Annotated in this window: 52 protein-coding genes and 1 pseudogene (2 of these 53 cut by a window edge); 36 read left to right on the top strand and 17 right to left on the bottom strand. The window is 63.2% G+C overall.

What is annotated here, in order from left to right; genetic code table 11:
* Together IVA88_RS24975 and IVA88_RS32525 are read left to right on the top strand one after the other, a co-directional pair.
* On the top strand, positions 1–204 hold the 3' end of the coding sequence (locus IVA88_RS24975; RefSeq protein WP_247499807.1) for an alpha/beta hydrolase. Its footprint begins 612 nt before the window's first position; only the last 204 of its 816 coding nucleotides appear in the window; its start codon lies off the left edge, out of view; it ends in the stop codon at positions 202–204.
* 27 nt (positions 205–231) lie between these two features.
* A complete protein-coding gene (locus IVA88_RS32525; RefSeq protein WP_276577900.1) occupies positions 232–939 on the top strand; it encodes a LuxR family transcriptional regulator in 708 nt (235 codons plus the stop codon).
* A gap of 683 nt (positions 940–1622) precedes the next feature.
* Here IVA88_RS32525 and IVA88_RS24990 read toward each other — a convergent pair.
* The 3 genes from IVA88_RS24990 to IVA88_RS25000 form a co-directional block, all read right to left on the bottom strand.
* Positions 1623–2741: an aminotransferase class III-fold pyridoxal phosphate-dependent enzyme gene (locus IVA88_RS24990; RefSeq protein WP_247499808.1), complete on the bottom strand. Its 1119-nt coding sequence runs from the start codon at positions 2739–2741 to the stop codon at positions 1623–1625.
* A 285-nt stretch (positions 2742–3026) separates the two neighbouring features.
* Entirely contained in the window at positions 3027–3233 is a 207-nt protein-coding gene (locus tag IVA88_RS24995) for a hypothetical protein (RefSeq protein WP_247499809.1), read from the bottom strand.
* On the bottom strand, positions 3230–3856 hold the full coding sequence (locus tag IVA88_RS25000) for an acyl-homoserine-lactone synthase (RefSeq protein WP_247499810.1): 627 nt from the start codon (positions 3854–3856) through the stop codon (positions 3230–3232). Before IVA88_RS25000 ends, IVA88_RS24995 begins: the two co-directional genes overlap by 4 nt.
* Positions 3857–4091: 235 nt before the next feature.
* Here IVA88_RS25000 and IVA88_RS25005 point away from each other — a divergent pair, with 235 nt between their 5' ends.
* Genes IVA88_RS25005 through IVA88_RS25020 form a run of 4 tightly spaced genes read left to right on the top strand, consistent with a single transcriptional unit; the run spans position 4092 to position 6857 of the window.
* The gene (locus IVA88_RS25005) at positions 4092–4280 is read left to right on the top strand and encodes a hypothetical protein (RefSeq protein WP_247499811.1); all 189 of its coding nucleotides are present in this window, start codon (positions 4092–4094) and stop codon (positions 4278–4280) included.
* A 32-nt stretch (positions 4281–4312) separates the two neighbouring features.
* A complete protein-coding gene (locus IVA88_RS25010; RefSeq protein WP_247499812.1) occupies positions 4313–4507 on the top strand; it encodes a hypothetical protein in 195 nt (64 codons plus the stop codon).
* A 12-nt stretch (positions 4508–4519) separates the two neighbouring features.
* A complete protein-coding gene (locus tag IVA88_RS25015; protein WP_247499813.1) occupies positions 4520–5827 on the top strand; it encodes a hypothetical protein in 1308 nt (435 codons plus the stop codon).
* 55 nt (positions 5828–5882) lie between these two features.
* A complete protein-coding gene (locus tag IVA88_RS25020) occupies positions 5883–6857 on the top strand; it encodes a DUF3616 domain-containing protein (protein ID WP_247499814.1) in 975 nt (324 codons plus the stop codon).
* Between the two features lie 559 nt (positions 6858–7416).
* Here the strand turns inward: IVA88_RS25020 and IVA88_RS25025 are convergent.
* The gene (locus IVA88_RS25025; protein WP_247499815.1) at positions 7417–7791 is read right to left on the bottom strand and encodes a hypothetical protein; all 375 of its coding nucleotides are present in this window, start codon (positions 7789–7791) and stop codon (positions 7417–7419) included.
* A 661-nt stretch (positions 7792–8452) separates the two neighbouring features.
* Entirely contained in the window at positions 8453–9544 is a 1092-nt protein-coding gene (locus tag IVA88_RS25030) for a hypothetical protein (RefSeq protein ID WP_247499816.1), read from the bottom strand.
* A gap of 301 nt (positions 9545–9845) precedes the next feature.
* Between IVA88_RS25030 and IVA88_RS25035 the strand changes: the two genes are divergently transcribed.
* The 6 genes from IVA88_RS25035 (at position 9846) to IVA88_RS25060 (ending at position 16358) form a co-directional block, all read left to right on the top strand.
* The gene (locus tag IVA88_RS25035) at positions 9846–10541 is read left to right on the top strand and encodes a M12 family metallopeptidase (protein WP_247499817.1); all 696 of its coding nucleotides are present in this window, start codon (positions 9846–9848) and stop codon (positions 10539–10541) included.
* Position 10542: 1 nt separating this feature from the next.
* Entirely contained in the window at positions 10543–11604 is a 1062-nt protein-coding gene (locus IVA88_RS25040; protein WP_247499818.1) for a caspase family protein, read from the top strand.
* Positions 11605–11662: 58 nt separating this feature from the next.
* The gene (locus tag IVA88_RS25045) at positions 11663–13018 is read left to right on the top strand and encodes a hypothetical protein (RefSeq protein ID WP_247499819.1); all 1356 of its coding nucleotides are present in this window, start codon (positions 11663–11665) and stop codon (positions 13016–13018) included.
* A gap of 101 nt (positions 13019–13119) precedes the next feature.
* Positions 13120–13533 (top strand): hypothetical protein, encoded by a 414-nt coding sequence (locus tag IVA88_RS25050; protein ID WP_247499820.1) that lies wholly within the window; start codon positions 13120–13122, stop codon positions 13531–13533.
* Between the two features lie 138 nt (positions 13534–13671).
* Positions 13672–15717: a DNA/RNA non-specific endonuclease gene (locus IVA88_RS25055; RefSeq protein WP_247499821.1), complete on the top strand. Its 2046-nt coding sequence runs from the start codon at positions 13672–13674 to the stop codon at positions 15715–15717.
* 26 nt (positions 15718–15743) lie between these two features.
* Positions 15744–16358: a hypothetical protein gene (locus IVA88_RS25060; protein ID WP_247499822.1), complete on the top strand. Its 615-nt coding sequence runs from the start codon at positions 15744–15746 to the stop codon at positions 16356–16358.
* Positions 16359–16675: 317 nt separating this feature from the next.
* Here the strand turns inward: IVA88_RS25060 and IVA88_RS25065 are convergent.
* A pseudogene (locus IVA88_RS25065) lies at positions 16676–17229 on the bottom strand (SDR family NAD(P)-dependent oxidoreductase); the annotation flags it as partial.
* Between the two features lie 309 nt (positions 17230–17538).
* Here IVA88_RS25065 and IVA88_RS25070 point away from each other — a divergent pair.
* The 20 genes from IVA88_RS25070 (at position 17539) to IVA88_RS25165 (ending at position 39640) form a co-directional block, all read left to right on the top strand.
* A complete protein-coding gene (locus IVA88_RS25070; protein WP_247499823.1) occupies positions 17539–18789 on the top strand; it encodes an ABC transporter substrate-binding protein in 1251 nt (416 codons plus the stop codon).
* A 129-nt stretch (positions 18790–18918) separates the two neighbouring features.
* Entirely contained in the window at positions 18919–19746 is an 828-nt protein-coding gene (locus IVA88_RS25075) for an AraC family transcriptional regulator (protein ID WP_247499824.1), read from the top strand.
* A gap of 200 nt (positions 19747–19946) precedes the next feature.
* Positions 19947–20957, top strand: coding sequence for a branched-chain amino acid ABC transporter permease (locus tag IVA88_RS25080; RefSeq protein ID WP_247499825.1), 1011 nt, complete (start codon positions 19947–19949; stop codon positions 20955–20957).
* 1 nt (position 20958) lies between these two features.
* Positions 20959–22068, top strand: coding sequence for a branched-chain amino acid ABC transporter permease (locus IVA88_RS25085; protein WP_247499826.1), 1110 nt, complete (start codon positions 20959–20961; stop codon positions 22066–22068).
* Positions 22061–22843 (top strand): ABC transporter ATP-binding protein, encoded by a 783-nt coding sequence (locus IVA88_RS25090; RefSeq protein WP_247500409.1) that lies wholly within the window; start codon positions 22061–22063, stop codon positions 22841–22843. The genes IVA88_RS25085 and IVA88_RS25090 overlap by 8 nt, the downstream gene beginning before the upstream one ends.
* A complete protein-coding gene (locus tag IVA88_RS25095) occupies positions 22836–25043 on the top strand; it encodes an ABC transporter permease (protein WP_247499827.1) in 2208 nt (735 codons plus the stop codon). The genes IVA88_RS25090 and IVA88_RS25095 overlap by 8 nt, the downstream gene beginning before the upstream one ends.
* 3 nt (positions 25044–25046) lie before the next feature.
* A complete protein-coding gene (locus IVA88_RS25100) occupies positions 25047–25880 on the top strand; it encodes a phosphoenolpyruvate hydrolase family protein (RefSeq protein WP_247499828.1) in 834 nt (277 codons plus the stop codon).
* Between the two features lie 25 nt (positions 25881–25905).
* Complete coding sequence (locus IVA88_RS25105; RefSeq protein WP_247499829.1) at positions 25906–28809, top strand: flotillin family protein; 2904 nt, start codon at positions 25906–25908, stop codon at positions 28807–28809.
* A 9-nt stretch (positions 28810–28818) separates the two neighbouring features.
* Positions 28819–29256, top strand: coding sequence for an SRPBCC family protein (locus IVA88_RS25110; RefSeq protein ID WP_247499830.1), 438 nt, complete (start codon positions 28819–28821; stop codon positions 29254–29256).
* Positions 29257–29261: 5 nt separating this feature from the next.
* Positions 29262–29711 carry an SRPBCC family protein gene (locus IVA88_RS25115; RefSeq protein ID WP_247499831.1) on the top strand — a complete coding sequence of 150 codons (450 nt, stop codon included), beginning with the start codon at positions 29262–29264 and terminating at the stop codon, positions 29709–29711.
* A complete protein-coding gene (locus tag IVA88_RS25120) occupies positions 29708–30526 on the top strand; it encodes an FAD binding domain-containing protein (RefSeq protein WP_247499832.1) in 819 nt (272 codons plus the stop codon). Before IVA88_RS25115 ends, IVA88_RS25120 begins: the two co-directional genes overlap by 4 nt.
* A 5-nt stretch (positions 30527–30531) precedes the next feature.
* Complete coding sequence (locus tag IVA88_RS25125; protein WP_247499833.1) at positions 30532–31008, top strand: (2Fe-2S)-binding protein; 477 nt, start codon at positions 30532–30534, stop codon at positions 31006–31008.
* 11 nt (positions 31009–31019) lie between these two features.
* Positions 31020–32615 (top strand): molybdopterin cofactor-binding domain-containing protein, encoded by a 1596-nt coding sequence (locus tag IVA88_RS25130; RefSeq protein ID WP_247499834.1) that lies wholly within the window; start codon positions 31020–31022, stop codon positions 32613–32615.
* A gap of 1 nt (position 32616) precedes the next feature.
* On the top strand, positions 32617–33639 hold the full coding sequence (locus IVA88_RS25135) for a molybdopterin cofactor-binding domain-containing protein (protein WP_247499835.1): 1023 nt from the start codon (positions 32617–32619) through the stop codon (positions 33637–33639).
* Between the two features lie 7 nt (positions 33640–33646).
* A complete protein-coding gene (locus tag IVA88_RS25140; protein WP_247499836.1) occupies positions 33647–34528 on the top strand; it encodes a MoxR family ATPase in 882 nt (293 codons plus the stop codon).
* A complete protein-coding gene (locus tag IVA88_RS25145) occupies positions 34525–35646 on the top strand; it encodes a VWA domain-containing protein (RefSeq protein WP_247499837.1) in 1122 nt (373 codons plus the stop codon). The genes IVA88_RS25140 and IVA88_RS25145 overlap by 4 nt, the downstream gene beginning before the upstream one ends.
* A complete protein-coding gene (locus IVA88_RS25150; RefSeq protein WP_247499838.1) occupies positions 35643–36527 on the top strand; it encodes an amidohydrolase family protein in 885 nt (294 codons plus the stop codon). The genes IVA88_RS25145 and IVA88_RS25150 overlap by 4 nt, the downstream gene beginning before the upstream one ends.
* 42 nt (positions 36528–36569) lie before the next feature.
* Positions 36570–37418, top strand: coding sequence for an MBL fold metallo-hydrolase (locus IVA88_RS25155; RefSeq protein ID WP_247499839.1), 849 nt, complete (start codon positions 36570–36572; stop codon positions 37416–37418).
* Between the two features lie 17 nt (positions 37419–37435).
* A complete protein-coding gene (locus IVA88_RS25160) occupies positions 37436–39010 on the top strand; it encodes an isochorismatase family protein (protein WP_247499840.1) in 1575 nt (524 codons plus the stop codon).
* A gap of 3 nt (positions 39011–39013) precedes the next feature.
* Complete coding sequence (locus IVA88_RS25165; RefSeq protein WP_247499841.1) at positions 39014–39640, top strand: NAD(P)H-dependent oxidoreductase; 627 nt, start codon at positions 39014–39016, stop codon at positions 39638–39640.
* 23 nt (positions 39641–39663) lie between these two features.
* On the opposite strand, the gene IVA88_RS25170 is transcribed toward IVA88_RS25165, so the two are convergent.
* From IVA88_RS25170 to IVA88_RS25195, 6 genes are read right to left on the bottom strand one after another with little or no spacing between them, the layout of a single operon-like run.
* Positions 39664–40713: a LacI family DNA-binding transcriptional regulator gene (locus IVA88_RS25170; protein ID WP_247499842.1), complete on the bottom strand. Its 1050-nt coding sequence runs from the start codon at positions 40711–40713 to the stop codon at positions 39664–39666.
* On the bottom strand, positions 40710–41354 hold the full coding sequence (locus IVA88_RS25175) for a ThuA domain-containing protein (protein WP_247499843.1): 645 nt from the start codon (positions 41352–41354) through the stop codon (positions 40710–40712). The genes IVA88_RS25170 and IVA88_RS25175 overlap by 4 nt, the downstream gene beginning before the upstream one ends.
* 10 nt (positions 41355–41364) lie before the next feature.
* A complete protein-coding gene (locus IVA88_RS25180; protein ID WP_247499844.1) occupies positions 41365–42462 on the bottom strand; it encodes a Gfo/Idh/MocA family oxidoreductase in 1098 nt (365 codons plus the stop codon).
* A 22-nt stretch (positions 42463–42484) separates the two neighbouring features.
* Complete coding sequence (locus tag IVA88_RS25185; RefSeq protein ID WP_247499845.1) at positions 42485–43333, bottom strand: carbohydrate ABC transporter permease; 849 nt, start codon at positions 43331–43333, stop codon at positions 42485–42487.
* Positions 43326–44267, bottom strand: a complete 942-nt coding sequence (locus IVA88_RS25190) for a sugar ABC transporter permease (protein ID WP_247499846.1) — start codon at positions 44265–44267, stop codon at positions 43326–43328. Before IVA88_RS25190 ends, IVA88_RS25185 begins: the two co-directional genes overlap by 8 nt.
* A gap of 2 nt (positions 44268–44269) precedes the next feature.
* Entirely contained in the window at positions 44270–45529 is a 1260-nt protein-coding gene (locus tag IVA88_RS25195; RefSeq protein WP_247499848.1) for an extracellular solute-binding protein, read from the bottom strand.
* Positions 45530–45693: 164 nt separating this feature from the next.
* Between IVA88_RS25195 and IVA88_RS25200 the strand changes: the two genes are divergently transcribed.
* Positions 45694–46452 (top strand): SDR family NAD(P)-dependent oxidoreductase, encoded by a 759-nt coding sequence (locus IVA88_RS25200; RefSeq protein ID WP_247499849.1) that lies wholly within the window; start codon positions 45694–45696, stop codon positions 46450–46452.
* A 35-nt stretch (positions 46453–46487) separates the two neighbouring features.
* Here IVA88_RS25200 and IVA88_RS25205 read toward each other — a convergent pair whose 3' ends face one another.
* On the bottom strand, positions 46488–47636 hold the full coding sequence (locus IVA88_RS25205; protein WP_247499850.1) for an ABC transporter substrate-binding protein: 1149 nt from the start codon (positions 47634–47636) through the stop codon (positions 46488–46490).
* Positions 47637–48615: 979 nt separating this feature from the next.
* On the opposite strand from IVA88_RS25205, the gene IVA88_RS25210 reads away from it, so the two are divergent.
* The 3 genes from IVA88_RS25210 to IVA88_RS25220 all read left to right on the top strand — a co-directional run bounded on the left by IVA88_RS25210 (position 48616) and on the right by IVA88_RS25220 (position 52643).
* Entirely contained in the window at positions 48616–49680 is a 1065-nt protein-coding gene (locus tag IVA88_RS25210) for a 2-dehydropantoate 2-reductase (RefSeq protein WP_247499851.1), read from the top strand.
* A gap of 529 nt (positions 49681–50209) precedes the next feature.
* Positions 50210–51028, top strand: a complete 819-nt coding sequence (locus tag IVA88_RS25215; RefSeq protein ID WP_247499853.1) for a YkgJ family cysteine cluster protein — start codon at positions 50210–50212, stop codon at positions 51026–51028.
* Between the two features lie 103 nt (positions 51029–51131).
* Positions 51132–52643 carry an ATP-binding protein gene (locus tag IVA88_RS25220; protein WP_247499854.1) on the top strand — a complete coding sequence of 504 codons (1512 nt, stop codon included), beginning with the start codon at positions 51132–51134 and terminating at the stop codon, positions 52641–52643.
* Between the two features lie 122 nt (positions 52644–52765).
* Here IVA88_RS25220 and IVA88_RS25225 read toward each other — a convergent pair whose 3' ends face one another.
* The 4 genes from IVA88_RS25225 to IVA88_RS25240 form a co-directional block, all read right to left on the bottom strand.
* A complete protein-coding gene (locus IVA88_RS25225; protein WP_247499856.1) occupies positions 52766–55078 on the bottom strand; it encodes a TonB-dependent receptor in 2313 nt (770 codons plus the stop codon).
* A complete protein-coding gene (locus tag IVA88_RS25230; protein WP_247500410.1) occupies positions 55059–56105 on the bottom strand; it encodes a HoxN/HupN/NixA family nickel/cobalt transporter in 1047 nt (348 codons plus the stop codon). The genes IVA88_RS25225 and IVA88_RS25230 overlap by 20 nt, the downstream gene beginning before the upstream one ends.
* Positions 56106–56360: 255 nt before the next feature.
* Positions 56361–57101 carry an ABC transporter ATP-binding protein gene (locus IVA88_RS25235; protein ID WP_247499858.1) on the bottom strand — a complete coding sequence of 247 codons (741 nt, stop codon included), beginning with the start codon at positions 57099–57101 and terminating at the stop codon, positions 56361–56363.
* On the bottom strand, positions 57098–57671 hold the 3' portion of the coding sequence (locus IVA88_RS25240; protein WP_247499859.1) for an ABC transporter ATP-binding protein. Its footprint extends 269 nt past the window's final position; 574 of the gene's 843 nt are visible here — the last part of the coding sequence; its start codon lies off the right edge, out of view; its stop codon occupies positions 57098–57100. The genes IVA88_RS25235 and IVA88_RS25240 overlap by 4 nt, the downstream gene beginning before the upstream one ends.

Genomic DNA, 57671 nt, shown 5'->3' on the forward strand with positions numbered 1-57671 from the left:
GCCGTGTCACGGGTCGCGCGGCCCATTGCCGTCGTGCAAGGTCGGGCAGATCCCTTTCTGCGGCTCGACCATTTCGATCGAATACGATTCAAGAACCTTTGGAAAGGTCGCCCTCAGCTCATCGAAGCGGGACACGCAGCGCACTGGAAGTCGCCGCAGACCTTCAACCGGGCAATGATGGAATTCTTCATGCAATTCAATTGAAATTGAACACGAAGAGGTGGGGGCAGCATGGGGACGAACGTCGAGACCTTCATAGAGACCACGCAACACGTAGCGTCGGCGGCCGTGCTGAAGAAGCTGTTCTTGTCGGCAGTCGCCGAGGAGGGATATGAGAATGCGGTGTTCGCAAGGGCAAACAACCGGCGTCTGACTTCGATACCATGGAGCGAATTCCCCGCAGGTTATCTGGAGACGTACCGGACCGAGAACTGGGACCGGATCGACCCGGTCGTGCAGCGCGTGCATTCCGCGCGCGGTCCGTTCAAATGGTCTGATACCCATCCACGCAGCGGCTTTTCCAGGGAGCAGAAATCGTTTTTCGAACAATGCCGTGAACTCGGCGTCCACTCGGGGATCACCATCCCGATCCACGGCTTGGGACAGGAAGTCGATCTCATCAGCCTCAGCCAACGCGTCGCAGACCGGGTTCCCAGCCACAGGATCACGCACGTCTACATGCTTAGCGTCCAGTATTGGTTGAAGTACTGCGAATTGGCAGATCAACGCGACCACGAAATCTGCCCGCTTACTGCGCAGGAGCTCGAGTGCTTGCGATGGTGCAAGGAAGGCAAAACAAACTGGGAAATCGGAGAAATCCTGAACATCTCCGAAAAGACCGTCGAATTTCACCTGAGCAACGGCATGCGCAAGCTCGGCGCCGGAAACCGCATCACCGCGGTCATCATGGGGATCAAGCGGGGCCTCATTCCGTTATGAGATCGGACTCGACATTGCGGATTGCGAAACTCCCTGCCGGCTATCCCTAGAGCCGTCGGCGGCTCTTGGGATCGAGTGTATCCGTGATGAGATCCTGCATTTCCCCATACTTCGTCCCATAAACTACGACGTCCCAAAATACCTTTAGCGGCCGACGGCAGCGAAATGATTGTCGGTTTGCCCGTCCGGACACGGGACGGCGAATGCTATGTGTTGATCGAAATGGCACCGCCTCACAAGATGGCCGGCAGCGGCAAAGTGACCTGCATCGATTCTCAAGGCCGGAAGAACTGGTGGTACGCGGGCGTCATAGGAGGCTCGTTCAAGTATGCGCCGCCTGAAAACGCCGTTAATGCAGCAGCACTCCGCTGGGCGGCGACTGAAGGTGGCAGCGCGCGTCGGACAACAATATTGGCGTTGTGTGTGCACTCGTGCTGCCGCCTCCTTTGTTGCGGCGCGGCCCTTGCGGCAACCGTGGTCTCCGCTTGAACGTGTGATGAGGGCCATTGGGGAGCGGTCTCATGCGGATTTGAACGCCTGGCCGTGAACCGTCTTGCTATAAGCTTCCGCTTCTCTCGGACTAGATCATGCCGCGCACCGACATCGTGCACGCGGACGACATGACCAAATTGCAATACGCAAAGAACAGTCCGCATACGGACGCCGGACGATGAACAAGACTCCTATCGATCCCGCATGAGATCATCGGCAACCTGAAACGGAGACTCGGCGCCGACGATCGCACCGCAGTCATCGTGAGGATCGAGTACGGCCTCATCGCGCTCCAACACCAGGACGGTTTCGGGATCGCGCGAACGTAACGCCGATCTGACGGAATCACCCAGACGGGCCAACGTCGAAGCGAAAAGATCAGTATTTATATTGAGTGGCGCCATCACCTTCAGGACTTCGTCCCGGGGACCGCAACATTCGATAACAATTCCAGTTCGCGATGCCAGATCCGCTGTCGCGGCCGCTTCTTCAGGATCGGCAAACTCCAACCCCTGCATCATTCCGATGCCTTTCGACCTGAGGCGCGCCGGAAACTCCGCCACCATGGCCGCGCACCAACGGGTCAGCATCAATCCTCTTTCACGGATGCCCGCAACGAATTCGTCAGTCCACAATTCGATCGCGGCCGCCGCCGTCACGAACGCAAGCGAATTTCCCCTGAACGTGCCGTTGTGTTCGCCGGGAGCCCACACGTCCAGTTCGTGCCGCATCAGCAACAGCGACATCGGAAAGCCGTATCCGCTTATTGATTTGGCAAGGCATACAACGTCAGGGACAATGGCAGCCCGTTCGAAGCTGAAGAAGGAGCCGGTACGTCCGCAGCCCGCCTGGATGTCATCGACGATGAGAAGGGCGCCGAGACGTTTCGCCGTCGCTGCAAGCTCAACGAGCCAGGATTCGGATGCAACGTTCAGCCCGCCCTCCCCTTGGACCGTCTCGACAATGAAGGCAGCGACGGACTCGACGCCGCCGGAAGGATCGAGCGCCATAGCCTCGAAGCGCTCGATGTCTGCAACGTCGGCCCCGTGATAGCCGTCAAAGGGCAACCGCATGACGCCGTTCAATAGACCACCCGCCGACCGTCGGCAGAAGGCCGAAGCCGTCGCTGACAGTGCGCCAGAAGAGACGCCATGGAATGCATTGGTGAACGCAACAACACAATTCCGACCGGTAGCCTTGCGGGCCAGCTTGATGGCCGCCTCCACGCAGTTCGTTCCCGTCGGGCCCGGAAACTGCATCCGGTACAGGAGGCCCCGCGGAGCGAGGATACGACGCTCGAATTCGGACATGAAGCGCAGCTTCGCTTCGGTGTGAAAATCAAGCGCGGCAGCGATCCGTCGGAGAGGAGGTATTCCATCGCCGCAGCCTTCAGGAGCGGATGATTGTGCCCATAGTTCAGAGCGCCGCAACCGAAAGGAAATCTACGTAGGTCCGGCCTTGATCGTCGACGATGCAGGCGCCCTTCGCCGTCCGCAGAAGGGATGGAATCCGCCGACAGTACGAGCGTACTTCGGATTCGTGCGCAGCGAAGAACGCAAGGAGCCCCGCTGATTCGTCACGCAGATCGTCGTTTCTCATGCGTTGGCCCTCTTCCTATCGGCCTTCCCAGCAACCGCTAGCAAATTGAGCTTGTCGCGCACAATAATGAGGTCGGCAGCGACTGCATCGTAACCGGCATCCGCCGCGGCGCGACTGAGGTAGGTCAACGCATCGGCCATGTGTTCGGCCGCATCGTCGTCGGTCGAACTTAATGTCGGCCCGCACCAGACCCGTTCGGTCATGCCGCATTCCTGACGGAGACAAGTTCGGGGCCGGGTTCCAGAACATTCGGGGCAATTCCGAACCGCGTGCAGTGCAAGACGGGCCGGATCGCACCGACGGGAACGTAGAACGCCCTCTCCACCTCCCCCTCGATCTCGTCCGCGTGGCCGAGCCAGCGAATACCCGATCTTATGAAATGCGACAAGAGATGCTCACGCGTAACACCGATCATGCCTTCCCCACCGTGCAGAACGATGAATTCCTGGATGGCGCACAGCAGCTCCGGAAAAATCGTGCGCCTCAAGACCGGATTCACTGATTTGTCGATGCAGACCCTCGTCACCTCGAAGATGCCGGGAGACGACGGCAGGACGCCGCTCTCTACGAGGTGCGGCCAGTAAGTTCGAAGCATGTACGGTCTCGTGGTGCGAAGGAGTCTCGCGACACCCCTGACGACCCGCTCCGGGTCGCGCCACACGAGATAGGTTGCGGCAGGCGTGTCGAATTCATCGAACTCAAGCCCCTCCCACGAAGAATGATCCAGCTTGCGTCTCCGGACGAACACCTCGAACCGGAGGCGCGCCTGGGACGCCAGAGCGTCCTGAAAAAAGTGCGCCGTCGCGACGGAAAACGCTTCGATCATATGATGCCTCTCCGATACCCGCTGCATCCGATCAGAAGCTGCGATCCACGGGTACTGGGAGAGTCCCTAAGGCCGACGTCGCATTTTCTTCATGCGGACGAAAGCGCGAAGACCGTACCGGCGTGCGGTCCCACCGCACATACGCAGGAGCGGTACCCCGGGCATTCCCTAGTACAACTCGTGCCGCATTGCGCCTTTGCTTGCGAACGGGGGCGATTGTCGGGACGGGGGTGGAATGGCAAAGGGGCCGAAGAAGAAAAAGGGCGCGAGCCGGGCACCGCGCAAACCGGTCGTTTTCGAGACGGTAGCTGGCGGATCGATCAGGCGGGACGAAATCTACCACCGTCTCGAATGGTATTTCGATCACAGTCACAACCCCGGACGTGGTCATTCCATCGATCCAAACACGCCGATGACAGCCTGATCCAAGGTATGGACCCGGCGACCGGGAGACAGGTGCTCTGGGTCAACGTCAACAAGATCAGCGCCACCTACATCCCCGCCTGGCGAAGCGCGCTGTTTCACGGTGTCCAGTTCCCCTGGCAGTCGCAACCGCCGGTCGCGATCGGCATCCGCGATATCCAGACCTTGGGCAACCTCATCGATTCCGCGGTCCTCACCTACAGGCACTTCGGCTGGCGCGTCACTTGAAGGAAGACAGTCATGAGGAGCATCTCCGGCCTCGTCGCGTGCGTCCTGTTTTCGATCGTGACGAGCGCCCAAGCGGCCGAGACGCTTTCCGCCAAGGACTATGACCGCAACAAGGACGGTATCCTGGACGAGGCCGAAGCATTGGTCTGGAGGATGCACGCGCAGGACCCAGTGCTCGCCAAGTACGACAGCAACTTCAACGGACGGCTCGACGCCGGTGAAGTCGACAAGATGCGCGCAGACAGCGCGACAAGCTTCGCGGACCGTGCCCGAGCCGTCGCCAACGACGTTCTTTTCTTCAAGAACCGGAAGGTGGCGGAAATCGACAAGGTGGCATCGAACAGACCGGCGCCGGCCCTCCCCGTAGTATCGAAACCTCCCAAGGGCGGTTGCGAAAACGAACAAAGGCTTTTCATACGACGCGACCGGCTGGATACCTACCAGTTTCGTGATTCCACTTTCATCACCGGCTTCGTTCCGCGCGCAAAGGCGAAGGGTGCATCTGCCAGCTTCACGCACGACCAGCTCGGGCAGACCGATTCGCTCACGGTCAACGGCCGCGTCTCATACGTCCTGATCAAGAACGATCCGATGAGCCCGTGCTTTGAAGGGCTGCCGAGCGACCCCTATGCGAAACACGACTTCAATGCGCCTTCGTTGTTCGGATCGACGGTCGCGATGTGGACCGATGCACAGGGCGCCATCAACTCGCCGCGCGCAAAATCAGAAAGGAGCGCGCTCAAGGTCGGCTTCGATGCCCAGGCATCCGTGATCGGAGGCCCCATCTTCGACCTTCAGTACCTGATCGCAAGTCCGTACGCGCAAACCGACTTCCGAGGCGAGGCGCGCGTGTACGGGATGACCGGAGCGTGGGAACCGATTGCCCCGAACTTACGGCTCGGCGGGACGATCGGAGCGCCGGCGATGAGCTATCTGGATTGGTTCTGGCAGTTCAGGGCCGAAACGGACGTCAAGCACGTCGACGCCGTCGGCGCCACGGCGCTCAAGCGCGGAGACTACGTCTGGGCCGGAGCGGTGGCCCGCCTGCACCTGACCCCGTTCCCGGATCGGAGCGTTTACGATCCATTCGCGGCTCCCATTTTTCCCGACCTCGTCGGCCGGCTCTATGCCGACCTGACGATACATTATCATCGCGAGTTCGACCGCGGAATCGAAGCTCTGCTTTGGGCTGCGGAAGTGGGCTTCAGCATCACACCGGACGGCGGGTCTTCAATCTCGGTCCGCTACACGGACGGCACTGACAAGGACACTCTGATAAAGCAGAGGCAATACCTTGTCGCGTTGAATTACAAATTCTAGGCCTGTGGCCAGGCCAGCCACCGTGAAGACCCAACTCCGATGGAGGAACGAACGCATGAAGATTTTTCAGAGCCTGGGATACACGATCGCAATCACCCTGGCCTCGCTCTCGACGGTGCGGGCTGATACGCCGGCGACCACGGTTTATCGCGGCATCTGCGACGCATCCGCTGCCGTCGCGCTGGACAAGGATCACTTCGTGGTCGCCGACGATGAGCTGAACATCCTGCACATATACAAGCGGGGCAAGCCCGATTCCGTCGCCGAAAAGGACATGTCGGCGTTCCTCAAGGTCGATCCGGACGAGGAATCGGACATCGAAGGTGCCGCCCTAATCGGCAAGCGAATCTTCTGGATCTCCTCCCACGGCACAAGCAAGAAAGGCAAGGTTCAAGACCGACGGCGAAGATTGTTCTCAACGGACATCGTCGACGGAGCGGTGCCCGCGCTACGAGACGCAGGAGCGCCCTACTCGAAGCTTGTCGACGACCTCTCGGACAAGAGGTTCGAGAAGTACAACCTGGCGGCCGCCGCCAAGAAGCCTCCGAAGACAGAGGGCGCCCTCAATATCGAAGGGTTGGCCGCGACACCGGCCGGCGAATTGCTGATCGGTTTCCGGAATCCGCTGTGGGAAAGCAAGGCCCTGATAGTTCCCCTCAAAAATCCGGACGACGTTGTGATGAAGGGCGAAAAACCGAACCTCGGAGATTTCATCGAGATCAAGCTCGACGGCAGGGGCGTGCGCAGCATCGAGCGGATCGGCGACTCCTACTTGATCGTCGCCGGCCCCATCGACGGAAAGGGAAGCTCCGACCTCTACCGCTGGTCGAGCGATCCACTGAAGGATCCGGAGATCCTGAAACAGGTGAAGCTGACCGGGCTCAATCCCGAAGCGCTGTTCGCCATCCCGGGCGGTGACGAGGTGCAGATACTCAGCGACGATGGGACGGTCGATGCCGGCGGTGGAAAGGAATGCAAGGATGTCGCACCGGCCTCGCAGTCCTTCAGAAGCGTGACAGTAAAGCCGTAGGAACTGTTTCGAGATCCGGTCCGTGGAGTCGGCATTCGTCGGCCATGCTCAAGGAAGCAACCGCCCCTTCTCCAGCCGAAGCGCAGTCCGAAGCCCCTCAGCCATCGGAACAGGTCATTGGCGCGCTGCTCATCGATCGTTACCTCCAACTTTGGTTCGACCTGCTGACCGGCGGAAATTTTCTCGATAGCTGCCCCGCTCCACCAGACTCTCGGAAGGTAGATCCCCGTGAGATGACAAAATCGTGCGCATAAATTTGCAGTATGCCTTGCCGCCTCCCAGCTTGTATCGAAGATGATCGGAATCCTCGACGTCAAGCGCCGGTGCTCGCAAGTTCGACGCGTTCAAGGTCGGTGAGCGGCGGCGGGCCGGCCATTAGTGCACGTCCCGGCACCGCATCGGCATGCGCTCCGCCGTCGTCCGGCACCGTGTGCGCCAGACGGATGAAATCGAACAGCAACTGCCCGTAGTACTTACCGTCGGATTTGTGCCCTGCTGCAAGCCCCTCGAAGCAACGAAGCGACCGGCATTTGTAGGCAATCCTTGCATATCGCAGTATTCAACTCGTGCAGACAGCGGTCGAGACCAATGCCGAAGTTAGCCCATTGCCGCTGCAGAAGTAGTCCGGCTTCTCGTCGAGAAACTGGATGTCGCATTGAAAGATGCCGAACGCGTGACAAAACTTGCTGGCCCGACGTGCGGCCGGGCGATAGCTCGGTATGTATTCCGCCATCTCGACAAGAGATTGGCGGGCGATGTCGAACATCGCGCGGCCGTTCGGAACGTGATTCTTCAGATCGTCGCTGTCCAGCGGAAACGCGTCCGCCCGCGATCCGAGTCCAGCATATCGCCAACGCAGAGTTCGAGCAGCCTGGCGGTCGTCATACGGTCGATCCTGCGCAGTATCGGCCAGACCTCGCCCGTCTCCTGACATGCCAAAGCCGCCAGCATGTCGAGACGCCGTAACGGGAGGTAGGAGGGTCCTATGGCGTCCCGGGTATTGCGAAGGGAATTCCATCGTCAACTTGAAGCGCCAACGTCGGAGGTTCATGCATATCGGCCGTTTCGATCTCGCTATTGCCGGTCGACTCTCTGCCGCATCGGCGAGCCGAACCAGTTCGACTCATAAATGTTTTGCTGCACGTCAATCGTCATCGTTCTTGGTAAAGGAGATGTCGGAGATGAGCCGAGTCGTCATCGGGCACTGGTCGGTTTCGGAGCTCCTCGCTCTTACCGGCGCGCCTCGTCCCGCGGCTCGGCACCGTGTCAGTCAGCAATGACGTCCAGGCCGAACGTCTTCTGCTTCTGCCATCAAAAGCCGAAACGTTTGGGCAGGTTGGGAAGGCTCGGGGGCGATGGGACAGGGATCGGAGAATTTAGCGGCCCGTCCGGCCTGACTATCGCGTTCGTGCCGCTCCCGCCGGTGCCCTTCTTGGATCCGATGCCTCCGGAATTGCCTGAATCGCCGGCCTCGCGACTGATGATATTGCAAGCGTCCTGATCGCGCGCGCAGGGGCCCGGAGGCGCGGGCCCCTGGGCCGAGGCCGGTAAGGACACGACGATCGTCAGAAGCACGATAAGGAAGCCCGCTCTGATCATGACCCGTCTCCCGGTATCCATCTCACGGAGCGATAGCCGAAGGCCACCGGCCTCTGCAGCGTGTCGATGGTCGAAATTACTGATGAACTCCCGAACTGCAGAGACGACGTCACTCCGGGGGAGTTTGGCACGACGGCCTCCGGCTTCGCAGTCTCGCTCGATTGTCCGGCGCCTTCGTGCTTTCCGGGCGGAGAAGCGGTTCCAGGCTTGGCTTCGCCGGTCGACGCCGACCCACGTCCGCTCCCGGTCCGTCTGATCGTCGTGTGCATGGATCTCGTCAGGAATATCCGCGAAACGAGCGCGATCTCCAAAGAAAACCGGGGCTTCAATTTTTTGGTCTTCGGATCCTCTACCTGCTCGAAGATCTTACCGCCGACCACGATGGACATCTGTTTCCGAGCCTCGGCATCGGTGCACTGCACCTTGAGAACGGCATCTGCGCAGAACTTGATCAATTCGGCTTCCGCCACTAATCCCGGCAGGCCGTAAGACTCGGCCGCCGAAATTCTGACCTCGGTCGTCGTCTCGGACGACGCCGATCCTCCGAACATTCCTCCGAACCATTCGGACGAGTTGGCGCCCAGGGTGGCGTTGCGGGTACTCGATATGGAGAAGCCGGGAAAGAGGACGAGCGGCAAGTCGCCGCGGGGCGATCCGGATTTGAACACCGAAGCCGTCGACGAGGCGAGCTTCCAAGGTTTTCCTTCCGCCGGCGGATCCGGCGTCTCCGGGAACCTGTACATCTCGGCGTAGGTCTGCTCGAGCTTCTCGGTGAGATCCATATGCCATAGCTTGAGGGCCCTGCCGGCAAGGGGCTCCTTTGCCACGTCGCTCAGCGCATCCTCCGTGATGAGCACAAATACATCCCCGACCGCGACATCCTCCTGCGGGGGATAGATGGGCTCGATTCCTAGTCGGCTGATCGCCTCGTTCCACTGCTGCGCGACCGTCTTTTCCTCGGGGACCGGGGCGACCCAACGATACGCGAAAAATCCGAAGACAAGCAGCGCGAGGAAACCGACCAACGCCAATCCGATGCGGCGGAACGACGATTCAGGACTGCCCGTCGCTTCCCCTTCGATCGCCATTTTCCGTCTCCCGCCACCAATCCCCCGCGTAAGCGCAACATGACCGAGTTCGCCGGTATCCTGGACTAGGGACATCACTAGGCACTTCCGAGACACCGCGGCAGACGGAAACAGAACGCCAATACATGCTCAGACCGCGCACATGCTCAGACCGCGCCAGTGGAGTTCCTACCCGAGCCATAGGGGTTCGACCTCCGAGCAAAATGCCCTTCGTATCCTAGGAGTATCCCGCGGTACGTGTCCCGGCCGTCCTGCTATCCTGCTTGGGGGACGGGTCGACAATCATAGAGGACATGCAGTCATGACAGGCGGAAACGAAGGCTCCGACAAGCAATGGTGCTTCGCATGGTTTCAGGCAACGCCGCCGAAGACCGGCACGGACAAGGCAGTCCTGGTCAAGGACTGCAAATGGGAGACCGGGGCGACCATCACCATCGCTTTCCTGGACGGCACCGACGAGCAGAAGGAACTGGTGAAGAAGCACGCCGCGGGATGGACAGATGGATTGGCCAACCTGAACTTCAGTTGGGTAAACGGCGCTGTCGCCAACATACGGATCACGTTCAAGTTCAAGGGGTCATGGTCGGTCATCGGCACGACGTGCAAGCACATCCCAGCCGGGCGAGCCACGATGAACTTCGGCTGGTTGACGCCGAATGTGAGCGACGACGAGGCGCGAAGGGTCATCCTGCACGAGTTCGGACATGCGCTCGGCCTGATACACGAACACCAGAATCCCGATCATCAGATCCAATGGAACGAGCCTGCCGTCATCGCCGATCTCTCCGGTCCTCCCAACAACTGGGATCTCGAGACGATCAAGCACAACATGTTCGAGGCCTATCCGCGTAACGAGGTCAACGGCACGACGCTGGATACGACCTCGATCATGATGTATCCCATTCCCGCGAGCTGGACGGTGGACGGGACGATATCAGGCACCAACGCCGACCTGTCGCCGAAGGACAAGAGCTTCATTAGGCAGCAGTATCCCTGAGATGCCACTTGCCGATTACGCGCTGATCGTCGGGATCAATCTCTATCCCGCACTTACTTCGCTTCAAGGAGCGGAGAACGACGCGCGCGACTTTCACGACTGGGTCATCTCGCCGGACGGCGGCGGCGTCGCGTCTTCCAACGCGACGCTCCTGGTCACTTCCAACTTCGCTCCGTTCCCGAGCGCCGAGGACGCCAAGCCGGCTGCGCACCAGATAGAGGACTTCTTCACCAAGGTCGACATCGCCGCGAACTCCAACAACAAGGAAGGGCTGGGATTGAAGGCCGGGAAACGGATCTGGCTGTTCTTCTCGGGACACGGCTTCGCTCCTACCCTCGACCGCTCCGCAGTGCTCCTGGCGAACGCTACTTCGAGCCGCGTGCACAACGTAGCGGCGCTCCTATGGGCGGACCGGCTGCACGAAGGCGGCTGGTTCGACGACGTGTTCCTATTCCAAGACGCTTGCAGAAGCCACATGGCCGATGTCGACCTGACGCCGCCGTTTCTGCGAAAGAAGGTGGCGCCCTTGAACCAGGTAAGGCGGAGATTTTATGCCTTTTCCGCCAAAAACCGCCAAATATCAAAGGAGGTACCCATCGTCGGAGAGCGCGTGCAAGGCGTATTCACGACGACACTCCTTCAGGGCCTGAAGGGAAAGGCGCGAGACCCACACACCGGCGCCCTGACGGCGGCACAATTGAAGGCCTATCTTCAGGACAATATGATAAAGTTGCTTCCGGCGGGGGACCTGGCCGACGACGAGATAGCTAAGATGCCCGAGGTGGTGAACCCCGATCCTTTCGACATTCTGCCACCAACTGCGGCTGCGGTTTCGACTTTCCCCGTCAGCGTCAAGATATCCCAACCGGGGGGGCCGGCCCGCATTGAAAACAGTGCGTTCGTAGCAGTCGATTCCATCGATCCCTCGCCGGCGGAGTGGCAGAGGAACTTGCCGCGCGGATTGTACAAGCTGGTCGTCGACGGTCTTGGCGAACTCTTGTTCCAGGTTACGGGAGCTACCGCAGCCGACGGGACCGGAAAGGTCGTCGATGTCACAATCTAGCAATACGCTCAACGTTTCGACCGGACCACTTTCCGAGATTTCCGTACTCGATGGAAGCATGAACACGGTCGCCCACTCCGTGGGAGACCTCTCGGCGGATCTCCTGCCCGGGCTCTACAAGATCCGCGTCCGCAACGGGCCCGGAGTGGAAGAAAAGCTCATTTCCCTGGACCGCGACCTCTTCGTCGACATCCAGCCGCCCCCGATATTCTCGCCGATTCCCCTGGCGGGAACAACGCGAAGCCACGAATACCACATGCTGAGGGCGATGAACGCCAGCCGAAGCCCGCTGCACGACTTCGGTCAGGGGGCCGGCCTATTCGTATTCTGCCGCGAATGGACTACATCAAACCAAGGCGCGTCCCCGAATCCGGCGACAGGCATTTCGCTCGCGGACGAGAACGGCAACCAACTGCTCGATCTCGGATCCTTGGCCGTCGAAACCCCGAACGATCATTCGGTCGCAATGTGCGCAACCGTGGCACCGGGTTCATACCGGCTTAGGTTGACGCAATCCGGCGGCACGGTAACCGAGCGGGCATTATTCGCCTCCCCGGGTTGCCAGACGCAGATCTTCATACTTCTTTCGCCGCCAACGTGGTCGTCCGGTCCATCCCTCCCGGACATTGCGGGCGGAGCCGTAATCATCTCGCCGAAATTCGAATTCGACCCCCAGGATCGGCGAACGCAGCTCGGCGAGATCGCACGCTACGCGCTCACGCAGAAGCGGCGAGTGCTGTCGGACCAACTGCGCCTCGAAATTGTCGACGAGAAATTCGACGATCCGATGCTCGGCTTGCTCGGCGCGCACCTCGTGCTCCGCGACGAGCCCGAGAACGTAGAGCTCTTCGAGACCGTGACGAACAACCTGCTGAGGTTGCTCGGGCCTGATCATCCGGACCTGCGGGCCCTTTGTCTGCGGAGAAAGAATCCGCTCCCGAGCGTCCCCCGCGCGCTAGATACGCCGCCCATGCTGAGGGCCAGTTGGGACATCACGGTCTCGGTGAGCCTGGAGGATCCGTCTTCGTTTCCGGAAGCGGGCGGCGTAATGGAAATCGCCGACAAGGTAATTCCAACCGGCTCCTGGCTGGTGTGGAGAAGGGATCCCATCGTCAAGAGCGCGAGCGGTTCGAGCGCGGGCTCTTCGAACGCGCTGGCGCAGTCCCTAGAGGAATTCATCGCCGCGAGAGCACGCCAGGAAGCTTCGCGAAGAGCAGACGATCAAGGCGTGTTCGGCCGCCTTTCCTCCTCATTATTCGACCTGATCTCCAATTCGTTCGACAAACTGCGAGGCAAGCCTCAACCAAAGCCGCCGATGCCCACGCTTAGCACGGAAGACAGGGAGGAATTGGCACGCGTGCTCGGAATACCCGGCCCGCTGCTCAATTCCGTCCTGAAGAAGATATTCGACTGATTGCGCGGCACCAGACCTTCGAAGCATCCGGCGTCGGTTGGTGCCTGTCCTTTCAGCGCCGTGCGGGAGAAGGGCACTCCGCCAACAGGGGCTCTCTCCCTTTGCTGATAACCGTCGGCGAAACGGCAATTCACATCCTCGTAGCGTTACCGGAGCGCGAGTCGGTCTGGGGGGCCGTCCTCTGCTCGGGGCCCGTCGACGTCACGGCGAAGACTTCGCGAGGAGAACGCGTCAGGACCTCGATCGTCGCCGAAGCTGGCGATGACAGATTGATCGCCCTGGATTCGATCGATCGCGAGAGTGCCTGCGTACCCATCGACAAATCGACCTTCGACCGGCGCCATACCGCCGATGAAGGACACCCCCATCTCATCATTGCGATCCGTTCGCATAGAGCCGAGACTGCAACGGTGCATGTCACTTTCGCGACGCCCGAATACTACAAATTTGTGACGGGGGACGACATCGTGCCGACGGATGCATCGGACGCATTCGACGGCAGGCGCCTTCCGTAACCAGGCCTCGGTCCTCGACGCTCGGGATTCCCCTAGGTGCGACCGTCGCATACGTCGACAGACTGCGACTTTCTGCTACCGTCGCGCCTTACGAATTACGTTAGCAGAATAGCGACATTCAACGACACAGGAGTGAACATGAGCAAGGAAGGCCGGCTATCGAAGCTGAGGCAATTCAATGCTTCGATCCGCGCCACCGACAGCAAGTTGTCGGAGGAAAGCGCCGATCTCGGAGTCAGCGCGCAGATGCTGCCCGAACCGGCCGGCCCCGAAGACATGGACCATGCGATCGCCGAGGAAAGTATTGTGATGCGGCGGTTTCGCCCGGTTCTCGCGATCAAGGAGAACGACACCGAACTGGTGTTCAAGGACAAGGAGGAAGGTACGCTGTGGGAGGAGCGCCTTAAGAAGGCGAAGACGCTGCTTGAACCGGCGATCCGCGCCGTTGGCCGCATCGACCTGATCGGCGCCGACTTCCAATGGATCGGGACGGGTTGGCTTGTCGCGGATAACATGATCGTCACGAATCGCCACGTGGCCAATGAATTCGCCATGCGCAGTGGCGACGGCTTCACGTTCAAGGTAGGTTCGGCCGGCAGGATCGGAGCAGCGGTCGACTTCCTGCAGGAGATCGGCAACGACAAGCAACTCGTTTTCAGGCTCGTCCGCCCGCTTCACATCGAACCCCAATCCGGGCCCGACATCTCGCTTTTTGAAATCGAGATGATCAGCGGCGACACCAAACTCGCCCAACCGATCCGGCTGGCAAAGAACCCCACGGAAACGAACGGCATTGCCGTCATCGGATATCCCGCCTACGACAGCAGAATTCCCGATACCGACCTCATGGAATCGATGTACGGGAAGATCTACAACAAGAAGCGGCTCGCGCCGGGCGGGATCACCCGCCTCGAAACGACCCGGTTGTTGCACAATTGCACGACGTTGGGCGGGAATTCCGGATCAGTCGTCCTCGATCTCGACAGCGGCGAAGCATTCGGGTTGCATTTCAGCGGTACGTTCATGACAACGAACTACGCCGTCCGTTCCGACGTCATCGCTCGCGTGATAGCGGACGTTCGGGCCGGACGCCCTCGCCGCGAAAAACCGGGGCCCGACACGGCGGCACTGACTAGCAATCTGCCACCGCCTCCTCCGCCCGGTCCAGACTCCGGAGGGCGCAGCGTCAGCCTGACGATCCCGCTGAAGATCACCGTGAGTATAGGCGAAGGGGGCGAGGATGCCCTGTCGATCCCCCGGCTATCAAGGCCGCCCACGGCTCCGACCATGTCCGTCGAGGACGATGCCGAGGGCACCGAGGCGACCACAGCGGACTACAGGAACCGAAACGGCTATCAAGCATCGTTCCTTGGCGCGCGAAACGTCATCGAACTGCCCGTCGTCGAGCGCGATGCTCATGACGTTCTCGAATTGGAGGACGGCAGCGGCACGGAACTGAAATACGAGCACTATTCTGTCGTCATGAACCGCGCAAGGCGGATGTGCTTCTTCAGCGCCGTCAACATCGACGGCAAGAACTCCGTGAAGAGTGCCCGCGTCGCCTGGAAGTGGGACCCGCGCATACCAAGGTCCCAGCAGATCATGAACGAATGCTACGGCAATCCGCCCAAATTCAGTCGCGGCCACATGACCCGGCGGGAAGATCCGGGTTGGGGCGATCCAGAAACGGCAAAGCGTGGAAATCAGGATTCGATGCACGTGACCAACGTGACGCCGCAGATGCAGGCCTTCAACGCCCCGATATGGTTGGCGCTGGAAGATTACGCCTTGCAGCATGCCCGCGAGGACGAGATGAAGATCTCGGTATTTACCGGACCGTACTTCAAGAGAAGCGATTCCACCATGCACGGTGTACGAATTCCTGTGTCGTTCTGGAAGATCATCGCGTTCATTCACGACGACACCCGAAAACTGTGCGCCACGGGCTACGAAATGACGCAGAAGGAGAACTTGCCGGAAGAGGAGTTCGTGTTCGGCCAGTTCAATTCGAAGCAGCTCAAGGTGGCGACGCAGGTGGCGATCCGGTCGATCGAAGCGAAGAGCGGGATCTCGTTCGGCCGCCTCGCGCTTGTCGACCCGTTCGGCGACGAAGAAGAGGGGTTCGCGGACGAGCGCAATCGTGCTCCCCTCGAAGCCTTTGAGCAGATACGATTCGTGCGCTGACGGGGCACGCAATCCGAGGGACTCACATGAACGACGCCAAGCAGACGCTTCGCGACCACTTCCTGTCGGTCTACCAATCCGCCGCCGCCGACTACGCTTCGAAGCTCGCCGACGAAGAATCGGCGGCGGCGGGCGCAGCGGCGTCGGAAACATTCATGAGCGCCGCAAACGACGTCGCGTCGCTCAGGTCCCGGGACCAAAGCGAGATGGCTGTCGTTGAAGAAGGCGTAGCCGACATCCCGAAGATGTGCGCAAGACTCGGATTTAGATATCTCGAAGCGTTGGTGAGCGGCGACCAGGCCCGCGCTCGGTGCATCAAGGAACACTTGACGGGCGGCACCTGCGATCCCGTTGCCCATGCGGGGATCCTACTCAGGGTCAAACGTCACGTGCCCTTCATCAGCCAAGCGGGTCACATTTATTCAAGGACGCGGCGATGTCGATCCCGGAATTACGCTAGGTGGGCGACAGAGGGGTCAGGCGGCCAATTCAGACAGCACCGTGCTCGCCGGAAACTCCTCGGTCATTGTCTGCAACAGGCGTTCGGGACTGCGATCTCCGCCCAACCGGAGCGTACGCATCGCGGCGAGCCACACGGAACCGGCGCCACGACTGCACGCCGTGCACATACCGCCTTCTAACCATTTGAAGGACTTGAACTCTCGCTCCCAATCCATCATGGGCCCCACGGGAAAGCGATAATTATGCAGAATCATCGACCGAACGAAAGGCAACGGTTCGCCTTGATCATCTGGCGTAGCATACGCTGAACCTTCACCTGAAGGGGCGCCTCGTTCAACCGCAACAAAAGTGTCGCGCGCAAGAGAAACAATACTGATCACGCGTGACATAGGGCCAAGCAGCCCTGCCCAGCCGCGGGTAGCGTTCTGGCAAAATCCCGCATGCCTATTGCGCCCTCGGACTGCGGCTGGAACTGCACGCCGCGCGCCAACGCCGCGCCGTCGAAATAGGTATTGCCCGACGAAATGGAGTTGGCGTGGATGCCCTTCCCCAAGCTGATTGGCTACCCCTGAGTGTAGTGGATGATCGCCGCCTTGAACGTGCCGTACGGACTGGCCGCGAAATCGATCTCGCGTCCGGAGACACTCGATCTGGCGACGATCACACCGGCTGCGCTCTTCTCCAGATAGGGCATCGCGGCGTTCACCAGCCGGACCGTACCCATCATGTCGGTCGAAAATTGCTCTCCCAGCTTTCGTCATCCTGTCCAATCGCGAGTGCGCTGACATTGGTGACAACGACGTCGATGCCGCCAAGCTTGCCGCCAAGTCGCCGGCCCAGGCCTTCAGCGCGGCGCCGTCGGAGACGTCGACCGAACCACCTAGGCGACGCCCTTGGCCTTCAGCGCAGCGACCGTGCTCTCAACCTCGGCCTGATTGCGCCAGCACACACCAACGTCGGCGCCCTCTACAAACGTTTCAGGGATCGCCCGCCGATGCCCTTGGTGCTGCCGGTGACGAGAGCTTTAGCGCCATTGAGTCCGAGATCCATGGTCGGTTTCCTCCTCTTTATTTAGCTCCGTAGATCGCATTCGCCGTCAGGTCAGTAGTTGCTCGCGGCCGCCTTGACCAAGCCGCAAATTCGGCAAGCCTGACGCCTATTGCACCGCGATGTTAATCGCGGCGCAACATTCAAAATGAGACTGGCCGTTAAACCGCGCCGGCTCCGACACGTGCGCTGCATCCGAGTTCGGTTAGCTTCCATTTCAAGAACCGTCAGCCTCGCCAAGACGCCGCACCGCGCGGCGAACGCGCGAGGTGCGGTAAAAAACCGCGATAAGAACGCCCACGGAGGGGAGCAATGTTGAAAAGCAGTCTAGGACTGATCACGTTGAGCAGCCTGTTACTTTCGGGCACCGTCTTCGCACAGGAGAAGATCAAGGTCGGCGTCACCGCGACGCTCGAAGGCACCTACACGGTGCTGGGCGAGGACGGCATCCGCGGATTCCAGACGGCCCTCAACGTGCTCGGCAAGAAGGTCGGCGACAAGGAACTCGAATTTGTCATCGCCTCGACCGACGCGACGCCAGACTCCGCCGTGCGAGCCGTGCGCAAGCTAATCGAGCAGGACAAGGTCCAGATCTTGCTGTCGCCGCTGTCCGGAGACGAAGGCATCGCGGTCAAGAATTTCGCAAAGACCCATCCCGAGCTGACCTTCATCAACGCCGCCTCCGGTGCCCAGGAAACGACCTATGTCGATCCGGCTCCGAACTTTTTCCGCTACAACATGGACGGCGCGCAGTGGCAGGTGGGCCTCGGCAAATACGCATATGAGGAAAAGAAGTATCGCAAGATCGCGACCGTCGGCGAAGACTACTCCTTCATCTATACGCAAGTGTTCGGGCTCGTGCTCGAGTTCTGCGGCGCCGGCGGACAGGTCACCAACCGGCAATGGGTGCCGCTCGGCACCAAGGACTTTGCCTCGGTTATCGCCGCGCTGCCCGATGATGTCGATGCCATCTATCTCGGCCTCGGCGGCGCCGACGCCGTCAACTTCCTGAACCAGTATCAGCAGGCCGGCGGCAAGGCGCATCTGATGGGCGGCTCGATCATGATCGACCAGACCATCCTATCGTCCAAGGGCAACGCCAAGAACGCGCTGGTCGGCACGCTGGCCGCGAGCGGCCAGGCCGACACCTGGGAGAACCCGAGTTGGCAGAGGTTCGTGAAGGACTATCAGGACGCCTTCCCGCCCAACAAGCGCTTCCCGAGCCCATCGCTGCTCGCCACCAACTATTACGGCTCGACCATGGCGCTCATCCTGGCGCTGCGTCAGGTCAACGGCGATCTCTCCAACAACCAGACCAAATACAAGGAAGCCCTCGCCAAGATCGAGCTCGACGCGCCCAACGGCAAGATCAAGCTGGACTCCAACCGCCAGGCGATCGGCACCAACTTCGTCACCGAGGTCGTCGACGACGGCAAGGGCGCGCTGTTCTCAAAGGTCGTGAACGTGATCCCGAACGTCAACCAGACGCTGGGCTACGATCCCGCGGTGTTCGCCAAGATCGGTTTGCCAAGCCGCACAGTACCGGAATGTAAGAAATACTGACGTAGTCTTCGTTCGCGAGCGATGACTGAGCGGGGAGAGATTTGCAAAGCGCGCGACACGAGCGCCCTTGCATTCTCTCCCCGGTTGTTGAACGTTACCAAAAAATGAAGAAGGTTAGGGAGGGAAGGCATGAGCCGGGCGCTCGCCGTCTTCCACGGCCGCTTTGGCCGGGCGACGGTCTATCAGTTGAACCGTCCTTTCAACATCCACGCGCATCGCGAAGGTCATTTGATCTTCCATGTCGGCGGGCGGTCTGCATGCATCGATGTCAGCGACGGACGTTACGAGCTCACCGAAAGTTCCGTCGTCGCGGTCAATCCGTGGGAGCCGCATAATTTCCTGCCGTCCGATCTCGAAGGCGGCGCCGTTTTCTTCGTGCTCTACGTCAATGCGGAGTGGTTCGCGCCCGATGCGCCCGGTGCCGACCGCCTGCGCTTCGGCCGTACCCAGTTCACGCGGTCAGTTGCGCTGGACAAGCATATCAGGCACGCAGCAGCCCTCGTTTGCGGCGCCCCCTCGCTCAGCAGCCTCGACGGCGAGCTGAGAGGTCTGATCGATATCTGTTACGACGAAAGCTGGCAGCAGGCCGCGACCGCGCGCGATCCGCGCGCAAACGGCTCCGTCACAGATTTTCGCGTGCGCAAGTGCATCAAGATGATGTCGGAAAGTCCCGGTGCCGAGATCGAGCTCGACACCATCGCGCGCGAATCCGGCTTGTCGCGGCCGCATTTCTACCGGCTGTTCCGCACCCAGACCGGCGTCACGCCGCATCTCTATCTCAACACGCTGATGATGGAGCAGGCGCTGGAGGCGCTGGTGGCAAGCGAAGCACCAATCGCCGATATCGGCTTCGATCTCGGCTTCTCGTCGCAGAGCGGATTCACCCGCTTCTTCGCCGCCAATGTCGGCATGGCGCCGACCGATTATCGCCGCGCGGCCAAGGTTTTGCGCGCCTGACGGCATGCGAAAAGATACTCACGATCAAGCGCCTCCCCTACAGCCGCATTAGGATGCGCCAAACGCGGTCCCGAAAAGAGGATCGCGCTCGACAGGGAGCGCACGTTCATGGCAGGGCTTGCGGCCGGCATCGGTCTGCGTGCCCCTTCACACCGCTTGCGGGGTGAGAGTTGGGGTGACGTGAAGACGGAGCGGCGATCATGACCCGCTTTGTCGAACGCCATCCCGCCTGGGCACTGGTTGTCATGATCGTGATCGCGGTGGCGCTCTGGCTGATTTTCGCAGTGTGGCCGCAGGGCCTTGAAGATGCGGTCGGCCGCAAGCGGGTCTTCCTCAACGCCCTCTTCAACGGCATCACGCTTGGCGGTCTCTATTTCCTCGTCGCCAGCGGTTTTACGTTGATCTTCGGCCTGATGCGCAACGTCAACCTCGCGCACGGCTCGCTGTATTTGTTCGGCGGCTATGTCGGCTACGCCATCAGCGCATCGACCGGCTCATGGGTCCTCAGCTTCATCATCGCTTTCATTCTGACGGCACTGGTCGGTGTCCTGCTCCAGGTCCTCGTCTTCCGCCGCATGGAGGGCCAGGACCTGCGCCAGACCATGGTGACGATCGGGCTCTCGATCGTGTTCGCCGATTTGATGCTATGGGCCTGCGGCGGGGATTTCTATCAGATCCAGACCCCGAACTGGCTGATCGGACCTGTGGAGCTGCCGCTGGTCACCGCGATCAAATCATCAGGCGAGCCGGTCTATCTCCGCTATCCCTTGGTCCGACTCGTGATCTTCGCCGCCTCCGTCGTGATCGGCGTGGCGATGTGGCTGGCGCTCAACCGCACGCGCATCGGCATGATCATCCGCGCCGGCGTTGACGATCGCGACATCCTGGCTGCGACCGGAGTGCGGATCCAACTCGTCTTCGTGGTGGTGTTTGCGCTCGGCGCCGGGCTCGCCGGCATCGCCGGCGTCGTCGGAGGAACCTTCCAGTCGCTCTCGCCCGGCGAGGATATCCGCTTCCTGCTCGCCTCCCTGGTTGTCGTGATCGTCGGCGGCATGGGCTCGATCCCGGGGGCTGCGCTGGGCGCGCTCATCATCGGTCTCGCCGAGCAGCTCGGCTCGGTCTACATCCCGACCTACGCCATCGTCGTGACCTTTCTGATCATGGTGCTGGTGCTGGCGATCCGGCCGCAGGGCCTGTTGGCGAGGCGCTGACATGTCCCTTGCTCACGACGCCCGTGTCACGGTTCGTCCCACTGCGGCGGTACAGCGCTCCAAATTGCGCGGATGGCCGGAGATCGACAATCCGGCGGCCTGGACCATGGCAGCCATTCTCCTGATCATGCCGCTGATCGCCAACGGCTTCTTCCTAATCGAGATATTTGCAACCACGCTGATCCTCGGACTCATGGCGCTGAGTCTGATGTTTCTTGCCGGCTATGGCGGCATGGTCAGCCTGATGCAGCTCACCATCGCGGGTTTCTCCGCCTATATGGTCGCGGTGTTTGGCGTCAGCGGCAACGCCAATATCAGCCTAGGCTGGCCCTGGTGGCTCGCGGTTCCGATGGCGCTCGCGCTGGCGACAATCTTCGGCACACTCGGTGGCGCGCTCGCCGTGCGCACTGAAGGCATCTACACCATCATGATCACCCTCGCCATCGGCGCGGCGTTCTACTATTTCACCAACCAGAACTGGGCGATCTTCAACGGTCATACCGGCATCAATACCGTTGCCACGCCGCATTTCTGGGGCATCAACTGGCGATCCGACATTCCCTTCTACTATATCGTGCTCGCGGTAGCCGCGACCTGTTACTTCGCCGTCGACTACGTCGCCCGCGCACCGTTCGGCCTGGCGCTGCAGGGCGTACGCGACAATCCCCGCCGCATGGCGGCGCTCGGCTTCAACGTCAATGCGCACCGCGTCGCGGCCTACGCCTTCGCGTCCTTCGTCGCGGCGCTGGCCGGGGTGCTCCAGGTCTGGAATTACCGGCAGATCTCGCCGGGATCCGTGAGCGTAGGAGCCTGCATCGATGTCCTCATCATCGCAGTCGTCGGCGGCATCACGCGGCCCATCGGACCCTTCATCGGCGCGCTGATCTTCGTGCTACTGCGCACCTTCGCGCTCGACTTCCTGGTCAAGCTGGGGCTCGACGGCAACCGCTTCCGGCTCCTGATCGGCCTCGGCTTCCTCGCCATCGTGTTCTGGTCCTCGGACGGCGTCATCGGGCTCTGGCAAAGCTGGCGACGCCGCCAACGTTCCGGCGCGGCCAGTTCAAGCGGACGCCATGACCGAGGCTCTGGCCAAGGATCCAGCCATGGATAGCGTCGCGCAACGTCTCTCTTCCGTTGGCGCCGGAGCGGCACTGGAGCTGCGCGGCGTGACGCGCCTGTTCGGCGCGCTCGCGGCGCTCACCGATGTCACCATGACCGTTCGCCCCGGCGAACGGCGCGCCGTGCTTGGCTCCAACGGCGCCGGCAAGACCACGCTGTTCAACTGCATCACCGGCGACTTTCCGCCTTCTTCCGGCACCATCCGCTTCTTCGGCGAGGACGTCACGCACTTCCCCCCCTACGAGCGCATCCGCCGCGGCCTGCGCCGGACCTACCAGATCTCCGCGCTGTTCCCCGGCCTCACGGTTCAGGACAATGTCTATCTCGCCTGCCGTGGCGTCTCGCGGGGGCGCTTCTCGTTTCTCCGCCCGGGTCAGAACGACGCGCTGGTGCACGCGGCCGAAACTCTCGTGCAGGCCGTCCATCTCACGGGCGTGAAGGATCAGCCCGTTGCCGAGCTCGCGCATGGCCAGCAGCGCCAGCTCGAGATCGCGCTGGCGCTTGCCGGCGCACCGCGCTTCGTCCTGTTCGACGAGCCGGCCGCGGGACTGTCGCCGACCGAGCGCGCCGAGCTGATCGAGATATTGACCTCCCTGCCGGCGCATATCGGCTACATCATCATCGAGCACGACATGGACGTGGCGTTGCGCGTCGTCGAGAGCGTCACGATGATGCACAACGGGCGTATCTTCAAGGAAGGCCTACCGCAGGAGATCGAGTCCGATCCCGAGGTGCAGGAGCTTTATCTCGGAGCTGGCCATGAATGAGGTCGGCCGTTCCGCTGCCGCGCTAGAAATCCGGGGCCTCGACGTCTATTACGGCCATTCTCACGCGCTGCAAGGCGTGGACCTGACACTCGAGGCCGGCGTGTTCTCCGTCGTCGGCCGCAACGGCATGGGCAAGTCCACGCTGTGCAAGGCCATCATGGGCCTGGTGCCGGTCAGCGGCGGCTCGATCCGCGTCCGCGGCGATGACATCACTCGGCAGCCGCCCGCCCCCATAGCCCGACTCGGCGTCGGCTACGTCCCGCAGGGACGGCGGCTGTGGCGTTCGCTCAGCGTCGACGAGCATCTGCAGCTCGCCGCCGGCTTACGCCGCGGCGCCTGGACGGTCGAGCGCATCTACAAGACGTTTCCCCGGTTGGCCGAACGCAAGGATCACGGCGGTGGCCAGCTCTCCGGCGGCGAGCAACAGATGCTTGCGATCTCCCGCGCGTTGCTCACCAACCCGCGGCTCCTGATCATGGACGAGCCCACCGAGGGGCTTGCGCCTGTTATCGTTGCCCAGGTCGAGGAGATGCTGCTACGGCTTGGCGAGGATGGTGACATGTCCGTACTCGTGATCGAGCAGAATATCGGCGTGGCGACGGCCGTGTCGCGCAAGGTCGCCATCATGGTCAACGGTCGCGTCAACCGCATCATCGATTCGGCGCGGCTGGCCGCCGACCGCGCATTGCAGCAGCGCCTGCTCGGTGTCGGATTGCATGCCGAGCTCGATCTCGACGTACCGGCAGCGGGTACGGAGGCGAACCCCACCCCGCGGCAAACGCCTCCAGGCGGCGCAATCCGCATCTACGTGTCGAACCCGACGCCCCCGACGCGCTGGTCGCAGCCGGTGCCGATCGCCCGCATCGAGGCCGCCGCCCGCACGTTCTCGACACAGGTGATGCGTCTCGACGAGACGGCACGGCGCGGGCGCGAACCGGCCGCGGCGCAAACGCAGGGCCACCCGGTCGTGCTGGTCGTCGGTACGCTCGACACCAAGGGCACTGAGCTCCGCTTCATCCGCGACATCATCGCCGGGGCCGGCCTGCGCACGCGATTGGTCGATGTCTCCACCAGCGGCAGGCACGCGGCCAGCGACGTCTCCGCTCAGGAGATCGCCTTGAACCATGGTCGGGGCGGAACAGCGGTGTTCGGACCCGACCGCGGTGCCGCCGTCACCGCGATGGCGGAAGCCTTCGCGAGCTGGCTGCGGCGCCAGAACAACGTTGACGGCGTGATTTCTGCGGGCGGCTCAGGCGCAGCGTCGCTGGTCGCGCCGGGTATGCGGACCCTTCCTGTCGGGGTGCCGAAGCTGATCATCTCGTCCGTCGCCTCCGGCGACGTCGGGCCCTATATCGGCCCCGCGGACATCACCATGATGCATTCGGTCGCCGATGTGCAGGGCCTCAACTCGATCTCGCGCGCCGTGCTCGCCAATGGCGCCCATGCGCTGGCCGGTATGGTCAAGGCGCGCCTCGATCAGCATGCACGGAAGGATCGTGACGACAGCGGCTTGCCGTCAATCGGCATCACCATGTTCGGTGTCACCACGCCGGCTGTGCAGAGGATCGCGGCCGATTTGCGCGAGGATTTCGAGTGCATCGTCTTCCACGCCACCGGCGTTGGCGGCCGCTCAATGGAGAAGCTCGTCGATTCCGGACAGCTCGCAGGCGTCATCGACATCACAACCACGGAGGTCGGCGATCTCCTGATGGGCGGCGTGTTCCCGGCAACCGACGACCGCTTTGGCGCCATCATCCGCAGCCGGCTGCCTTACGTGGGCTCGGTGGGCGCGCTGGACATGGTGAATTTCGGTGCCCCCGAGACCATCCCGGAGCGCTACCGCGGCAGGAAATTCCACGTCCACAACCCGCAGGTCACGCTGATGCGGACCACGGCGGAGGAAAACGAGCGCATGGGGCACTGGGTCGCCGATCGGCTCAACCGGATGGCCGGCCCGGTGCGCTTCTTCCTGCCCGAGGGCGGCGTCTCCGCGCTCGACGCACGAGGACAGCCATTTTGGGATCCGGATGCCGATGCGGCGCTGTTCCGTACGCTGGAGCGGAACGTGCGGCAGACCGCCAACCGTCAGCTCATCCGCGTCCCCAAGAACATCAACGATCCCGAGTTCGCCTCCACCATTGTCGGCGCGTTCCGAACATTGTTCGGCCGCGCCGGGGCGCGCCGGAGACTAGCGAGGTGACCGATGGCCCGGTTTGAACGCGCTGCACTTTTGAAGCGATTCCGCGACATGGCAGGGCGCGGTGAGCCCATCGTCGGCGGCGGCGCCGGCACCGGCTTGTCGGCCAAGTGCGAGGAGGCTGGCGGTGTCGACCTCATCGTCATCTACAATTCCGGTCGATACCGCATGGCCGGCCGCGGCTCGCTCGCGGGATTGATGGCCTACGGCGACGCCAACGCCATCGTGCTGGAGATGGCCGGCGAAGTGCTGCCCGTTGTGACCAGGACGCCGGTGCTCGCCGGCGTCAACGGTACGGATCCGTTCCGCGACATGGATCTTTTCCTGGACCAGTTGAAGGCGCTCGGCTTCGCCGGCGTGCAGAACTTTCCAACCGTCGGCCTTATCGACGGTGTGTTCCGCGCCAATCTCGAAGAGACCGGCATGTCCTATGCTCTGGAGATCGACATGATCGCAAAGGCGCGCGAGAAGGACCTGCTGACGACGCCCTACGTGTTCAGCGAAAAGGAAGCCGCCGCGATGGCGATCGCGGGCGCGGATATCATCGTCTGTCATCTGGGCCTGACGACCGGGGGCACCATCGGCGCGCAGACCGCGCTCAAGCTGAAGGATTGCCCGGCGCGCATCGACACCTGGGCCTCCGCCGCGCTCAGCGTCAATCCGGACATTCTGGTGCTCGCCCATGGCGGCCCGATCGCCGATCCGGACGACGCCGAGTTCATCATGAAGAACACCCGCTACTGCCACGGCTTTTACGGCGCCTCCTCGATGGAACGGCTGCCGGTCGAGCGGGCGCTGACGGATCAGGCGCGCAAGTTCAAGGCGATCGGCGCGCGATAACGCCGAAAGGTCGAGGGAGGGAAACATGTCAGGGACTCTGGTCGGTGAATTGATCCTCTGGCTGATCATTGCCATCGTGGTGATCGTGGTCGGCGTCTACATCGTGAACTGGCTCTATCACCGCTCGTCCAAGGAGACCTCGTTCGTTCGGACCGGCCTGCTCGGCGAGCGCGTTGTGATTAATGGCGGCGCCTTCGTGCTGCCGTTCATCCACGACTACACGCCGGTCAACATGAACGTGCAGCCGATGGGCATCGTGCGCTCCCGGCAGGACGCCGTGATCACCCGTGACCGCATGCGCGTCGACATCGAGGCCGATTTCTATGTCCGAGTCCAGGCGACCCGCGAAGCTGTGTCTATTGCGGCCGCCACGCTCGGCCGCCGCACAATGGAGCCCGAGCAGCTCCACGCCCTCCTCGCCGGCAAATTCATCTCAGCCATTCGTTCCGTTGCCTCGGAGATGACCCTCGAGCAGATGCACGAGCAGCGCGGTGAGTACGTCGCGCGCCTCAAGGCGAACGCTGCAGAGGCCCTCGCCCAGAACGGACTCGAGCTGGAATCAGTCGCGATCACCGATCTCGACCAGACGGACCTCGAATTCTTCAACCCCTCGAACCGCTTCGACGCCGAAGGTCTGACCCGCCTGATGGAGGACATCGAGGCCAAGCGCAAGCTGCGCAACGACATCGAGCAGGATTCGATGATCAAGATCCGGTCCCGCAACCTGGAGGCCGAGCGGCAGGCCCTTGAGATCGAGCGCGAAAGCGAGACGGCGCGCCTCGAACAGGAGCGTGACATCGAGATGCGCCGTGCCCTGCAACGCACCGAGGTCGCGCGCGAACGGGCCCTGCGCGAGACCGAAGCCGAGCAGGCGCAGATTTCTGCCCGTGAAACCATCGAAAAGGCGCGAATCGCCAACGACCAGGCGATCGCCGAAGCCCGCATCGCCTCGGAGCGTGAGACCCGCCAGCGGGAGATCGAGCGCACCCGCACCATCGAGGAAAAGGAACTGCTCGCACGGGAGGAGATCGAGAAGACCCGGATCGCCAACCAGCGCTCGATCGATACCAGCCGCATCGCCTCCGAGCGCGAGGTGCGCCAGCGCGAAATCGAGCGGATGCGGACCATCGAGGAAGCCGAAATCGCCGCGCGCGAGACCATCGAGAAAGCGCGTATCCAGCAGGACCGCGTGGTGACCGACGCCCGTATCGCCAATGAAGAGGAGACCCGGCGTCGCGAGATCGAGCGGACCCGCGCTGTGGATGAAGCCGAGATCGCCGCCCGCGAGGCGACCGAAAAAGCCCGCATTGCCCAGACCATGATTGTCAATGTCGAGCGCATCGCATCCGATGAGCGCACCCGTGCGCTCGAGATCCAGCAGGTGCGCAACATCCAGGAAGCCGAGATCGAGGCGCAGCGCGCGGTCGAGGCGGCGCGCATCGCCCGCGAGCACAGGCTCGCCGCCGAGCGCATCGCGGCAGAGCAGAGTACCCGGCAGTTGGAGATCGAGCGCAACCAGACGCTTGAAGTCGCAGAAGTCACGGCGCGCGAAGCAACGGAAGCTGCCCGCATCACCCAGGAAGAACGCGTTCGCTCCCTGGAAATCGCCCGCAACCGCGCCCTCGAGGAAGCCGACATTGCCTCACGCGAAGCCATCGAGGCCGCCCGGATCGCGCAGGAGAAGTCCGTTGCAGCCGAGCGTATCCAGGCCGAGCGTGACACGCGCGCGCTCGAGATCGAGCGCACAGGCGTGCTCGAGGCCGCCGAGTTGAAGCGCCGCGACGCCATCGAGCGCCAGCGCATCGGCGTCGATCTCGCGCTCGAAGCCGAGCGGATCTCGTCCTCCAAGAAGCGCGAGGTGCTCAATATCGAGCACAAGAAGGCGATCGAGATCGCGGATGAGGACCGCGTCATTGCGCTCTCGACCAAGAGGTCCGAGCGCATCGACGCCGACCGCCAGGTCAGGCAGGCCGAGATCGTCGCGCGCAAGGAGGTTGAGACCACGGACGTCTCGCGCGAGCAAGCGCTGGAGGCGGCGCGGATCGAACGCCGCCGTTCGATCGAACAACTCGAAGTCGCCCGCGTCCAGTCGCTCCAGGAAGCCGAAATTGCCGCGCGCGAAGAGGTCGAGCGCTCCCGCATTGCCTCCGATCGCGGCCTGGACGAGGCGCGCATCGGACGCGAACGCGAACTGCGCAAGCTTGAAATCAATCGCGAGAAGGAGGTCGAGACCGTTCTGATGGAGAAGGCGATTGCCATTCACCTGAAGTCGTTGGAGGAATCCGCGGCCAAAGCCTCGGCCGAGGAAGCACGGGTGCATGCCACCGAAGCCACCGAGCGCGTCATCACCGCGCGCGAGAGCGAGATCGCGAAGCGCCGGAAGACCGTGGAGATCCTGATCGCCGAGAAGCAGGCCGAGGAAACGCGAATTGCCGCGGAAGCCGAGCGGGTCCGCGCCGCGGTCGAAGCCGAGGCGCAGCGCATGCTCAACGAGGCCGAGAACGTGCTGACCGACCAGGCGCGCTACTCGCTGTTCCGCAGAAAACTGCTCGACCGCATCGAGGGCATCGTCCGCGAGAGCGTCAAGCCGATGGAGAAGATCGAAGGCATCCGCATCCTTCAGGTCGATGGCCTCAACGGCAACGGCCATGGCGGCAATGGCGGCCGCAGCGCCACCGACGAGGTGATCGATTCGGCGCTGCGCTACCGCGTCCAGGCGCCGCTGATCGACTCGCTGCTGGCAGACATCGGCGTCGAAGGCGGCAGCCTCGCCAAGATGCCGGGCCTGATCCGGGAAGCTCGCGACATGCAGGGCATCAAGGAGTCCGCGCGCAGAGGCGGCGGTGCCGGCGAGAAGCAGGCCGCTGCGCCCTCGCCTGCGGCCGACGGCGAGCCGCCCGCCGAGCGCAGCCCCCGGAAGAAGGGCTGAGGTCGCATCATGGCCCGCGTCTACGTCTCAACCGTCGTCAACGCGCGCAACGACCGCGTCTGGGCGCGGGTGCGCGACTTCAACGGACTGCCGAACTGGCATCCTGCGATTGCGGAGAGCCGCATCGAGGGCGGCGAGCCCTCTGACAAGATCGGCTGCGTCAGGGATTTTCGCCTGCGCAACGGCGATCGCATCCGGGAAAAGCTGCTCGGCCTGTCCGATTACGACATGTTCTGCACCTACGCGATCCTCGAATCCCCGATGGGGGTCGAGAACTACGTCGCGACGCTACGGCTGACGCCGGTCACGGACGGCGACCAGACCTTCATGGAATGGACCGCCGAGTTCGACTGCGCCCCCGAACAGGAGGCGCAGCTGATCGGTAATATCGGCGGCGGCGTGTTCCAGGGCGGCTTCGACGCCCTCAAGCGCCAGTTCGGAGGGTGAGCGCCGTGCCGCATGTCGTCAAGAGCACGATCCTGGATGCGCCGACCGGCTCCGTGTGGACCGTGCTGCGCGATTTCAACGGGCACGATCGCTGGCATCCGGCGGTTGCGGCCTCCACGATCGAGCGTGCGCAGGCCTCGGACAAGATCGGCTGTGTCAGGCGCTTCAAGCTGCAGGACGGCTCGGAGCTGCGCGAGCAGTTGCTGACGCTGTCAGATCTGGAGCAGACCTTCAGCTATTGCCTGCTCGATACGCCGGTCCCGATGTTCAACTACGTGGCCCACGTCCGCCTGCTGCCCGTGACGGACGGCGACCGCACCTTCTGGCAGTGGGAATCCCGCTTCTCGACGCGGCCGGAGGACAAGGACCGCATCACCCACATGGTCGCGGAAGACATTTACCAAGCGGGATTCGAAGCGATCCGCCGACACCTCAAGGAGGCTGTGTCAACATGACTGTGACGGTGAAGACCTTCACGAGTTCGAGCGAGGCCGCCGCCGCGCTGTCGTCCGATCGCAACGCGCGCTATCTCGGCGGCGGCACCCTCGTGATGCGCGCACTGAACGAAGGCGACATCTCGCTCTCCACCGTCGTGCGCGCCAATGACCAAGCCTTGATGCGCATCGATCCATCCGGCCCGCGGATCACGCTGGGTGCTGGCGTAACTTTCGCCCGGATCCTGGGCGAGCGCGACCTCTCTTTCCTGCACGCTCCTGCCCGCTCGATTGGTGGCCCGGCGGTCCGCAACATGGGTACGGTGGGTGGCAATCTGTTCGCGCCCAATCCCTATGGCGATTTCACCGTCGCCCTGCTTGCACTCGATGCCACGGTGGCCCTGCAAGGCGGCTTTGGGTCGCGCGACATTCCAATTGAGGAGTTCTTGCAGTCGCGCGACAGGCAGGCGGGCACGCTCGTGTTGTCGGTGTCGTGCACGCGACCGACAAGCGCAGAGGCTTTCCGCTACCGAAAGATCGCACGGATCAAGCCCAAAGGCGGCTCGGTCATCACGCTCGCCGCACATCTGCCGATCAGTGGCGGACGGATCGCCGGAGCGCGAATTGCATTGGGATCGATGGCGCCGACGCAAATTCGTGCGCGGGCGGCCGAACGCGCTCTGGAAGGCCGCGCGCTCGATGCCGCGACCGTCGCGGCCGCAGCCTCTGCAGCCGCGGAAGGAACATCGCCGTCCGACAGCGCCCTCGGCAGCGCCTGGTACCGCCGCGAGATTGTCGGCGTGCATCTGCGTCGTCTTCTCTTGGGTCAGGAATAGATCGTATGGCCAAGACTGCCCTGCAATTTCGTCACAACGGCAGCGATGTCGCCATTTTCGTTGATGGCGGCACCAACCTCCTCGTCGCGCTTCGCGAATTGATCGGTGACATGACGCCGAAATTCGGTTGCGGACAGGGGGGCTGCGGCACGTGCAGCGTCCTGATCGACGGCGAGCTCCATCTTTCCTGTCTGACGCTTGCCGAAACCGTCGCCGGCCGCTCCGTCGAGACGCTGGATAGCCTGAAGCAGGGACCCAATCTCCATCCGCTGCAACGCGCCTTCGCAGACAATTTTGCCGCCCAGTGCGGCTATTGCACGCCGGGTATGCTGATGGCGGCCAAGGCACTGCTCGACCGCAATCCCTCCCCGAGCCGCGCCGAAGTCGTCGAGGCGATCTCCGGCAACATCTGCCGCTGCACCGGCTACGAGCCGATCATCAACGCCATCCTCGCCGCTTCCGGCGGCCGGGCGAGCGCCTGAAGGACCAGACCATGCTGGAACTGCGCAAGGACATTTTCGCGGACGAGCGCGACGACAATCTCAAGGAGATCGGCAAGGGCACGCAGCGCCAGGACATGCTCGGCCATGTCACCGGGACATCGAGCTATTTCAACGACCACAAGCTCCAGGGCATGCTGCACCTGAAAGTCGTCCGCTCGACCCATTCGCATGCAAGGATCCGGCGGATCGACACCGCGGACGCCGATCGGTCAGCCGGCGTCCGCCGGATCATTCGCGGCTCCGACGTGCCCCGCAATCTTAACACGCTCTTGAGCCTAATCAATTTCGGCAAGGACGACGAACCGTCGCTGGCCGTCGACAAGGTTCGGTACAAGGGTGAACCGATCCTGGCCATCGTCGCCGACAGCGAGCGCGAGGCCTTCGAGGCGATCGCGAAGGTGCGGATCGACTACGAGCCGTTGCCGACGGTGTTCGACGTCGAGGACGCGCTCAAGCCAGGCGCGCCCGTCGTCAACGAAACCTACCCGAAGAATGCCTTCATTTATCACGATGTCTACGACCACCAAAAGCTTCGCTTCGGCGACGCCGATGCCGCACTCGCGACCGCCGATCATGTGCTTGAACAGCGCTACCAGATGTCGCCTATCGAGCACGCGCCGACCGAAACCAACGGATCAATCGCGGCGCCCGACACCAACGGGCGTTATGTCGTCTACACGTCGACGCAGGCGCTGTTCTTCTCGGTTGACACCTGCGCCAAGATCCTCGACGTCCCCTCCAACACCTTCCATTTCATTGGCGGCACTGTCGGCGGCGGCTTTGGCGGCAAGGTGGATACGCTGACCGAACCTTTATGCATCCTGGGTGCGATGCTGACGGGACGTCCCGTGCGCTATGTGTTCGGACGCGAAGAAGAGATGCAATACGGCCCGCCGCGCGGCGCCGAACGCATCTACATCAAGGATGGCGTGATGCGCGACGGCCGTGTCGTCGCGCGAAAGATCCGCGCATATTTCGACAGCGGCGCATATACGCGGCTCTCGAGCTATGCCGCGGTGAAATGCGCAGCCCACCTGCCGGGGCCCTATACCATCCCGAACGTCTATGGCGACGTCTACTGCGTCTTCACCAACCGCACGCCGGCAACCGCGATGCGCGGCTTCGGCGTCACCGCAATGGATTTTGCGATCGAGTGCCAGATGGACAAGCTCGCGAACCTCGTCGGCATGGATCCGATGGAGTTCCGCATCCTCAATGCCTATCGCGACGGCGACATGAAGGCGCATCGGCGCGAGGCCAAGAACACGGCACTGATCGAGTGCGTCCAGGTCGCCGCCGAGAAAGCCAAATGGCCGATCCGTGACGAGTTCAAGCGCGCCTCCTCCCGCAAGGACGGTGGCGGCAGCCGCGCCGCCATCCCGCGGACGCCGGCCGACACCCACGCACGGACAATTGCGCCGGCGCAGCAGCGCACGACCTATGATCGGCTGCCGGCGGCCGCATTGCACGAACCACCGCGCGAGCCGCCGCCACCCGCACCGCCCCCGCCGCCGTCACCGCGACCGGCGTCTCCCTCGCATGGGGCGGGCCGATTCTCATCCGTGTTCGGCACCAGGAGACGTTGAGATGACCCGACACCGCGGACGCGGCATCGCATCGATCAATTATCCCATCGGCATGAACCTCGGGGGCGATCCCAGCCAGGCCCTGGTCCATTCCAATCCAAGCGGCAAGTTTACCGTGGCGCTATCCTCGATTGATCTCGGCCAGGGCATGAAGTCGGTGACGCGGCAGATCTGCGCAGAGACGCTCGGCGTGCCCGTCGAGGACGTCTATGTCGACACCGCCGATTCCGACACCGGCCCGCATTGCATGGGCTCGTTTGCCTCGCGCGGCACCCATCGCGTCGGCAATGCCGTGATGGCGGCGGCGCGCGAAGCGCGCGGCGTGATGATGGAGGCCGCCGCTGAGGAGCTCGAGGTCAACGCCGCCGATCTGGAAACCGACGGACGTGGCAACATCCACGTCAAGGGCGCACCGCATCGCTCGATCTCCACCAAGGAGGTCGCTATCGCCGCGCAGTTCAAACAGGGCAAGACCATCTCGGGCCGCGGTATCTTCCTGGTGCCTCTGTCCAATGTCGATCCGGAAACTGGCGAGATGTCGCCGGCGACCTGTTACGCCCATGCCTGTCTTGTCGCCGAGGTCGAGGTCGACGACGAAACCGGTGAGGTCACGATGATCCGCATGGACTCCGCCTATGAGCTCGGCCGTGCGCTCAATCCCCGCCTGGTCGAGCAACAGCTCGTCGGCGGCGCCTGGATGGGCGTTAGCCACGCGCTCTACGAAACGCCCGAACCCTATTATCCCGACCCTATCCACGGCCCTCGCGACTTCGTCGAATATGTCATGCCTGGCCCCGGTGACATCTGCCCGCACGACATCGCCGTGTTGGAACGCCCCGCTCCCGATGGCCCCTTCGGCGCCAAGGGCCCCGGCGAAATGTGCGCGAATCCGGTATTGCCGGCTGTTGCGAACGCGATCTTCAACGCCGTCGGCGTCCGCATCGACGACCTGCCGATTACGCCGGAGAAGGTGCTGCGCGCGATCAAGGCCGAGGGCGGCGCGCGCCCTCAGGCGCGGCGCTGAGGTCTCGATGGCCGTCCGCAGCACCATCGTCGGCATTGACAGCCCCGAGGCACTGGAGAAGGCGCTTCGGGCGGCGTATTACCTCGCCGACGAGGGGCTAGCAACCGCGGCCTATCTCGGGCTGGCACTCGGCAAGCCATTGCTGCTCGAAGGTGCGCCGGGCGTCGGCAAGACCGAGGCCGCCAAAGCCCTCGCCGCTGTACTCGGCCGCCGCCTGATCCGCTTGCAATGCTACGAAGGCATCGACGCGTCCGCCGCGCTATACGAATGGAATTATCCGCGCCAGATGCTCGCAATCCGCCAAGCCGGCGATGAGAGCATCGATATCTACGGCGAGGCGTTTCTGATCGAACGACCGATGTTGGCGACGCTCCGCGCGCCCGACTCGACTGTGCTGCTGATCGATGAAATCGATCGCGCCGACCAGGAGTTCGAAGCGTTCCTGCTCGAATTTCTATCCGACTTCCAGATCTCGATCCCGGAGCGCGGCACCGTGCGTGCCTCGGAGCGCCCGGTCGTCGTACTAACTTCAAACCGCACGCGGGATCTTCATGAAGCCTTGCGGAGGCGGTGCGTCTATCACTGGATAGACTATCCCTCCGCCGAGCGCGAAGCACGCATCGTGATGATGCGAGCCTCCAGCGTCGCCGAGGGGACCGCGCGGGCCGTGGTCGCGGCCGTCGAAAAGCTGCGACGCGAGCCGCTCAGCAAGGCGCCCGGAATTGCCGAGGCCGTCGACTGGGCTGAGGCCGCCACGCTACTGCACAAGGGCGGGGCGCGCTGGCCCGATGCCTTCAAGCGCTCGATCGGCGTTGCGCTGAAAGACGAGGAGGATCTGCACTTCATTTCGCCGCGCCTCGACGCCCTGCTGGCGGAGGCCTCTGCATGAGCACCGAACCCGAACTGCCGCGCGGTGCCCGTGTCTTCATCTCCTTCGTGGGGCTGCTGCGAACGAACAGGTTTGCCGTCGCACCGGAACAGACGACCTCGTTCCTGGCTGCGATCCAGTTGCTCGGTCCACGCAGCCTGGAAGACATTCGGCAGGCAGCCCTCGCAACATTGGCGCCTCCGCCGGAGCGTCGTGCAACGTTCGACCGGCTGTTCGATCTGCACTTTCGCGGAACCGAGGCCATCGAGCGCGTCGATGACGGGGAGGATGACGAGACTGTTCGGCTGCAAGAGGAGGCCCGCGGAAACGACGAGCCGCTGTTGTCGGACGAGGCCAACGAGTCCGGTCTCGCAGCTGCGCGCGCGGAAGCCCTGGTCGAGCGCCGCTTTGCGCAGCTCTCGACCGCCGGTGCGCTGCGCCTACTGTCCCGCGAGGCGCCCGGGCGCCTGCCAAAGCGGCGCGGCCATCGCCGTATGCGGGCGCGCCGCGGGCCCTACGCCGATTTGCGCCGCACCCTGCGCGACTCGGTTCGCAGCGACGGCGAAATCCTACGGTTAGGACGTTTGAAGCGGCGGCAGCGCCCACGCAAGGTGCTGCTCCTGATTGACGTCTCCGGCTCGATGAAGAGCCGCACCGAAGAGAATATGAAGCTCGCGCACACGCTGGTGCAAGCAGCGCCCAATGTCGAGGTCTTCACCTTCGGCACGCGGCTGACCCGCATCACCCGCCCGTTGCGCCTCAAGCGCCGCGAGCAGGCGCTCAACGCCGCGGCCTATCTGGTCAGCGACTGGGACGGCGGCACCCGAATCGGCGATGCGCTTCAGGCCTTTCTCGCCGTGCCCCGCTTCGGCGGATACGCGCGGGGCGCCGCCGTGATCATCGTTTCCGATGGCCTGGAGCGGGGCGAACCGGATGCGTTGCGCGATGCGGTGGCGAAACTATCGCGCCGCGCATGGCGCGTGAGCTGGCTGACGCCGCTTGCGGCTGGCCGTGGCTTTCGCCCGCAGACCGAAGCGCTGGTCGCGATCGAACGCTTCGTCGACGACATCGTCGACGGTGGATCGAACGCGTCCATCGTCGCGCATGTGCTGGCGCTGGGACAAAGGAGAGTTGCGTGACCGACATCGTCGATGGGCACCATCATATCTGGCGCCAGGCCGACCTGCCCTGGCTGGTCGGTCCGATGCAGCCGCGCATCTTCGGTCCATATGAGCCGATCCGGCGCGATTACCCGATCGAGGAATATCTCGGCGACCTCAAAGGCAGCGGCGTCACTCGCTCGGTCTATGTCCAGACCAACTGGGCCAATGACCGCTTTGCGGACGAGGCCGCTTGGGTGCAGCAGACCGCCGAGGAGCAAGGCTGGCCGCATGCCATCGTGGCTTACGCCGATTTTTCAGTGCATGACGTGCGTCCGCAACTCGACCACCTGAAGCGCTATTCCCTCGTACGCGGCGTCCGCATGCAACTTCATTGGCACGAGAACCCGCTCTATCGCTTTGCCGTTCGGCCGGATCTCTGCACCGATCCCGTGATCCAGCGCAACATCGCCCGCCTTGCGGACTATGGCTGGAGTTTTGATCTGCAGGTGTTCGCACCGCAGATGCCGGACGCCGCGCACCTTGTGGAAGCCTGCCCCAAGGTGACCTTTATCCTCCAGCACGCCGGCATGCTGGAGGACCTTTCACCCACGGGCCGCGCCGCGTGGCGCGCCGGGATAGCCCGCCTCGCCGCCTGCCCGAACGTCGTGTCGAAACTGTCGGGGCTCGGAACCTTCATCCACCGCAACGATCCCGCGCATATCGCATCAGTCCTGACCGACACGATCGCGACCTTCGGCGCCGAACGCTGCCTGTTCGGCTCGAATTTTCCAATCGAAAAATTGTGGACCAGCTACCCCGAGCTGATCGATGCATTCCGGGCCGCCGCAGCGCCGCTGCGCGATGATCAGCGCGAAGCCATTTTCAGAACCACCGCGATGCGCGTCTATCGGCTCTGAGCGCCGAGGAACCGAACGAAAACGGACAGAGGGAGGGACGGCATGCCGCTGGAGATCAAGATCCTCGACTACGGCGATATCGAACTGGAATCGAGCTTTCTGGTTCTCGGCCACAATTGCGGCCGGACGCGCCGTGTCCTCACGCTCGGCTTCCTGATCCTCGGCGGCCCCTACCCCGTCGTGGTCGATACCGGCTACCGCTCCAACCAGATCATGGAGACGCTGGGCATGCGCGGCCTGCAGTATCACGAGCACATGATCGAGAACCAGCTTGCACGGCACGGCGTGCGCATGGGCGATGTGCGCTTCGTCTGCCACACCCATCTGCACATCGACCACGCCGGCAAGGACGATCTGTTCCCGATGAACACGACCGTCGTGGTCAACCGCCGCGAGCTCGAGTATTCCGTGTCCGGCCTGATGCATCCGCAATATCCGGCGCCGGATATCAAGCATCTGATCGACCGTCTGCACACCAAAAGCGCGCTGCGCTTTCTCGATCTCGAGATCACAGGTCCCGTCGAGCTGATGCCAGGCGTCTATTGCGACGCCGCGAATGCGCATACCGAGGGCTCGATGAACATCATCGTCGAAACCGCCGACGGCATCGCCACTATCTGCGGCGACGTCATCTATGATTTCAACGACCAGATCGTGACGCCCTTCAACGAGATCCACGACTGGGAGCCGCGCACCACCGGCAACCACGGCACCACCAAGCGCGCAGAGAAGGCCGCCATCAAGAAGCTGCTCAGCAATTCGCGCTATCTGCTGCCGGTCCACGACCGTCCCGCCAAGATCGAGGGCGGCAACGTCGTCGGCCGGTTGCACGACCAGGTCCCCGGACCGATCGTGCAGTCTGTGCCCCAGCGCAACTGGTTTCCGGCCTAGACGCCAGAGGATGGACGATGACGCACGTCACCTTGCGCTCCGAGTTCGAGACCCTGATCGACCCCTACGCGCCGGTCGCGCAGGTCGGCACCGGTTTTGACTTCACGGAGGGACCGATCTGGCATCCGGTCGATCATTATCTGCTGTTCTCGGACATGCCGGGCGACGTGCGCCGGCGCTGGGATGCGCGGCGCGGCGTCGCCGAAGTCAAACGCCCGTCGAACAAATGCAACGGCATGACCTATGACGCCGAGCTCAATTTGATCGTTTGCGAGCACGCGACATCGTCGTTGATCCGCGAGCGGCCGGACGGACGGCGCGAGGTGCTGGCCTCGCACTTTGGGGGACAGGAGCTCAACAGTCCCAACGACGTCTGCGTGCACTCCTCCGGCGCGATCTATTTCTCGGATCCCTGGTATGGCCGCATGCCGGTCTATGGCGTCGAGCGGCCAAGGCAGCTCGGCTTCCAGGGCGTCTATCGTATCGTGCCCGGCGCCGAGCCGAAGCTCGTCGTGGGCCGCAATATGTTCGACCAGCCGAACGGGCTGTGCTTCTCGCCGGACGAGAGGCTGCTCTATGTCAACGACACCGTGCAGGCACTGATCCGCGTGTTCGATGTCAATCCCGACGGTTCCCTGTCGACCGCGCGGGTGTTCGCGAGCGGCATCCGCTCCGAGCTCGAGCCCGGCTTGCCCGACGGCATGAAATGCGACCAGCACGGCAATGTTTGGGTCACCGCACCCGGCGGGGTCTGGGTCTATTCGCCGGGCGGCGAGCTGCTCGGCAAGCTCCGCCTGCCCGAGCTCGTCGCCAATCTCGCTTGGGGCGGGCCGGATTTCCGCACGCTGTACCTGACATCGACGCACTCGGTCTATGCCATTCCCACCAAGGTCGGACCGCGACACGAGCCCTATATGAGCGGCAAGCGGGGCAGCGGCACGGCAGCCGCCGGCTCTGCTTCCGCGGCCCCCCTCCTCACCGACGGCGAGATGCAGCTCGACCCGCGACGCTGTGCCATGATCATCCAGGATCTCCAGAACGACGTCATCATGGACAGCGGCGCATTCGCCGATTCCGGCGCACCAGCTCACGCGAAGCAGCAGCGCGTCGTCGAGAATGTCCGGCGTCTTGCGGAAGCTGCGCGGGCGCGCGGCGTCGCCATCATCCATGTCTGGTTCGTCGTCGAGCCCGGCGCGCCCGGCGTGACGCTGAATGCGCCGCTGTTCGAGGGTCTCGTCGACAGCAAGGCGATGGTGCGCGGAAGCTGGGGGGCCGCACCAGTGTCAGGTCTCGAGCCACGGCCCGGCGATTTCGTGGTCGAGAAGGTGCGAATGAGCGCCTGGGAGGGCACGCAGCTCGAAACGATCCTGAAAGCCACCGGCCGCGACATGATCATCAACACCGGCGCCTGGACCAACATGTCGGTCGAGCACACGGCGCGGACCGGAGCCGACAAGGGCTACTTCATGATAGTTCCCGAGGATTGCTGCTCGACCATGAATGCCGATTGGCACACTGCATCGATCAACTTCGCGATGCAGAATGTCGCCGTCGTGACCAAGGCCGATGCGGTCATCAAAGCGCTGGGATGAGCGGTGACAAAGCTCCTGCACCTGCGCTGCTCGCCCCGCGGCGACTCCGAGTCAAGCGCCGGCGCACGCGTTTTCCTTGACGGTTTTCGCCAAGCTCGGCCCGACTGGGACGTGGATGTCATGGATCTCTGGCGGGAGCGCCTGCCGGAATTTTCGGGCCCCATTGTCGAGGCCAAATACGCACGGATGAAAGCGCAAGCCTTCAACGACGCACAACGGGACAGCTTCGCGGAGGCCGAGCGAATGGTGCTGCGCTTGGCGCTTGCCGAGCGGGTGCTGATCTCGACGCCGATGTGGAACTTCGGCATTCCCTATAAGCTCAAGCAATGGTTCGACATCATCGTCCAGCCCGGGCTCACCTTTCGGTTCGACGCGTCCCTGGGATATGTCCCGCTGCTGAAGGACCGGCCGACCATCGTCATCGTCGCCAGTGGCAGCGATTTCGCCACCGGAATGAACCGCGGGCGCATCGACATGGCAACGCCTTACCTGCGCGAAATTTTGCGTTTTGTCGGTATCAGCAATGTCCGCTTCATTCCGATCGGGCCAACCACCGGACCGCTACAGCCCATCGAGGCTTCCCGCGAACGAGCCCATCAACGCCTGGCCGCAATGGCCGCGCACTTCTGATGCACTCCACAAGCGACTCGAAGTCAAGGCAGATTGTCCCGCAGGAAAATATCGATGCGGATACGCTCCTGGTCGGGGCTGATGGGCTCACCCGAACAATGCGCGAGCAGAACTCGCGCTGCGGACCGTGCCTCGTGGCCGGGATCCTGGTTGATGATGGCATCGAGCGTGCCGCGAACCAGGAAACGCCGCGTGTATTGGGTCAGCTCATGGGCAATCCAGACCACCTCGCGCGCGCGTCCCGAGGCCTCGAGCGCGTCGGCGATGCCGCGGTTGCCGGCACCGCAGCAGTATATGCCGCGCAGATTGGCCTGGCGCGCCAGCAGCGCGGCAGTGAGCTCCCGCGTGCGCTCGCTGTCGTCGCGGCCCTCGATCACGGGTAGCGCGAGCAGATTCGGATACTCGCTGGACAGGATCTGGTGGAAGCCGAACTGCCGCTCGGTGTGATCGCGCAGCGACAACGATCCCGCGATCACGGCAACCGTCCCCTCCCGACCAGTGAGGAACCGTCCCATCAGCGTTGCGGCGGTCCGGCCTGCGGCCGGGTTGTCGATACCGACATAATGCCGGCGGCGCGAGCTCGGCGCGTCCGACACAAGGGTCACCACCGCGACTCCGCGCGCGGTGAGTTCGTCGATCGCGGCGCGAACCCTGGGATGATCCAGCGCGATGACGGCGACGCCCTGATAGGCCGGCGACAGGTTTTCCAGCGCGGCGGCGAGTACATCCGGATCGAACACGTCGACATGGAGGATATCAATGAAGCCGCGCTGGCCGGCGAGCCAGTCCGCGGTGCGCTGGACTTGCTCGGTCAGGTTGGTCATGAAGCTGTTGCTGCCGGTCGGCAGCACGAAGGCGAGGCGGAACGTCTGGCCGCGGGCAAGCCGCGCGGCCGCGACGTCGGCACGATAGCCGAGTTTTGCCACCGCGGCTTCGACACGCGCAACGGTCTTGGCGCGCACGCCCTCGCGCCGGTTGACGACGCGGTCGACGGTGGCGAGCGAAACACCCGCCGTGCGCGCGACGTCCTCAAGCGTGGCACGAAGCACCGGCTGGGTCGCAGCCACTGTCATTCGCGCGCCGCCCACAGCATGCCGCGGGTCATCAACGTCCGGATCTCCGGTACGTCGAGCTCGTAGGCGCGGTGGCCGAGCGAGGAGTAGAACACCCTGCCCGCGCCGTATCGCTTCTTCCAGACCACAGGCATCACCACCCCTTCGATCCAGGACGCGTGCTCGCCGCTAAAGGTCGTTGTCGCCAACACCTCGTTGGCGGGATCGACATGCATGTAGTACTGCTCGGAACGATGCTCGAAACTCTTCAGACCCTTCATGATGGGGTCCTCCGGCTTCGTCAAGTCGACCTTGTAGTCGATGATGTTGCCGGGATGCGCGACCCACTGCCCGCCGCACAGGAACTGGTAGTCGACGGAATCGCGGAACGCATCGCCCATGCCACCATGATGGCCCGCGAGCCCGACACCGCCACGCACCGCCGCGCAGAGATTGAGCGCTTCCGCCTTCTCGATCGTCGACATGGTATAGATCGGGATGATCAGCGACAGGTCGTGAATCGCGGAATCGGCGAACGCGGCGGTCGTGGTTTCGGTCCGCACCTCGAAGCCTTCGGCCTTCAGCCAGCCGCGGATCATCGAGGCACAGAGATCGGGATCATGTCCCGGCCAGCCGCCCCATACAATCATTGCCTTGCGCATGTTCTTGTCCTTAATCGATCTGTCCGGTTTCACGCCCTGCCGGCAGCATTGCCGGCCGCTCGACGCGGCTCTCGATCTTGACACGTCGCCCTTCGTCGGCGGAGGTCTGGAACGCCTCCATCACCTCCAGTACGTGGAAAGCGAGCGCGCCGCTGGCACGATGCGGCCGATTGTTCAGTATCGCGGAGGCCATGTCGGCGGCACCGATGGAACGGAACTCGCCCTCGACATGACCGTGGGTCAGCGGCACCGGCTCCCATTCGCCGCCAGTCTTTGCGACCTGCACCTCGCCACCGAAGCGGTTCGGGTCCGGCACCAGCATGCTGCCTTTGTCGCCATAGATCTCGATCGGTGTGTGCCGGTGCTTCGGCACGTCAAAACTCATCGCGATCGAGACGACCGCCCCGCTCTCGAATTCGAGCGTGCCGGCGACATGGGTCGAAACTTCGACCGGGATCAAGGTGCCATGCATCGGCTGGCTGGTGACCAGCCGCTCGGATTTCGGGCGCGCGGTCGAGCCCATCACGCTTGCCACCGGGCCGAGCAGCTGCACGAGATCGGTGATGTAGTAAGGGCCCATATCGAGCATCGGCCCGCCGCCACGCAAATAGTAGAAACCCGGTGCCGGATGCCAGCGCTCGTGGCCGGGGCAGCCGAAGAACGCGCTGCCGGCCACAGGCGTGCCGATCGCTCCGTCGTCCATCAGCTTGCGCGCGGTCTGGTGGCTACCACCGAGGAACGTGTCGGGCGCGCAGCCGACGCGAAGGTTCTTCTGTGCGGCGAGCTCCATCACCTTGCGGGCTTCCGCGACGTTGATACCGAGCGGCTTCTCGGAATGAACGTGCTTGCCGGCGTTCAGCACTGCGAGACTGACGTCGGTGTGGGCAAGTGGTACGGTGAGATTGATGACGATCTCGACGTCGTCTCGCTTGAGCAGCTGATCAACCCGCATCGCCGGAAGCCCAAAGGCGGCGCCCTGCCGCTCCGCGGCATCGCTGCGCATATCGGCGAGCGCCCTGATGTCCATGACCGGGAAGCGCTGGGTTGCTTTCAGATAGGCGATGCTGATATTACCGCAACCGATAACTCCGATGCCGACTTTTCTCATTTCGATCTCCGTAAGGTACCGTTCATCCCTTGACCGCGCCTGCGGTGAGGCCGGCGACGATGTGTTTCTGCGCCAGAAGGAAGAGAATGATCGTCGGCAGGATGGTCAACGTGATGAAGGCCAGGATCAGATGCCACTCGGACGAATACTCGCCCTGATAAATCATGATACCGAGCGGCCACGGATAGAGCGCGTCGGTGTTGAGCATCACCAGCGGCAACAGATAGGCATTCCAGCTGTTGACGAACGTGATGGTACCGACGGTCGCCAGGATGGGCCGCGATAAAGGCAACGTCACATAGCGGAAGAACTTGATATAGCTGCAGCCGTCGACCAGCGCGGCCTCCAGCAGTTCGTACGGGATGTCCTTGAAGAAGCGCCGCAGCAGCAGCACGCTCATCGCAAGACTGAAGGCCGCCTGCGGCAGGGCAACGCCAAAATATGTATCGAGCAACCGGAGATCGCGCACCTTGATGAAGAGCGGCAGCACCGCTGTCGCGGCCGGAAACAGCAGGCCCAGCGTCAGGTAGCTCAGCAGCATCGAGCTGCCGTAGAACCTGATATGGGCGAAGGTGAACGCCGCCATCGAGGCGACGATCAGGGTCAGGGCCACCGTGAGGGTCGAGATAATCAGCGAGTTGCGCAAGAGCTGCCAGTAGCGTGCAGAGAACAGGATGTCAGCATAGTTCTGCCACTCCCACTGACGCGGCAGGCCGAACGGATTGACGCGCAGTTCGCCGAGCGATTTGAAGCCGCCGAATAAGGTCGCGAGCAGCGGCACCATTACGATGATGGCAATGACGGCGAGGAACACCACCTTCAACAGCACTGAGGGATCGAGCGGCGCGCGGATGATCCTGGCGTTACTCATCGCGCATGAACCATCGCTTGTACGTGAAGGCAAAGGTCACGCAGATCGCGAACAAGATGACGCCGATGGCGCTGCCGTAGCCGACTCGCATGCGCGAGATGCCGTTGTTGTAGAGAAAGCTCACCATCGTGTTCGAGGAATCCGCAGGCCCCCCGCGCGTCAGCGGCATGACGAGATCGAACAGCTGCAGCGAGCCGACGATAGCGAAGAATACGGAGAGCCGAATCGTCGGATAGAGCAAGGGGATAACCACATGTCGCAAGGCTTGCGACCGGGTCGCGCCGTCGATGCGGGCAGCCTCGATCAGGCTCTTGTCGAGGCTCTGGAGCGCGGCGATGAACAGCATCATGTGGAAGCCAAAGTACTTCCAGACGATCACGATCAGCACCGCCAGCATGGCCGTGTCGGTCGAGGCAAGCAGATGCGGGGGCTCGGCACCGAAGGTGCGCCAGATCGACGCCACAAGGCCGTAGTCGCCATCGTAGACGAAGCTGAAGATCAGTCCGGTCGCGATCTCGGCCAGGATATAGGGCATGAAGAACAGCATGCGCAGCGCCACTGCCCCACGAAAGCGTTCGGCGAGCATCAAGGCCAGCGTGAGCGCAAGCGGCAGCTGGATGGCGAGCGAAACTGCGATGATCAGCCCGTTGTTGCGCAGCGCGAGCCAGAAGGCGCGTGTCTCCAGCACGAAGCGATAATTGTCGAGGCCAATCCAGTTGGTCGGCCTGCCGAACCCGTTCCAATTGAAGGCCGAATACCAGGCTGCTTCGCCGATCGGCAGCACAACGAACAACGTGAACAATAGCAGCGCGGGCGGCAGGAACAGGATGAGCACCGTGAACCTGCCGTCCCAACTCGGGCCGCGGACCGTGACCTGCGGTACCATCTCGCCAGCAACGCCGATCGCCGACACGCTCGCGGTCCGCCGCGCCATCGTCAGTTACCCTGCTTCCACGCGGCCTCGATCGCCCTGGCGGCGTCTTGCGGGCTCATGCTGCCGCCGGCGATCTCGGCGGTGACGTCGTTGACGACGCGGCCGACCGACGGACCCAGGCTCTGGTCATAGAAGTTCTGGTGGTAGTTCGACTTCGCCAGATTGGCCGCGATCAGTTTCATGAAGGCGTTGTTGAGGCCCGCGTCCGCGCCCTGCACCACCGGGATAATGAAGTTGCCCGCGGCAAGCCGCGTCTGCACCTCCTTGGAGACGAAGTATTTCAGGAAATCGACAGCCTCCTTCGGCGAGCCCTTCGTAATCAGCCAACCGGTGATGCCGCCGAGCGTATCGGTCGGCGCGCCCTTGCCGCCGGTCACGACCGGGAAGTCGAACCAGCACATCTTGTCTTCGTTCAATCCGACTTTGTCGGCGGCAAGGGCGCGCTGCAAATGATAGACCGTGCTGATCGCGAGCGTCATCGCCGCCTTGCCGTCGCCGAAATAGCCGACGGCCTGCGGATTCTTGAAACCAAGGAAGCCGTTCTGGAATGGCTGCAGATCCACGAGTTGCTTGAACAGCTCGCCGGATTTCTGGAAGGTTTCCCCTGCGAACCCGCCGTCCTGGCCGCGCAGCGCCGCATCGAACGCCGCCTTGCCGCCGATGCGGACCGCAAGATGCGTCCAGTAGAAGTGCAGCGGCCATTTGTCGGCGCCACCGACCACGATCGGGGTCACACCGGCGGCTTTCAACGTCTTCACCGCAGCAAGCAGATCGTCCCAACTCTTGATCCCGGCAGGATCGACCTTCGCCTTGGCCATCAGCTCCTTGTTGCAGAGGAAGCCAACCTGCGAGAGCGCCGTGGGCAGACCATAAACGCGGCCGTTGCTGGTGAAGGCCGCGAGCGCCGCCGGTGTGAGGCTGTCGCTGTAACCCTTCACAGAGTCGGTGATGTCGTCGAGCACGCCGGCCTCGATCTGCGTCTTCAGGACACCGCCGGCCCAGCTGTAGATGATGTTGGGACGGTCCCTGGATTGCAGGATGGTCGGCAGCTTGGCCTTGTAGGCCTCGTTCTCGAGGAACTGCATCTCGACCTTGACGCCCGGATGCGACCCCTCATAGGCGCGTGCGACTTCCTCCCAGATCTTCACCTGGGCCGGATTGGCCTCGATGTGCAGCCACTTTACCGTCGTTTCGGCCGCGGCGAGTTTCGCTCCAAGCAGGCATGCGACAACGGCGAGTCCCAGTTTCCCGAGCAGTCTCATCACATCCTCCCGACGGCTCTTATTCTTTGGTTGCAATCCTGCGCTCGATTTTTGAGGTACGCAACTAAAATTCTGACCTATGCACCTCACGAGAGGAGTAGCTAAGGTTGGCGGGAGAGTCGGGCGGCGCGTCGCGCTGCCCCAACGCAAATCGAGGGATACCCATGGCCGCCATCTATTCCGACCTCGCCGGCAAGGTCGTTCTCGTCACCGGGGGCGCAGCTGGAATTGGTGCTGCGATCGTGCGGCGATTTGCACAGCAGAAATCCAAAGTCGTGTTCTTCGACATCAAGGCCGATGAGGGCCAACATCTGGCGAGCGAGCTGTCGGATCAAGGTCTCAGCGCGCATTTCATGCGTGTCGACCTGACCGATATCGCCGCGTTACGCGCCGGCGTCGCGGAGGCGCGTAACGCGCACGGCGCCATCAACATCCTCGTCAACAACGCCGCACATGACGAGCGGCACAAGACCGAGGAGATGACGCCGGAGTACTGGGACGGCCGCATCGCGGTCAACCTGAAGCACCAGTTCTTTGCTGCGCAGGCCGTATTGCCGGACATGAAGGCGGCGAACGCCGGCGCCATCATCAATTTCGGTTCGGTGTCGTGGATCGCCGGACAAGGCGGCATGGCCGCCTACACCGCCAGCAAATCGGGGGTGATCGGTCTTACACGCTCCCTGGCGCGCGATTACGGCTCCTACAATATCCGCGTGAACGCGATAGCGCCGGGATGGATCATGACCGAGCGCCAGCTCGAGAAATGGATGACGCCACAGGGCGAAGTCGAGCTGATGCAACGACAATGCCTGAAACGCAAGCTCTTGCCGGACGAGGTCGCGAAGTTCACCGTCTTCCTCGCTTCCGACGAGGCCTCCGCCTGCACAGCCCAGCACTACATCGTCGATGGCGGCTGGGTCTGAAGCTGACCGGACCAGATCGTGCATTTGGCACGCCGCTACTTTGCCAGACGGAATTTCCCGCCTTCGACCTTGATCAGAAAGGCCGAGCGTTCATCGTAGCCGTTGTGATCGGCCTTGCTCATGTTCGACAGCCCATTGTTGAGATAGATGTTCTGCCCACGCTCGAGTGCGTCCCGCAGCGCCGCGCGGAATTCGATTGTGCCAGGCTTTGCCATCTTCAGCGCATCCGGCGCAGCTTTTCCGATCAGCGCGACGACATCCCAGAGGTGAGCAGCGAACATGTTGGGCTTTTGCCCGTTCGCCGCTTCATACGCGGTCACGAACTCCTCCGTCGAGCGACGGAATGGATCTCCCGTGGGAAGATCGGCGGCAATGGTGAAAGCCTCACCCGCAAATATGGCACCTTCGACGTTCGCGCCACCGAGCTTGATGAACTCCTCACTGGCCACGCCGTGTGTTTGAAATATCTTCCCGGCGTATCCGCGCTCGCGGAGCGCCTGCTGCGGCAAGACCGCCGGAGTTCCCGCGGAAGCAATGAAGACGGCATCGGGATTGGTCGACATCACCTTCAGCGCCTGACCGGTGACGCTGGTGTCGGCTCGCGCGTAGACCTCATGTGTGGTCACGGTCAGCCCCAGCGCGGGGGCGAGGCGGCTCACCTCCTTGTAGTAGCCTTCGCCGTACCCATCTGAAACGCCGATGTAGCCGAGCGTCTTCACGCCCGATTTCGCAATATGCTTGAGGATGGCGGCCGCCATGAGGTCATCATTGGGAACGACCTTGAAGGCCCAGGCGCGCTTCTCATCCATCGGTTGAACTATGGCGGTAGCGGCAGCGAGCGAGAGCAGCGGCGTCTTCGCTTCGAGCGCAACATCCAGCATCGGCATGGTCACCGGGGTCAGAGAGGAGCCGACCAGCACGTCGACCTTGTCCTGGATCACGAGCCGGCGTGCGTTCTGGACCCCTTTGGTCGAATCCGACTCGTCGTCCAGGACGATATAGGTGACCTTCTCTCCACCGACCTCTTTCGGAAGAGCTGCAACCGCCTTGAGTTGCGGCTGCCCCAGCGCGGATCCCGGGCCGCTTGCCGAAATCACAATGCCAACTTTGATTTCCGCGTTAGCAGTATTTCCACAAAGGACGCATGCCATAAAAAGCGAGGCTCGCGCGAAACCGATCTTCATGTCGTGTCCTCCTTGTGGCACGGTCGCTCCCCAGAAGGACGTCGTCCGACATACGCGCTCCTCCTGGTCCCGAGCAACCGGGCAGACCACCCTAAGCGGATCGCAGGGACACGTCTGTCCCTAGCGTTAGGGACAAGGCACCGGCGCCCGAGTGGACGCACGGCCGCATTCTCGCGGCGCATTTCGCCCGAGCTTTGCTTCATCGCTTCACCCTCTTGTCCGAGAGGGCGCAGGGAAGGCCGGGTGCCGGCTGGCACCCGCGGTCCGCTGCGCGAAAAGCACACGCAGGAAAACCGCACAGCAGCATACAGGTGTAGCCAATCACTCGGCCTTCCCTGCGCAGTGGCTTTACGGCTTATGCCGTGCTCTCCCGGGAGCCGAGTTCGTTCTGGCCTCCCTCGCCCTCGCGAAAGTCACGGACACCGCGCCGGTTGACGCGAATGCCGCTCCGCAAGAGCTTGACCGTAGCAACGACGGCCAGGACCACACGGTTTTGCCGTACGCACGGCCCGCCATTTCACCACCGGTTTCGACGACTTTGTGCACGTTGCCGTCGACCTGGTGACGAGACGAACCTGACAGCGCCGTCCGTCCGCGCGACGCCTTGGGCTCACGGAGAGCAATCCGCCCTGCCCTTAGCCTCGCGCCCGACGCTGCCGCGTCCACCGCAAGCCCGGCTCGCATATCGTGACGACGTACGATCGCCCCTCTTGGGTGAGCCGGGATGGGCGACACATACGCCGTTTCCGAATTTCGGTAAAGCGGAATATATTTGCGTGCGCGGATTGACAGAGGGGCGACACAGGCGCGGTCGCGTAGTCTGGACGGAGTGCAAGTGTAATCCGGCCACGGATATCCACCTGGCCTTGCATGCATTATACCAGTTGCCATCCCCACGCACTTTGCCTTACATGCCGCCAAACTCGCCCGCGGATGACCGCCGGGGCTCAAGAATCGCAAATTGTCGAAGGGACGAGACATGGCGCGTAACATCCTGATTCTCGGGGCTTCTTACGGCTCCCTGCTGGGCACGAAGCTGCTGATGGCGGGGCACAACGTGACCCTGGTCTGCCGCGCCAAGACGGCGGAGCTGATCAACCGCGAGGGGACCGAGGTGCGCATCAAATTGCGCGACGAGGCGGTTCACCGGGCCATCTTCTCGCGCAACCTGCCCGGCAAGCTCGACGCCGTGACGCCGGCCAATGTGGACTTGTCCCGTTACGACATGGTCGGCCTTGCGATGCAGGAGCCGCAATACACCAACCACACGGTGCGCGTTCTCATGGTGAGGATCGCCACGGCGAAGCTGCCGTGCCTGTCGATCATGAACATGCCGCCGCTGCCCTATCTGAAGCGGATCCCTTCGCTTGCAGACATGGATCTCGAGGAAGCCTACACCAATGCACAGGTGTGGGAGCGCTTCGAGCCCGGACTGGTGACCCTGTGCTCGCCCGACCCGCAGGCGTTCCGTCCGCCGGAAGAGGCCGCGAACGTGCTTCACGTCGGCCTACCGACGAACTTCAAGGCATCGGTCTTCGCCGACGACAAGCACAACAAGGTGCTGCGCGAGCTCGAAGCCGACATCGACGCGGTGACCCTCGACGGCCATGACGTTCCGGTGAAGCTCAAAGTTTTCGATTCTCTTTTCGTGCCGCTGGCGAAATGGTCGATGCTGCTGACCGGCAACTACCGCTGCATCACGCCACACGAGCCGCAGTCGATCCGCGACGCCGTGCACGGTGATCTCGCGCGCTCGCAGACGATCTACGACCATGTCGACGCGATCGCCCGCCGTCTCGGCGCCGATCCGCAGGACCAGGTGCCGTTCGCGAAATACGCCAAGGCAGCCGAAAGCCTGCTCAAGCCGTCATCGGCCGCGCGCGCCGTGGCGAGCGGCGCGCCCTTCATCGAGCGCGTCGACCTGCTGGTGAAGCTGATCTCGCATCAGCTCGGCGTGCCCAATGCAGAGATCGACCGCACGGTCGAGACCGTGGACCTCAAGCTCAACGAGAAGATCGTGCAGGGCGGATCGGGCGCGCAGTAACGGGTCGCTTCCCATTGCTATCGAACGCGTCGGCGTTCACGCGTCGAGGACACCAGGGTTGAGGTCGCGCAGTGTCACCACGCCCTGCCCGTAGATCATCTCGCGCGGCACTGTTCCCGGTGTGACACAAACTCAACAGGAGTGATCGCGAGTCGTTGATCACGCGATCGTGTCGCTTCCAGTTCGCTCCCGCTCTCACCCGCAAACATCACCTGTGGGTGGACTAAAGGCATGTTGCCCATCATGTCTCGAGGTGACGCAGCGCGAAAATGTGGCATTTCCGCTCGAACTGAACCAAAGCGCACAGAATTCTTCTTCGCCGCGCGCTCAAACGAGGTCGCACGCTTCGGGCGTGATCCTTCATTTGCGCAAGCGCTGCATGCGCATGCGGCAGGCTCATCGTCTTGTCTCGCGAACATTGCTGAGCAATATAGCTTTGCAAGTCTGCTGTCTTTTACGGCGTTTCCAGACACGGTTTGCAGTCCCTGCGTTCGGGATCCTGGCGAGAACAAGCGACGAAAAACAAGTCATGGACCAGGCGATGCTGAGCGTCGTCCGCGCAATAGAGGCAGGCGCGACGACGATGAAGGGCGTGATCGACGCCACCGGACTATCCCGTCTCAGAATCGAACGTGCATTGAACGCCCTGGAAAAGCAGAAGCTGCTGGTCCGCGACGGCCAGGGTTTTCGTGGAACCCGCCCGACGAAGACAGCCCCGCCCGCCCGGCAATGCGGATCGTGCAATGCCTGCTGCGATATCCTGGAGGTGGCCGGCGTCGACAAGCCGGTGAATCAGCTGTGCAGCCATTGGCAGGCCGGCACGGGTTGCACCATCTACGAGCGCCGTCCCCAGATGTGCCGCTCATTCGTCTGCGCCTGGCTGCAAGGCCATCTCGACGACGACTGGTTTCCCGCGAATGCGGGCATCATCGTGCATTTCAGTCAGGACGCCGTGAATGTGACGGTCGACGACGATTGCCGCGATCGCTGGCGCGAGGAGCCCTATTTCAGCAAGCTCGCCGAATGGTCGCTGAACGGCATCAGGCGAATCGGAAACCGCGGCTACGCGACCCTCGTCGTCTCCGGCGCCGACCGGTTCCTGCTGCTCGGGCGCACCGTCGTTCCGCAGCCGACGCTGTTCGGCACCGCGTTCCTGCCGCTCACCGCCGACACGTTCCGGTTCTGGCGGGCGAAATCGCCGGAGCACTTGCAGCGTCTGCACGAGCGCATCGCCGAGATCGAGCGGATCAGGCAGGAATTCGGCTCCTGCGCCATTCCCTCGAATGAGGACGACGATCCGCAAGCCCCCTATCGGCCTGCACTTCTGCGGTTGTCGCATCACGCCTGAACTGCGCCGTGGGCAACGGGCCATCATTCGCGCCGTGGCGCTCGACGCGCCCCGGCCGGGTTGATAAGCCCCTGTCCGCGAATGATGGGGACTTGAGTCGGGCATGACGGTTGCGATCGAGATGGGGCAGACCATTGCGGGCGCCGTGGCGGCCATGGACCTCGAGGAACTGCTGGCGACCCGCCTCCTGGTGCAGGGCAATTCCGGGTCTGGCAAATCACATCTGCTGCGGCGGCTGCTGGAACAGAGCGCGCCCTGGGTGCAACAGGCCATCATCGATCCCGAAGGCGATTTCGTCACGCTGGCGGAGCATTTCGGCCATCTCGTGATCGAGGCAGAAGATCACACCGAGCGCGGCCTTCAGGTCGCCGGCGAGCGCGCGCGGCTGCACCGCGTCTCCACCGTGCTCAATCTCGAAGGCCTCGACGCAGAAAACCAGATGCGCCGCGCCGCGGCCTTCCTCGGTGGGCTCTTTGACGTGGACCGGGACCATTGGTACCCGATGTTGGTGGTCGTCGACGAGGCGCAGCTGTTTGCGCCTGCGGTCGCGGGCGAAGTCTCGGACGAAGCGCGAAAACTTTCGCTCGGCGCGATGACCAATCTGATGTGCCGCGGCCGCAAGCGCGGGCTTGCCGGGATCATCGCGACCCAGCGGCTGGCCAAGCTTGCCAAGAACGTCGCGGCGGAAGCGTCCAACTTCCTGATGGGCCGGACCTTCCTCGACATCGACATGGCGCGCGCAGCCGACCTGCTCGGCATGGAGCGGCGGCAGGCCGAATCCTTTCGCGATCTCGAACGCGGACAATTCATGGCGCTCGGCCCCGCGTTGTCGCGACGCCCCCTGCGTTTGAATATCGGCGCGACCGAAACCCAGCCGCGCAATTCCACGCCGCGACTGCTGCCGATGCCTGAAGCCACACTCGAGGATATGCGCGCCGTGATCCTGGCCGCGCCGCCGCCAGATGCCAGCCGGCCGCAGCGCCGGCCCGCGCCTGATCTGCTCGAGCAGCTCCGCGCTGCGAAGGCCGCGGCACCGGAGATCGGCCCCGAACTGATCGAGGTCCCGGTCAGTGCCGAGGAGCTCGCAGAGCGGCGCGAGCGCGTGGATCGAACCCTTCGTGCCGTGCTCGCCGCGCCCGATGCCGGTTTCCGCGCGGTCGGCGTGCTCTACCAGGAGTTCCTGGTTCGCTGCCGCATCGAGGGGCTCGGCTCGGCCGTGCCCGACCTCAACGAATTCCGCCGCATGCTGACACGCGCACGCGCCGGGCTCGGCGCCGAGCATGCCGAGGACGACGCCTGGCAGGACGTGTCGCTGCGCGCGTCGATCCTGCCCGACGACATGCAGGGCGTGTTCATGATGATCGCGCGCGCGGCGAAAGAAGGCTGGCCGTGTCCCGGCGACGCCGCCATCGCCCGCGCCTACGGCTCGCACTCGCTGCGCCGGGCGCAGCGCCTGCTCGGCTACATGGAAGAACAGGGCCTGATCGTCTGTCAGCTTGATGGCGCCGGCCGCAGGTTCGTGACGCTGGTGGAGCTGGCCTGGGCCACCGCGCCCGGCGATCCCAATGCCGACGATCTGCCGGCGGAGCAGGTTCAGAGCGCGGCTTCGGCTTGAACTTCATTGCCGCCACGAAACATGCCGTCATGCCCGGGCTTGTCCCAGGCATCCACGTTCTCCATCGCGCGTGGCAAGGCGTGGATGGCCGGGACAAGCCCGGGCATGACGATGCGGAAGCCTCAGAACGTCCCCGCCACCGTCACACGAACCGTAAGCGGTTCGACCGGATGCAGCACGGTGTCCATCACGCCGTTCTGGCAGACCGCCGTCGGCGCGGTGCCGGACGTGCAGAGATGATACAGCGTGTCGGTCTTGAGCAGCGAACCATAGGCGTAGGCGATCTGGTTCGCCTGCGTGTTGAAGAGATTGAGCACGTCGAGCTGCAGGCGCCAGCCATTGTCGGTGCGATAACCGAGGCGGCCGTTGAAGATGCTGGTCGCAGACGAGCGGAACGCATTGTCTTCCGTCAGCGGGCTCGACGCCAGATAGCGCCAGCGCAAGCCGCCGAACCATCCGGTCTTCTCGCCGAGCGTCATGCCGGCTGATGCCACCATCGCCGGCGCATTCGGAATGTAGTTGCCGGGCGCGTTGCCGATCTGCGCCTCGGGATAGCCGGCGAGCGAGGCGTAGAGCCCTGCCTGATTGCTGTCAGTGCCGCGGAAGCGCGCGTGCGTCATCGCAAGATCGGCGTCGATATCGATCCACGATCTCGGGCGGTAATGGTTGGTCCACTCAAAGCCGTAGCGACGGCTGGCGCGGGTCGCCGCCGTGTCGCCGGCATCGCCGGAAAACAGGATCTCGGAATCCTGGTCCAGGATAAAGAGGCTGAGCGAGGCGTCGAGGCCGGGTACGATCCTGCTGCGAACGCCGACCTCCGCGCCTCTGGTGCGCACCAGCAGCGGCGACGGCCTGAGTCTCGTGGCGGAATCACCGGGGTCCTCGGTCGTGGTCGCGCCGCGGGCGTCGTTCGAGTGCATACCGAAGCCGGCGCCGAGGAAGAATTCGGTCTGGTTGAACGGACCAAGCACCATCCTGAATTTCGGGCTGCCGAGCGCGGCATCGGCGCGGCCGGAATTGTTTTGGTTGAACAGGGATGTGACATCGGCGGCATAATAGTCGCCGCGCAAGCCCACACTGGTCCTCAGCCAGTCGGTCCAGCGCACGGTGTTTTCGGCGAAGACGCCAATACTGCCCTCCCCGACCTTGTCGCTGCGGACGCTCGAGAGGAAACTGCGCTGGAACGTGTTGGTGAGCGCAAGATCGATCGAATCATGTCGCGATTGCAGGCCAATCGTGGTCTGCATCGGCAGCCCCGCAAGCGAGCCGTTCAGCGTGCGCGAGATGTTGGCACCGGCCATCAGGCGGTCGTCGTGCTGGTGGAACTGGTCGCCGAGCACGGCATCGCCAAGGAAATAGGTGAAGTTGTTGAAGAGGTCGAGCTGGCTCTTCACGACATAAGCGTTGGCTTTCCACGATCCGATATCGTCACTCTGCGCCACGCGGGCCGAGAGCGCGAAGCGGTTGGTGTTGCCGCCGTCGCTTGGATCTTCCGAGCCGAAGCGGTCGAGCAGGCCGCTCGCGATCGCACGCTGCGGCACCTGGTCGGTCGAATTCCATTTGTTCACGTAGGCCATGCCGGTGACGGACACGCCATCCGTCGCGGTGCCCTGGCTGTAGCGCACGAGCCCGTTGAGCTTGCGGACATTGTCCGGATTATCCCACGGGCCATTATAGGTGCCAATCTCGCCGGCCACGAGTAGCGAGCCGTCCCCGACCTTCGCCGAGTCGACGCCGAGCAGGCGGCGATGACCAAAGCTGCCCGCGGTCACCTGCGCGAGACTCTTGGTGCGGTCGATCAGGCCGATGTGAACGCTGCCGACCGAGGCGAAATCGCCCTCGTCGGCGAAATACGGCCCCTTGCGCACGTCCATCGCGGCAATGGTTTCTGGGATCAGCCAGTTCAGGTCCGCATAGCCCTGGCCATGCGCATGGGTGCGCATGTTGACCGGCACGCCGTCGACGGTGATGGCGAGATCGGTGCCGTGGTCAAGATTGTAGCCGCGCAGAAAATACTGGTTCGCTTTGCCTTCGCCGGAATGCTGGGTCACGATCAGCCCCGGCACGGCTTCGAGCGCCTCGCCCGGCCGTGTGAAAGGGCGCGCGTTGATGTCGTCGCCGGAGACGGTGATCTCGCTCGCCATGCCGGGCGGACCTTTTGTGCCGGAGGCGACGCTGCGCGCATCGGACGCTCGCGTTGCTGTCGGATCAACAACGATGCGGCCGTTGGACTGGACCGGTTTGCTGGCGCGTCGCGCTACGGCCGGTTTCTTGTGAGGTTTCGTCTCGCCGCCACTGACCTGGACGGGCGGCAGCTCGCGCGAAGTGCCCGCGTTCTGCGCGAACGCGTCGCCGCCATCTGCGAGCAGCACCATGGCCGAGAGTGCCGTCAGCGCGCCGCGGCGTCGGCCGGGCTCAGACCGCCTCGGTGGCATCGGCGCATTCGAGCCCTTTTGGCGCGGCTCCGTGGCCGAGCGCAAACATGCGCCGATAGAGCACGACCGAGACGAGCCATGCGATCGCGAACAGCGCGATCACGGCGAAGCCGACATTGGCGAGCGAATCATTGAGTGCGTCGACCAGCGCCCACACGCCGCCGGAGAGACCAAGGCGATCCGCGATCAGCCCGAGCGCCTCGATGCCGCCGATCAACAGCGCCACGGCCACTGAAGCCCCTGTCATCGTGAGATTGTACCAGAGCTTTCGCAGCGGATCGACGAAGGCCCAGCGATAGGCGCTCACCATCAGCGCGGAGTCGGCAGTGTCGACCAGAGCCATGCCGGACGCGAACAGCGCGGGGAAGACCAGGACGTCGGCAAACGAAGTGCCGCGCGCGGCTTCGCCGGCGGAGATGCTGAGCAGGCTGATTTCGGTTGCGGTGTCGAAGCCGAGACCGAACAGGAAGCCGAGCGGATACATGTGCCAGGGTCTTGTCACCAGGCGGAACATCGGGCCGAGCAGCCGCGCCAGCAGGCTGCGATTAGCAAGCAGGGCATCGAGGCTCTTCGCGTCGTGAAGCCCCCGCTCCCGTGCCGCGCGAAACGTCCGCCACAGGCCGGCGAAGATGACGAGATTAATGGCCGCGATCACCAGCAGGACCAGCGCCGAGATCGACGTGCCGATGAAGCCGCCGATCTCCTTGAGCAGGCTCTCGCCACCAATACTTGCGCCACCAAGGCTCACGATCCCGAGCGCGAGCAGCATGGTCGCGACCACGACGATGGTGGAATGGCCGAGCGCGAAATAGAGACCGACGCTGCGCGGCGCGCCGCCTGCCTGCATCTGCTTGCGCACGACATTATCGATGGCGGCGATGTGGTCGGCGTCGACGGCGTGGCGCAGGCCGAACACCCAGGCGAGCAGCGCGGTCGCCATCACCGTCGGCCGGTCACCGAACACCGCGAAGGCCCAAGCCCACGCCGCGATGTTGGCCGCGATCAGCCCACCGAACAGCAGCACCATTCCGGGCTCGACCGCCCGCAAAGACCATCTCGTCACGCTAATCATTCCGTCCGCTGCACGCCCATCGCAGGAGGTATGATCTTTTCATAAGATGGTCATACTGACCAGTCCCGGCTACGGCCTGATGACGGCATATGCGAATTTGCAGGTCGTCATGCCCGGGCATCCACGCTCTTCGGTTCGAGGGTCAAGACGTGGATGGCCGGGTCAAGCCCCGCCATGACGACGTGGAAGCACCGGAGGGCTCCATTGCAACTACGCGGCCTCCGAGCCGCCGAGATAGGCATCGCGGATGCGGGGATCGTCCTTCAGCGCACGGGCGGGGCCGGAGAGAACGATCTTGCCGGTCTGGAGCACATAGGCCTCGTGCGCGATCTCGAGCGCGAGGCTGGCGTTCTGCTCGACCATGAAGACCGACACGCCCTCCTGGTTGATGGTGCGGATCAGCTCCAGCACGCGATCGACATAAAGCGGCGACAGGCCCATCGTCGGCTCGTCCATCACGATCATCCTGGGACGGCTCATCAGCGCGCGCGCCATCGCGACCATCTGCTGCTCGCCGCCGGAGAGCGAGCCGGCGCGCTGCGACAGCCGCTGGCCGAGCTTCGGGAACAACGTCAGCATCTTGTCGAGATCCTGCGCGATCGCCTCGCGGTCGTTGCGCACGAAGGCGCCCATCAGGATGTTTTCGCGCACGCTCATGTCCGCGAACAGCCGCCGCGCTTCCGGCACCGAGGCGATGCCGCGGCGGACGATCTGCGGCGTGGTCAGCCCAATCAGCGAGGCACCGTCGAACGTCACCTCGCCCGAGCGCGGCTTGACCAGGCCCAAAATGATCTTCATCGTCGTCGATTTGCCGCTGGCGTTGCCGCCGAGCAGGCAGACGATGTGGCCGCGGGGAACACTGATCGACAGGTCGAAATGCACCTGGGCCTGGCCGTAGAAGCTATTGACGTTGGTTAGCGCGAGCAGCGCATCGGAAGCCAGATTCGTCATGCCGCGCTCTCCTGCTCCTTCGTCAGGCCGTGGCCGAGATAGGCCTCGATCACCTTGGGATCCTTGCGCACCGCTTCGCCCGGGCCTTCGGCGATCTTCTTGCCTTCGTCCATGACGATGACGCGGTCGGAGAGACGCATCACCATTTCGAGCTTATGCTCGATCAGCAGGATCGTCAGCCCTTCGGCTTTCAGCTCGGCGACGAGCCCCTGCATCTCCGCGGTTTCGGTCGGGTTCATGCCGGCGGTCGGCTCGTCGAGCAGCAGCAGACGAGGCTTCAGCGCGAGCGCACGCGCGATCTCGACGCGGCGGCGGTTGGCGTAAGAGAGGCTGTAGGCCGGCTGGTCAATGCGCGGCAGCAGCCGCTCGCCGAAGCGCGCGAGAATGACCTTCACCTCCTCGCGCAGCCGCTCCTCCTCGGCCTTGACGCTGGCCGGGCGCAGCAGCGCCAACCCCAATTCCAGCAGCGGGCCGATCAGCGGCACGGCCGGCTTGACCGCACGCAGCCGGGTGTGGGCACCGATCAGGACGTTGTCCATGACGCTGAGGTTGCCGAACACGCGGCCAAGC

Source organism: Bradyrhizobium sp. 149, assembly GCF_023073915.1.
Lineage (GTDB): Bacteria > Pseudomonadota > Alphaproteobacteria > Rhizobiales > Xanthobacteraceae > Bradyrhizobium.

Bases quoted from the DNA above. Each gene is read 5' to 3' on its own strand.
- IVA88_RS32525 (WP_276577900.1), top strand. From the start codon at position 232: ATGGGGACGAACGTCGAGACCTTCATAGAGACCACGCAACACGTAGCG.
- IVA88_RS24990 (WP_247499808.1), bottom strand. From the start codon at position 2,741: ATGTCCGAATTCGAGCGTCGTATCCTCGCTCCGCGGGGCCTCCTGTAC.
- IVA88_RS24995 (WP_247499809.1), bottom strand. From the start codon at position 3,233: ATGACCGAACGGGTCTGGTGCGGGCCGACATTAAGTTCGACCGACGAC.
- IVA88_RS25000 (WP_247499810.1), bottom strand. From the start codon at position 3,856: ATGATCGAAGCGTTTTCCGTCGCGACGGCGCACTTTTTTCAGGACGCT.
- IVA88_RS25005 (WP_247499811.1), top strand. From the start codon at position 4,092: ATGGCAAAGGGGCCGAAGAAGAAAAAGGGCGCGAGCCGGGCACCGCGC.
- IVA88_RS25015 (WP_247499813.1), top strand. From the start codon at position 4,520: ATGAGGAGCATCTCCGGCCTCGTCGCGTGCGTCCTGTTTTCGATCGTG.
- IVA88_RS25020 (WP_247499814.1), top strand. From the start codon at position 5,883: ATGAAGATTTTTCAGAGCCTGGGATACACGATCGCAATCACCCTGGCC.
- IVA88_RS25025 (WP_247499815.1), bottom strand. From the start codon at position 7,791: ATGTCAGGAGACGGGCGAGGTCTGGCCGATACTGCGCAGGATCGACCG.
- IVA88_RS25030 (WP_247499816.1), bottom strand. From the start codon at position 9,544: ATGGCGATCGAAGGGGAAGCGACGGGCAGTCCTGAATCGTCGTTCCGC.
- IVA88_RS25035 (WP_247499817.1), top strand. From the start codon at position 9,846: ATGACAGGCGGAAACGAAGGCTCCGACAAGCAATGGTGCTTCGCATGG.
- IVA88_RS25040 (WP_247499818.1), top strand. From the start codon at position 10,543: ATGCCACTTGCCGATTACGCGCTGATCGTCGGGATCAATCTCTATCCC.
- IVA88_RS25045 (WP_247499819.1), top strand. From the start codon at position 11,663: ATGAACACGGTCGCCCACTCCGTGGGAGACCTCTCGGCGGATCTCCTG.
- IVA88_RS25055 (WP_247499821.1), top strand. From the start codon at position 13,672: ATGAGCAAGGAAGGCCGGCTATCGAAGCTGAGGCAATTCAATGCTTCG.
- IVA88_RS25060 (WP_247499822.1), top strand. From the start codon at position 15,744: ATGAACGACGCCAAGCAGACGCTTCGCGACCACTTCCTGTCGGTCTAC.
- IVA88_RS25070 (WP_247499823.1), top strand. From the start codon at position 17,539: ATGTTGAAAAGCAGTCTAGGACTGATCACGTTGAGCAGCCTGTTACTT.
- IVA88_RS25075 (WP_247499824.1), top strand. From the start codon at position 18,919: ATGAGCCGGGCGCTCGCCGTCTTCCACGGCCGCTTTGGCCGGGCGACG.
- IVA88_RS25080 (WP_247499825.1), top strand. From the start codon at position 19,947: ATGACCCGCTTTGTCGAACGCCATCCCGCCTGGGCACTGGTTGTCATG.
- IVA88_RS25085 (WP_247499826.1), top strand. From the start codon at position 20,959: ATGTCCCTTGCTCACGACGCCCGTGTCACGGTTCGTCCCACTGCGGCG.
- IVA88_RS25090 (WP_247500409.1), top strand. From the start codon at position 22,061: ATGGATAGCGTCGCGCAACGTCTCTCTTCCGTTGGCGCCGGAGCGGCA.
- IVA88_RS25095 (WP_247499827.1), top strand. From the start codon at position 22,836: ATGAATGAGGTCGGCCGTTCCGCTGCCGCGCTAGAAATCCGGGGCCTC.
- IVA88_RS25100 (WP_247499828.1), top strand. From the start codon at position 25,047: ATGGCCCGGTTTGAACGCGCTGCACTTTTGAAGCGATTCCGCGACATG.
- IVA88_RS25105 (WP_247499829.1), top strand. From the start codon at position 25,906: ATGTCAGGGACTCTGGTCGGTGAATTGATCCTCTGGCTGATCATTGCC.
- IVA88_RS25110 (WP_247499830.1), top strand. From the start codon at position 28,819: ATGGCCCGCGTCTACGTCTCAACCGTCGTCAACGCGCGCAACGACCGC.
- IVA88_RS25120 (WP_247499832.1), top strand. From the start codon at position 29,708: ATGACTGTGACGGTGAAGACCTTCACGAGTTCGAGCGAGGCCGCCGCC.
- IVA88_RS25125 (WP_247499833.1), top strand. From the start codon at position 30,532: ATGGCCAAGACTGCCCTGCAATTTCGTCACAACGGCAGCGATGTCGCC.
- IVA88_RS25130 (WP_247499834.1), top strand. From the start codon at position 31,020: ATGCTGGAACTGCGCAAGGACATTTTCGCGGACGAGCGCGACGACAAT.
- IVA88_RS25135 (WP_247499835.1), top strand. From the start codon at position 32,617: ATGACCCGACACCGCGGACGCGGCATCGCATCGATCAATTATCCCATC.
- IVA88_RS25140 (WP_247499836.1), top strand. From the start codon at position 33,647: ATGGCCGTCCGCAGCACCATCGTCGGCATTGACAGCCCCGAGGCACTG.
- IVA88_RS25145 (WP_247499837.1), top strand. From the start codon at position 34,525: ATGAGCACCGAACCCGAACTGCCGCGCGGTGCCCGTGTCTTCATCTCC.
- IVA88_RS25155 (WP_247499839.1), top strand. From the start codon at position 36,570: ATGCCGCTGGAGATCAAGATCCTCGACTACGGCGATATCGAACTGGAA.
- IVA88_RS25160 (WP_247499840.1), top strand. From the start codon at position 37,436: ATGACGCACGTCACCTTGCGCTCCGAGTTCGAGACCCTGATCGACCCC.
- IVA88_RS25170 (WP_247499842.1), bottom strand. From the start codon at position 40,713: ATGACAGTGGCTGCGACCCAGCCGGTGCTTCGTGCCACGCTTGAGGAC.
- IVA88_RS25175 (WP_247499843.1), bottom strand. From the start codon at position 41,354: ATGCGCAAGGCAATGATTGTATGGGGCGGCTGGCCGGGACATGATCCC.
- IVA88_RS25180 (WP_247499844.1), bottom strand. From the start codon at position 42,462: ATGAGAAAAGTCGGCATCGGAGTTATCGGTTGCGGTAATATCAGCATC.
- IVA88_RS25185 (WP_247499845.1), bottom strand. From the start codon at position 43,333: ATGAGTAACGCCAGGATCATCCGCGCGCCGCTCGATCCCTCAGTGCTG.
- IVA88_RS25190 (WP_247499846.1), bottom strand. From the start codon at position 44,267: ATGGCGCGGCGGACCGCGAGCGTGTCGGCGATCGGCGTTGCTGGCGAG.
- IVA88_RS25195 (WP_247499848.1), bottom strand. From the start codon at position 45,529: ATGAGACTGCTCGGGAAACTGGGACTCGCCGTTGTCGCATGCCTGCTT.
- IVA88_RS25200 (WP_247499849.1), top strand. From the start codon at position 45,694: ATGGCCGCCATCTATTCCGACCTCGCCGGCAAGGTCGTTCTCGTCACC.
- IVA88_RS25205 (WP_247499850.1), bottom strand. From the start codon at position 47,636: ATGAAGATCGGTTTCGCGCGAGCCTCGCTTTTTATGGCATGCGTCCTT.
- IVA88_RS25210 (WP_247499851.1), top strand. From the start codon at position 48,616: ATGGCGCGTAACATCCTGATTCTCGGGGCTTCTTACGGCTCCCTGCTG.
- IVA88_RS25215 (WP_247499853.1), top strand. From the start codon at position 50,210: ATGGACCAGGCGATGCTGAGCGTCGTCCGCGCAATAGAGGCAGGCGCG.
- IVA88_RS25220 (WP_247499854.1), top strand. From the start codon at position 51,132: ATGACGGTTGCGATCGAGATGGGGCAGACCATTGCGGGCGCCGTGGCG.
- IVA88_RS25225 (WP_247499856.1), bottom strand. From the start codon at position 55,078: ATGCCACCGAGGCGGTCTGAGCCCGGCCGACGCCGCGGCGCGCTGACG.
- IVA88_RS25230 (WP_247500410.1), bottom strand. From the start codon at position 56,105: ATGGTGCTGCTGTTCGGTGGGCTGATCGCGGCCAACATCGCGGCGTGG.
- IVA88_RS25235 (WP_247499858.1), bottom strand. From the start codon at position 57,101: ATGACGAATCTGGCTTCCGATGCGCTGCTCGCGCTAACCAACGTCAAT.